Below are 57671 nucleotides of genomic sequence, written 5' to 3' on the forward strand. Positions count from 1 at the left end.
TCTTGTTCAACCTGTGTAGAATCTGTTGGTTCAACAACTTGAGCGAAAGATAATGATGCCGTTAAGGCGAAAGCTCCTACTAATAAAAGCTTAACTGAGTTTAACCTCATCTTATGAAATAGTTTAAATGTTTACCGGTGCAAAGTTGAGGTGTATATATGTTAAAATTGCTACAAACGTTATGTTAATTAAGAATAATTATTAGATAAAAAATATTTTTCTTTATGATATAATAATTTTCTCAAAAATTTGACGATATAACAATTACTAATTCTAATAATTATTATATTATTTTATTTAATTAAGTAATTTATTGAATTTTTATTTAATCAATAATAGTTAAAAAGATTTAAATGTATTTTTATTCATTAAAAAATGAATTTTTATTCTTAAAATAAAATTATTTAGAATTAATTTAAATAAAATTTTAACTTTTTCCTCAATTTTTGTCAAGTGTTTTATTTACAAATAGTCACAAAAAAACGGACTTAAAAATAAGTCCGTTTTAATATGTTGAGATTTTCTAATTTTATTAGAAGCTATATGTAACACCTGCATTCCAAGTTCTACCTACTGCATATCCGTATCCATTTCTATCGATTCTACTTACGTATTGATCGTTGAATAAGTTACGAACGTTTCCTCTGAATTTGATTTTTTGTTTACCAAACTTAAATTCGTATGCTACACCTGTATTAACTTTTGCAAAAGGTGAAATCTTATCAGCTTGATAAACTTCTCCTTTTAATGCACTTTTAACAACGTCCTCAGGATTTACTTGTCCGTAAGTACGTGCATTGTACATAAAGTCTACATCCCAATAGAAATTTCTTGTAAAGTTAACTTTAGTTCCCATACCGAAAGTAAATTGAGCAGCTTCTCCGATATAAGTTCCTGTTAAATCAACATTTCCTTTTTCAAAGATTGTATCATCATCAGTATACATAGATTCGAAAGGAGTTGTTCCGTCATATTTCCAATCACCGTAAGAAGCGAAACCGTATAAGCTAAATGCTTGAGATACTTTTGCATCAAAATCGATCTCTACTCCTTTGTGAATTTGAGCAATATCTGTATAAGATGTATAAATTGGTCGAGTTGTATTATCTGGCTGAGTTACAGAACCTGAAAGTCCTAAGAAACGATTACCCCATTTAGTAGAATAAGCATTAATATTAACTCTCAAATTACGTGTTTCGTATTTGTAACCAACTTCGAATCCTGTAATTTCTTCGTTATCCACATTTGGTTCACGTAAGTCGACTTTATTAAATTCGAATACATTATCTAAGAATGGTTGACGAGAATAACGTCCTGCATTACCAAAAATAGTATTTTCTTCATTAAGATTTACAGATAAACCTCCTTTAATGTTCCATCCTAATTTATTTACTTTTTTAGAAGCAGTTTCTACTCCTCCATAGTTCCAAGTATCAAATTTTTGATAGAATTGATTCGAAACAGCACCTTGAGCAAAAACAGTAATAACATCGTTAGAGTATTCTACTTGTCCAAAACCTCCTTGGTAATTAATATCTTCTGAATAATCTCTACCTGTTCTTTGTGATTTCCCTGCAGATTTGAATAAAGCAGACCATGGATTAGTACTGAATGTTTCGTTTACAATTACAGCCTCATGATTTTTACCATTGATTTTGTTGAAATCTTGCCAACTTTTCAATCCAAATAAGTTATTCATTTGTTGGAAGTGGTTACCATGGTAAAAACGGATATCAGCTCCTAAATTGAAATTCCAACCCGTTTTTGTATCAAAGTTTAAGTTTGTTACACCTCCGTACCAAAAATGGTTGTTTACTGATGTACGAATTGCTCCATTAGAAACATTTACTCCATTAGCATCTTTACCCCCATTATTTCCGATACCATCAAGGTCTAACATGTTGTTACTTTGAATTAAATCAAAATCAACTAAACCATTTTTTAAAGTACTTGTAGCTCTACCAACACCAGAAGTACCACCTCCTGTACCTGTAGAAGCATAAAGAACTGTAGATAAGTTCATGTTCTCGTTAATATTCCAATCCCAGTTTAAGTTCGCTACTGGTTTGTGGTAAAAGTTAGTTCTTAAATTTTCTCCTTTACCATTGTAATATCCATAAGTTGTATTATACTTATTTCCATAACCAAACTTTTCAGCGTCAGCCCATTGCTTATCATTTTTAGTAGAATAGTTTTGACCATGTTGTTGAGGTGCACCAAAAATCATAAAGTTAATATTATGACGATCGTTTGGTTTATATCCTACAGAAACAAAATATGCTTGCGAATTTGCATCAGTTCCTTGAGCCCAAGATCTGTGCATAGTTGTTTGGTTAAATAAGAAAGATGCTCCCCATTTACCTTTCATCCCTGTATTATAAGAAACTGTAGCACTCATGTAACTATCGTTACCAGTATTGAATCTTACAAAACCTCCTTGTTTTTTATCTGTAGCTCTTGTTACCATATTTACAGTACCACCTACAGAAGAAATCGCTAATTTAGAAGATCCTAAACCACGTTGAATCTGTACTGCATTTGCAACTTCTGTCATTGCAGACCAGTTAGACCAATACAAGTTACCATCTTCCATCCCATTAATAGGTTGTCCGTTTAATAAGTAAGCTGTATTTTGACTACTAAATCCACGTAAAAACATTTGAGAATCTCCAAAACCTCCTGCTTGTCCTGAAACATAAACAGACGGAGTTGTAGCAAAAATTTCTGGAAAATCTACATTTCCTACTGCTTTATCTTCAATTGCAGCTTTGCTAATTGTAGACACAGCTACTGGAGTTTTACGATCTTGAACGATATCGATAACCCCTTTACCAATAATCAATGTTTCACCTAAAGATACGTTTTCGTCCTGTTCAACCTTTGTAGAATCTGTTGGTTCAACAACTTGGGCGAAAGATAATGATGCCATTAAGGCAAAAGCTCCTACAAGTAAAAGCTTAGTTGAGTTTAACCTCATCTTTTGAAATAGTTTAAAAGTTTACTTTCGCAAAGTTCTACACTTTAAATGAGATTATTGTTAAATTATGGTAAAATTTTAAACTTTTCTTTAACAAGTTAAATATTAATTATCAAATTAATAAAATAACACTTAAAAATAAATACATATACTAATTTAGAGGAAGTAAATATATCATTTTTTAAATATTATTTAACATTTGATTAAAAATTAACATAATTAAAATGTTAAAAATTAACATTTTTAAGCGAATTAAATAGATTTTTTTTCTTGAAAACTATAAAATAACAATTAAAACTTCTTTATTTAGAACCAGTATTAATAAAATTCAATCGAATAACCTTTTAATATATAAGTTTATAGTTAATCAAATTATTATTTTATATTCAATACACAATATAACTAACGTAAACTAATCAACTTTCGTATAAATAAAAAGATAAAATATCATAAATGTTAAAAAAATTAATCTTTTATTGCCTTTAAACTCAAGTCGAAATTAGGTGCAGTATGAATAATCGCTCCTGATGAGATAAAATCTACTCCTGTTTCTGCAATCGCTCGTACTGATTCTTTTGTAATTCCACCCGAAGCTTCTGTTTTTGTTTGTCCATTAATATATTGAACAGCTTCTTTCATTGTTTCCAAATCAAAATTATCTAACATAATCACATCAACATTTGCCTCTAAGGCTTCTTTTACCTCATCCATATTACGTGTTTCCACTTCTATTTTAAGGTGTAAATGATGTTTTGCTAAATAATCTTTTGTTTGCTGAACAGCTTTTGTAATATTTCCACAGAAATCGACATGATTATCTTTTAACATCACCATATCATACAAACCAAAACGGTGATTTTCAGCACCACCAATTTTAACTGCCCATTTTTCTATCATTCGGAAGTTTGGTGTTGTTTTTCGCGTATCCAAAATCTTGGCATTTGTTCCTTTTACCAAATCCATCATTTCATGTGCATAAGTTGCGATTCCAGACATACGCTGCATACAATTTAAAACCAATCGTTCGCAAGTTAAAATAGATTGAGAAGGACCTTTTAATCTAAACGCTACATCTCCGAAATTTACTTGATCTCCATCATTTTTAAATATTTCTATCGTAATTGAAGGATCGAATGTTGCAAAAATAATTTTAGCTAATTCTATTCCAGCAATTATTCCGTTATCTTTTACTTTCAATTCAGCTTCCTGAATAGAATCATAAGGAACACAAGCAAGTGTAGAATGATCGCCATCGCCAACATCTTCTAAAAAGGCTTGACGAATAAAGATTTGTAATTTTTCGTTTGTAATATATGTAGGTAAATTCATTATCTATAAGTTAAAGATGCAAATTTTGATTGATTAAATTCTTTCTTGGTTTTGTATTCGTAATACTCGGCCCAAGTTCCGTTCTCTTCTCGTACAACTGTAATCAACACTTGCACAGAAGGATCATTTTCGAAGAAATTTTTGATTTGAAGTTTATATTCTTTGTCATCGATTTTACCTTTTGTAATATCTATTGCACCAGATTTAAAAGCCAAATCAAAAGCTGTTGCATACGGATCTACGCTTGCCATTTCGAACAAATTAGAGAATCGTCCCAAATAATATTCGCGATCACCAGCTTTTCCGTAAGTTTTCAAATTAAAATCTTTGTCAATTCTCACTTCTATTGTTTCTTCATCCGTTTTTAAAGTAAATAAAACTCTATTATATGAAGGAAAACTTTCGAAGTCATTTTCCTTTTCAGCAGCTTCGTAGCGTAAAGGAAGATTCAAATTAGTATCTACTGATTTATTATTTTCATCTTTTCCAGGTTCAATTTTTACATTTGCTCGATCCATTTTATTTTGCAATAAAACTAAACTTGAAGTCGCAACACTATTGAAAATTGGATTAGAACCATCTGTAGTAAAATTTGCAAAATTTCCATCGCTATCAATCGTAAAACCTAATTTAGATTGTGCTGTTTCGATGTGTAAATAATCGGCAATATTCGAAAAAAACGAAATTTGATTTTGAACATCTCTATTCAAATTCGTATTCATGCATGAAACCAATTCTTTGTTGTCTTTAAAATTTTCGCACCCGAAATAAACTGGCATTTTTTTGACAGCATACTTTGATTGTGCAAAACTTGTTGCAACTGAAAATAGTGATATAAAAAGAACTAATTTCTTCATTTAGTTTAAATCTTTGTTATAAAAAGTTCCTCGATTTTCTTTTTGATTGATACTTTGCTCAATAATTAAATGTGCGACATCAACTAAATTTCGAAGTTCTAATAATTTTGGAGAAATAATCGTGAAATAATAAATTTCTTTCACCATTTTTTCTATTTCGATGACACGATTCTGCGCAATTTTAAGACGTTTATCGCTTCTTACAATCCCTACCAATTCGCTCATCATCGCTTGTAGTTGTTTACGTAAATATGAAATCAAAACCAATTCTTCTTGCACTTTCATTCCTTCTTCATTCCATTCTGGAAAATCGAAATTATGAATTGAAAAATCATTATAATCGAGCTTTTCGATTGTATTTAGCGCAGCTCGATGTCCAAAAACCATAGCTTCTAACAACGAATTAGACGCCAAACGATTTGCTCCATGTAAACCTGTATTTGAACATTCGCCAACAGCAAAAAGATTTTCAATAGATGTTTTTCCATCTAAATCAACATCAATTCCACCACATAAATAATGCGAAGCAGGGACAACAGGCACTAATTCTGTAAACATATCGTAACCTTCTGATTTACATTTTTCGTAAATATTTGGGAAATGTTCTAAAAATTTTTCTTTGTCCAAATGACGACAGTCGATGTACACATAATCATCTCCGCGCAATTTCATTTCGTTATCTATTGCACGAGCAACAATATCACGTGAAGCCAATTCTTCGCGTTCATCGTATTTATGCATAAACAATTCACCATCTTTCGTACGCAATTTAGCTCCAAATCCACGAACAGCTTCCGAAATCAAGAACAATTGCCCATCAAATTCACTGTAAAAAGCAGTTGGATGAAACTGAATAAATTGCATTCCCGAAACGGTTACTTTCGCACGTCGAGCCAAACCAATTCCATCTCCTGTTGCAATAATTGGATTAGTTGTGTTTTTATACACATGCCCAACACCACCCGTTGCTAACAACGTTATTTTTGCTAAATGACGTTCAACTTTATAAGTATTTAAATCTAAAATGTAAGCACCGAAACAAGTAGTTTCATCTGCTAAATCTCTATCCAAATGATGTTCTGTAATCAAATCCACCACGAAATGATGCGTAAAAATTTGAATGTTTGGGTATTCTTTGATCGCTTCTAACATCGCACGCTCAATTTCCCAACCTGTTACATCTTTGTGATGAACAATTCGGTTTTCGGTGTGTCCGCCTTCGCGACCTAAATCATAAATACCTTCTTTGTTTTTATCAAATCGTACTCCCCAATCTATAATCTCATTGATGCGTTCTGGTGCTTCTTTCACCACAACCTCAACAGCTTCTAATTTACACAAATCATCACCCGCACGAAGTGTATCTTGAATATGTTTCTCGAAACTATCTTTTTCGAAATCGCTAACAACAGCTACTCCTCCTTGCGCATATTTGGTATTGGTTTCATCTTTATTTGCTTTGGTTACGATGGTAATTTTTGCATCAGGATGTTTGATTGCAATTTTTAAGGCATACGACAAACCTGCAATTCCAGAACCAATGACTAAAACATCTTGAATAGCCATTATTTTATTTTTTCTGATAATTCTAACATTCTATTGATAGAAGCTAAGGCTTTCACACGTAAACTTTCTTCAATCTGTATTTCTGGTAGTTCGTATTTCATGCACAAGTATAATTTCTCTAATGTTGATAATTTCATGTAAAAACATTCTGAACAATTACACGATTCGTCTTGTACTAAAGCCGGAATTAATGTTTTATTCGGAGCAAGTTTTGCCATTTCATGTAAAATTCCTTCTTCTGTCGCAACAATAAATTCTGTCGCTTCATCTTCTACTACATAATCTAACAAACGTGAAGTTGAACCAATAAAATGAGCAAATTTCAATAAATCTTCTTGCGCTTCTGGATGCGCAATTAATTTTGCATTCGGATAATCTGCCATTTGTTGTGCAATTCTTTCTAACGAAAAAGCTTCATGAACAATACAAGCCCCATCCCATAAAATCATTTTGCGATTACAAACCTGATTTAGATAACGTCCTAAATTACGATCTGGCGCAAAAATAATTTCTTGCTCTTTTGGCAACGAATTAATAATCGCTTCCGCATTAGAAGAAGTAACAATAATATCTGATTCCGCTTTAACACCTGCATCACAATTGATATAACTCACAACAATCGCATTTGGATGTTGCTCACGCAAACCACGTAAACCTTCTGCAGAACAAGAATCTGCTAACGAACAACCTGCTTTTGTATCTGGTAAAACAACTTTTTTAGACGGATTAAGAATCTTTGCAGCTTCTGCCATAAAATGAACACCACAAAAAACAATCATATCCGCTTCCGTTTTAGCTGCCGCACGAGCTAATTGTAACGAATCACCTAAATAATCTGCTAAATCCTGAATTTCTCCAGATTGATAATAATGCGCTAAAATAACCGCATTTTTTTCCTCTTTCAGTTTTTTAATTTCAGTAATTAAGTCAAGTCCTTTAGGAATCTCTACATCCAAATAACCCTTATAATCTAACTTTTCTATCGCTTGTTCTAATGTACTCATTTGTTAGTGATTTTTTATTTTATACCTAATTGCTTTTTTACTTCTTTTGACAAAGCATCTTTGTGCACTGTAAAAGCAATTGATTTCATTCTAAAAAATGGTTTCGACATGTAAATATGTCCATTATTTCCTAAATCTTCTGTTCCCCAAGAATTTTTTACATCATAATATTGATTTCCCAATTGATCTTTTAAAATTCCTGTTATATGCATTAAATGATCATCTTCTGTCGAATAATCTTCAAAGCCAGCTTGACGTTCATCAGCTGAAACCCATTTTTCTGGTAAAATTTGAACAAAATAATCAGATTCTAAACCTTCTGAAGGCCAAATTGCCATTCCATATTTCTTAGAAAATGTTTTTTCTGAAACATCTGTATCAAAAGCTGCTGTATATCCTTTGTATAACGCTTCGTCCAATACTTTCATGTATTCGTCTAAAGGTAAATTATAGTATGAACCATTTGAAAAATTATCTGGCACATGTAAAATAAACTGCGAATAATAGGGCGCTTGTTGAAAAGATGTTAACGTTACATAATCATCTGGATTAATTTTCAGGAACTTTGCAAATTCTTGTGGCGTATATTCTTTTCCTTCGAATTTAAATTTTGTTGGAGGAACACCTAATTTATTATTCAACTGTTGATCAAACTTAGCTTTCCAATCTTTTGTCAAATATTGTTTTGAATTTTTAATGATCGAATCTAAATTAGTCTTCAATTCTTTTACCAACAATTCGTGATTATGTTTTGTATCAGTTCCTGCTGTAAAACCTGTATAAACCTCGTTTGGAACTAATCCATTTCTTCGAACAGAATTAAACACATCGTGCGACAAACCTCCTTGACTAAATTGCGCTTTTCCTTGACGATATACATAATTGTAAGCCTTTACAGGGTAAGTATAACGCACATTGTACATTTCTGATAAATCTACATCTTTTCCTGTTAAACGCTTTACTTCCGATTCTAAGAAAGATGTTGTAGAAAACGACCAACATGTTCCTGTTTTTCCTTGCGAAATAATTGGAAGTGCTGTGTTGTTTACTAATTCTGTAAACTTAAAAGGCGTTTCTTGCGCCGACACCAACGCACCTAAAAAAGCTAAGCTGGCTACTATATATTTTTTCATTTGTGTTTTGTATAGAATTCAAAAGTAAAGTTATTTTATGAAGTTTGTATGTAAAACGGCTCCAAATTGATTAGAAGAAACCATGAAAAAAGATTTTAAAAAATATCTGACTATTGAATTTAAAAATAAAATGACAGGTTAATAAATTTATAATATTTCACTTTTAGAACAAATTATAAATCAAATCAGTATAAATATTCAATTTTTATACATATAAAAATTAATTTCTCTTAAAATGCCATAAATCACTCAAAAACCTATTAACTTTGCTCAAACATTACGCAAATGCAACCAAGAGAAGATTTTTTATTGAAAGCTTACGAGCTGGGAATTATAAAATTTGGAAATTTTACTTTAAAAAGTGGTATAGAATCTCCTTTTTATGTCGATTTAAGACCTTTGGCTTCTAGTCCACAATTACTAAAAACTTTAGCAAACAATTTATTAGATTTAGTAGAAGATGTAGAATATGACTTGATTTGTGGTGTGCCTTACGCAGCTTTGCCAATGGCGACTACAATGAGTTTAACATCGAATATTCCTTTAATTATCAAACGTAAAGAAAACAAAGGATATGGTACTAAAAGAATGGTTGAAGGTGTTTTTGCAGAAGGACAATCTTGTCTTTTGGTAGAAGATGTGATTACATCTGGACAATCTTTATTAGAAACAATTGATCAAGTTGAACGCGAAGGTTTACGTGTAAAAGATTTGGTTGTTGTTTTAGATCGTGCACAAGGTGGTTCAGATAAATTAAAAGAACAAGGGTACAACGTGAAAACGTTATTTACAATTCACGAAGTAATCGATATTTTACATAAATATCACCGTTTGAGTGATGATGAAGCGAAAAAAATCAAAGACTTTTTAGCTTTACCTCCAGAAGCTGCTCCAGCAAAACAACGTATTGCATTGGAGAACAAAAAAATTGTTCATCCTGTTGGAAAACGTTTAGTTGAATTAGCACTTAAAAAACAATCAAACTTGATTGCTTCTGCTGATTTGATTACTTCTGAAGAAATAATTGATTTCGCAAGAAAAGTTGGTGATCATGTTGTTGCTTTAAAATTACATTCAGATATTATTCAAGATTTTTCGGACAATTTAATTGTTGAGTTGAAAAAAATCGCGCGTGAAAAAGAATTCTTATTATTCGAAGACCGTAAATTTGGAGATATCGGAAATACGCAAGAATTACAATTCAAGAAATCTATTTATAAAATTTCTGATTGGGCAGATTTAGTAACTGTTCACCCAATTGGAGGTTTAGAATCATTAAAAGTTTTCGAAAATACAGGCGTAATCACAATTGTAGAAATGTCTTCGAAAGGAACATTGACAGACGATTATTACTTTACAAAGGCAATTAATGTTTCGGAAGAATCTGGCAATGTTTTAGGGGCTGTTGCTCAACGTCAAATTCCAGACAATTTGTTATTGTTTACACCTGGAGTTAATATTTCTTCGACTGGAGATAGCAAAGGACAACAATACAATACACCAGAATTGGTTTTCAAAAATTACCATACCGATTTTATGATTGTTGGTCGTGGAATTTACAAAGCTGCTGATGTAAAAACTGCTGCTAAAGAATATCAAACATTAGGTTGGGTTTCTTATTTACAAAGTTTGAATGACTAAAATTTAAATAAATTTCAAAAATAGAAAGCAAGCTTAATTTAGCTTGCTTTATATTTTTTATTTCGTTTGAGTTTTACTTCAAGACAAATTTATGCGAAATAGAATTTCCTTTGTTATCGTTAATTGTAGCTATATAAAAACCAGTTGATAAATTAGACAAATTTATACTTCCGTTTGAGTGATCAGAATTAAACATTTTAATAGTTCGTCCGGTAGCATCTATAATTTTTATCGAAATTGCTGATTTAAAATTTACTTGATAATTTAATGTTTTGTTTGAGACGTAAACTTTAGACGAATTTTTATCAAGATCATTTGTTCCTAAAATTGCAGTTTTAGCAGCTTCAACTACATATTCAATTCCTAATTTCGTGAATTTTGCAGCATGTGTAGATGTATTTCCCATTGATGCATAGGTATCGTTTACAGAATGTATGTAAGGATTATCTTCTCCCATTTTAGCTTCAAAAGGTAAAGTTGCTGCAAAACCATTTTCGTACCAACTAAAGTGATCAGAACATCCATAACCACATTTTGATGTATCATATGTAAATTGATGCAAACCAGTTTTGTTATATTCATCCATCAATTGCATCAAAAAAGAGTTAAGATTTGTATCACAATAATTATCTGTCATCAAAATAATATCTTTTGCAGAACCTTTATAATTAGTCATATCAAACTGCACATAACCAATCACATTTTTTTTGTCTGTTGCATATTTTTTTGCAATTTCTTTCGATCCAACCAAACCTATTTCTTCTGCTGCATACGCCATAATTTCAGTAGTTCTTTGCGGCTTGAAGTTGTTTTTTAGCAAAACTCGTAAAACTTCTGTAATGGTAGCAATTCCAGATGCATTATCATCTGCTCCAGGAGCAAAAGACTGATCTCCGCTCCATCCTATTGTAGAGTCTGCATGTCCACCAATTATAACAAATTCGTCTTTATTTCCTGATCCTGTAAAAGTCAAAATCAAAGATTTCATTGGTGTATTGACATGATCTACAACTTTCACCACTACATCGGTTCTCTTAGCATCAGCAATCATTTTTTCCCAAACTTCTTTTATTTTCAAAATAGCATCATTTGCTTCTTGTCTTGTATGATAACGTGTTTTGAAACCTTCTAACATCAGAATTGTTTTCTCGATTTCTTTTACATCAACATCATCTAATGCTTTTGTAATAAAATTTTGCTCTGTTATGGTATAATTATAAGGAGCTATTTTTTGTAAAACGTTTTGTTGAAGTGCTTGAATAGCTTGTTCCTTTGAATTTTGAAAAACATATCCATGCCCATGCGCAAATTTCCCATGCAAGTGTTCTGCTACATGAGGATGAAAATAAATCGCTGATAAATTATCTTTCGAGGAAATAATTTTAATTGAATCTGGTTGCTTCTTTTGTAAAAACAAAGCATGTTCTGTTTCCATTGTCGCATAAATGAAATCTTGATTGGTTTGCGCAAAAGAAAAAATACTGTTGAACAAAAAAGATGCAAGGAATAAAAATTTATTCTTCATAAAATCATATTAGTGTAAAACAAATATATGATTAATAATGATTTATCGTATTTATCTAAAACAAAAAATCCATCTTTCGATGGATTTCTGATTAATATTTTAATTTGAATTTTATATAGGTAATCTTTTTACCTTCTTCCAAAAATTTTGATTCGTAATACGTTTGTACCTCTGTTACAATTGCAGGAATATCCGAATGATCTGGATGATAAACATCGTGAGTAGATCGAATAACTTCATGCCCTTCGATATGAATTACACCATGCGTATATCCATGTAAAAATTCAGAATCAGTTTTCAAGTTTACTGTTCCTTCTGGTTTTAAGATTTTATTGTAACGTCTCAAAAACTCAGGATCTGTTAAACGATGTTTTGTTCTTCTGTATTTTATTTGTGGATCTGGGAAAGTAATCCAAATTTCGCTTACTTCATTTTCAGCAAAAAGATGGTCAATAATTTCGATTTGTGTTCTAAGAAATCCTGCATTTTCGATATCTTCATCTAAACATGTCTTCGCTCCACGCCAAAATCTTGATCCTTTAATATCTACTCCGATAAAATTACGATCTTTATCACGACGCGCCATTGCAACTGTATATTCTCCTTTACCGCATCCTAATTCTAACACAATTGGATTATCGTTTTTGAAAAATTCTTTGTTCCAATTTCCTTTTAACGCGAAGTTGTTTATCGCTTCTTCTCTTGTTGGTTGAACAACATTCTGGAAAGTTTTATTTTCGTTAAATCTTCTGATTTTATCTTTTCCCATTTCGGATATATTTTGCGCGAAATTACGAGATTTTGATTAATCTAAAAAACTGTTCTGAAAACACATAAATATCAGCAAATAGTATTTATGTAAAAAGGTTTGTTATTTTTGTAATGAAAAACTAAAATTAGAAAAATGGATTTTATCAAACAATTTCATAGTGGCTGGGCTTATCTTGTGATTTTGATGGGCGTTATCTTTGTGATTTCAACTTTAATTTATGCGATTTCGAAAAAAGACACAAACGCTACAATTAAGAAAATAGGGTTATTCACAACCATTACTTTTCATGTACAATTGTTACTTGGTTTAGTATATTACATTATGATGTTTTCTGCATTAGAGCCATCAGGAATAATGAAAGATTCGGCATTAAGATTAACTTTCGTTGAGCATCCAATGATGATGATTGCTGGAGTTGTATTTATGACGATTGCAAATGCAAAATTAAAACGATCTACAACTGTACCTATGAGCGTTGCTGTTTTTGCAATTATTGGATTAGTTTGTATTTTAAGTAGAATTCCTTACCATGTTTGGTTAGCTTAAAAAAATAGAATAAATTCATAAAAAGAGTATTAAGTAATTGGTACTCTTTTTATATTTTTAAGTAATTAATAATTTTTTTATTTTAATTTCGTTATACATTAAGTAGACAAATTTTTCTTTTCTTATTTTAAGAATCTTTGGCATTCGATTTGAAATAGATTAGTACAAACTAAGAAATAAAATGAAATATATAAAATATCTATTCTCTTTGCTTTTGGTTTTGGTAACTTTTAACCTTAACGCACAAGATTTCCATACAGCAAATATTAAAGTTGATTACGAACAAGAAACTGGGACTTTAAACATCACAGCTCGTACGTTTACTAACCAATTAGAAAAAGCTGTTGGCGCAGACGTTTCGAACAAATCTAACTTTGAAAACAAGTTAAAAGCTTATGTTAATAGTAAAGTTGATGTAAAAGTAAATGGTAAAGCGTTAGGAACTTCATACTATGGTTATCAGGTAAATGATAAATCGACACGAGTATTCTTTAAGTTTGATAAAATTTCTGATATCAGCTCAATAGAACTGCGAGTTGCTTTGTTAACAGATATTTTTAATGATCAACAAAACATTGTCACTTTTGATGTCAAAAACAAAAAAGACACAAAAGTATTAACAGGAAATAACGACATTGTAAAGATGTCATTCTAATAAAGCAAAAGCCTTCCAATAGGGAAGGCTTTTTTTTATTTAAAATTATTTCTAATAATTATCCCTTACAATTCGTAAAAGCTTCTCGTTTTCGTTTCGAATCCACGATAAATCTTTAATCGAATTATTATTCATCAGGCTAAAAATAAGCGTTCTCCCTGATTTTGTTTTCAAATATCCACTCAACGTTACATTGTTATTTAAAGTTCCTGTTTTGGCATAAATATATGGTTGAGCAGAATCTTTGTATCTATTTTTTATAGTGCCCGTTTTTCCTCCTACTGGAAAAATAGAAAACAAACGCTGTTCTGGAAATTCATTGTACATTTTTTCTAAAACTTGCACAAAACTTTGAGGCGTAAACAAATTATATCGTGATAAACCAGAACCATCAAACCATTCGGGTTGTTGCTTTAGATCCTTTAACAAATATCTTTTCGAAAAGGTAATAATTTCAGAAGCGCTCAATTTTCCTGGTAACGTACTCGAAGCTAAAATCAATAAATGTTCTGCCAAAAAATTGTCACTATTCTCCATCATTTCACGGTAAACATCATCTGATTTCTGACTATAAAAAACTTTCGCGTCTTTAATCATCGGTGTTTTGATCATATCAACTGGTTTTCCTAAAATTTGAGCTAATGATTTCTCAATTACAGTTTCATTTACAATAAACGGAATTTTTTCTGATCGTTTTTTATTACTGATATAAAATTTATTATCGTAAAAATTTCGTGGCTCGGGCATTTCTCTAATTTCTGTTAATTCCTCAAAATAGGTTGGGAAAGTTGTGATTGAATTTCCATTTTTAGAAATCGAAACTAAATTTTCATGAATCGGAAATTGACTTCTTTCTGGTGCATAATCTTTTCTAAAATCATCCCAAGTCCAGCCTGGTAAAAAAGATTCTTCATCAAAATTATTCCAATGAAAAACTATTTTAGATCCATTTTTTTTCAAAAAATCTAACGCTCGTGTATTTTTATATTTAGGATGCAAAAAAGTAGGATCGCCTGTTCCCTCGATGTGTAATTCATCTCCAACAAGTTGATATTTAAAAGCGGGAATAGAATCACTCAGCATTTTCATTGCTGTATACAACGTAAAAATTTTAGTATTAGAAGCAGGAATAAAAAATTTATTTCCATTGTAATTATACATCTCTTCTTTCGTGATTGGATCATACAAATAAAATCCAGTAAATTGAGTTGAATAGAAATCTGAATTGAGATGTTGATCAATTAATTCTTTCTGCGCAAATAAATGCACAGAAGAAAAAATTGAAAGTATAATTAAAAAATATTTCATTAGTCTTTATTATCAAAAGGAATAATTGGAGAATTATTTTCGTTTTTGATAATCATCTCTGTATGTGGATAAGGCATCGAAATATTATTATCGTCTAATGCATATTTCACAGCTCTATATAACTGCCAATAAGCTGTCCAATAATCACTATTTTTAACATAACAACGAACAGCTAAATTAACACTACTTGCAGCAAATTCTAAAATTTCGACTGTTTTAGATTGTGTGTCATCAACCAATTCATTTTTTTCCAAAACATCTAACAAAACTTGGCGTGCTTTGTCAAAATCATCGTCGTAAGAAATTCCGATATTAATGTCTAATCGACGATATTCTTTTACAGAATAGTTTGTAATTGGATTGTTAAATAAGTTTGCATTTGGTAAAGTCACAATTTGACCTCTAGCAGTTCCAATTACTGTATTCAACAAACTAATTGACTCTACAGTTCCTTCATTTCCTTGCGAAACAATATAATCTCCAACTTTAAATGGTTTGAAAAGAATGATTAATATTCCTGCTGCAAAATTTGACAAAGAACCTTGCAAAGCTAACCCAACTGCTAAACTCGCTCCTCCCAAAGCTGCAACCAATCCTGTTGTATTTAATCCCAAACGAGCTACAACAAACATAATCACGATTAGTTTTAAAACAATATTGATGATAGGAATAAGAAATGTACGAACAGATAGATCTACATTTCGTGCAATCATACGTTTTTCTATTAGCTTTTTTAGCTTACCTGCTAACCACAAACCAATTGTCAATGTTAAAATTGCAGAAACTAAACTCCAACCAACTTCCGAACCTTTCGTAATTAACCAATTTGTAATATACTCTACATCTTTAAATGGTGTTGCAATCACGTCCTGCAAACTATCTACTTTGTCTTGCTCTTGCATAATTTTTCTTTTTTATAAGTAATTCAATTGATAAAATTAATTCCAATCTAACATCTTTTCAAAAAAATAGAAAAATTATCATTTTTTTTAACTATTTTTAATAATTAAGAATATTGGTACAATATTCGTTAAGAACAAATTACAACAACAAAGACTATAATTAAAAATTAAAAAACTATGAACATTATTGAATTAGTAAAAGGGTACATTACCCCTGATTTGATCTCTAGAGCTTCTTCTGAATTAGGGGAAAGCGATTCGGGAATTTCAAAAGCGATTAGTGCTTATCTTCCAATCTTATTAGGAAGTTTATCAGAAAAAGGAAGTTCTTCTACTGGATTGTTTCACGCAATCAAATCTTTTGGAGCTTCTAGAGGATTAGCAAATATTACAACAACAGAAGAAAATCCAAGTGCTTTATCAAGTATAATTTCTTCAGTTTTAGGAAGTAATACACAACCAATTATTTCAAAAGTTGCAGAATATGCAGGTATTTCTACTGCATCATCTTCAAAATTATTAGATTTAACTGCTTTAACAACATTCGGTTCAATCGGAAAAGAAGCTGAGTTTAATAATGTAACAGAATCTGATTTCTTTTCACAATTAGGTGGAATTAAAGATAAAATTTCTGGATTAATTCCGGCAGGTTTAGGACTTGGTGCATTAGGTTTAGGATCTTTCTTTACCGATAAAACTAATATTTCTGAAACCGTTACAGAAACTGTAGATACTGTAAAAGATAAAGTGGCGAATACTTATGCTGATGTAAAAGAAGCAATTACTCCAGAGGAAAAACCTTACGTTGAACCTGTAAGTTCGTACAATGAAAATAATAACAACAATAGTGGGGGTGGTTTCTGGAAATGGTTAATTCCATTAATCATTCTTGGTCTAGCAGCATTCTTCTTGTTAAAATACTGTAAAGGAAAAGAAGAAAAAACAATTGTAACTGAAGAAACTGAAGTTGTAGTGGATTCTTTAAACGGAGATTCTTTAAGTGGAACACGTGAAATTTCTTCAATCGATTTAGATGGTGTTGCGTTAAAAGGTTATGCAAATGGATTAGAGGATCAAATTATTAAATTTATCAAAGCACCAGATTTTGCAACAATGACAGAAGATCAATTGAAAGAAAAATGGTTCAACTTTGATAATGTAAATTTCGTTTTTGGTAAAACAGATCAGTTAGAGCCAGGTTCTGAAGTACAATTAGATAATGTTGCAGCAATTTTGAAAAAATATCCTACTGCAAAGATTAAACTAGGAGCATACACGGATAAAGTTGGCGATGATGCGAAAAATAAAGAGATCTCTCAAAAAAGAGCTGATTTCTTAAAAGCTGAATTAGCTAAACGTGGTGTTGGAGCTCAAGTTATTTCTGCTGAAGGTTACGGAGAAGAATTTGCTACTGTTGCTGAAACAGCTTCTGATGAAGAAAGAGCTGTAGACCGCAAAATGTCGTTACGTTTTACAAAATAATCATTCTATAAAAATTCAGAATAAGGGTAAAGTGAACTTTATCCTTATTTTTTTGTTATTTTTTTCGAAACCAACTCGCAACAAGCTAAACAATTAATATCTTTGCACACTATGAAATTTTCAATCGATAAAAAAGACGAATTTTCAAAGGCAAGAGCTGGTGTTGTAGAAACCGATCACGGTAAAATTCAAACACCAATTTTTATGCCTGTTGGTACAGTTGGTACAGTAAAATCTGTTCACCAACGTGAGTTAGAAGAAGATATTAAAGCCCAAATCATTCTTGGAAATACATATCATTTGTATTTGCGTCCAGGAACAGATATTTTGCACAAAGCGGGTGGATTACATAAATTCATGAATTGGCAAAAGCCTATTTTGACAGATTCTGGAGGTTTTCAGGTATATTCTTTGGCGACAAGTCGTAAGAAATCCGAAGAAGGTGTGCGTTTTAAATCGCATATAGATGGTTCTTACCACATGTTTACACCAGAAAAATCAATGGAAATTCAACGTTACATTGGAGCAGATATTTTTATGGCTTTTGATGAGTTAACAGGAATTCCAGCAAAATATCACGATGCAAAACGTGCCATGCATGTTACACATCGTTGGTTAGAGCGTTGTAGAACTTGGTTAAACAATAATCCTGAATATTACGATCACAAACAAACGCTTTTCCCAATTGTTCAAGGAAATGATTTCAAAGATTTACGTCAAGAATCAGCAAAATACATTGCCGATTTTGGTGCGGAAGGAAATGCGATTGGTGGATTATCTGTTGGTGAACCAGAACCTGTAATGTACGAAATGACGGATATCGTTACAGAAATCCTTCCACAAGATAAACCTCGTTATTTAATGGGAGTTGGTACTCCTTGGAATATCATCGAATGTATTGCTTTGGGAGTTGATATGTTTGATTGTGTAATGCCAACACGGAATGCACGTAACGGAATGTTATTTACATGGAATGGTGTAATGAACATGAAAAATGCAAAATGGAAAGATTGTTATGAACCATTAGACGAAAGCGGAACTAGCTATGTGGATAGTTATTATACAAAAGCGTATGTCCGCCATTTATTTAATGCGCAAGAATCTTTAGGAAAACAAATTGCATCTATACATAATCTTGCTTTTTATTTAGATTTGGTAAGAGTTGCAAGAGAACATATCTTAGCTGGAGATTTTGCACAATGGAAAGAACAAATTGTTCCACAATTAAAACAACGTTTGTAGTTTGAAAATAATTGATAAATACATCATCCGAAACTTTATCGGAACTTTTATCTTTATGGTTTTGATTTTGTCTACTATCGCCGTAATTGTCGATCTTAGTCAAAAATTGGGACGTATTAGCGATAGTGGTTCTACTGCTTATTCGGCTTTGACTCAATTTTACCCTTATTGGTCAATTTGGATTATTAACACCTTTTTACCTATTGCTGTTTTCATCACCGTGATATATTTTACATCGCGATTAACAATGCAAACAGAAATTGTAGGGGTACTTTCGGGTGGTATTAGTTTTTATCGATTTACACTCCCTTATATTTGGGTTGCCATATTTTTGGCAGTATCAGCCTTATTGGTAGGAAATATTGTTTTACCATGGGCAAATATCAAAAAAAATAAATATCAATATACCCATTTATTAAGCAATAATGATAAGGAAGAGTATTATAAGCGACAACGAATTGGTTCGCAAATTTCTCCAAACGAATATGTTTTTGTGGATAGTTATGACAGAACAGAAAAATTAGGAAGTTCTTTCATGTACCAAAAATTTGATTCAACTGAATTGAAGAAACAAGTTATTGCTTCGAGTTTTAATTGGAACGAAAAAGATTCTACGTATGCTTTGATGAGTGTTTATACTCGAGAAGTGAATAAAGATCAAACCGAAAAATTAAAGTACGAGCCCAATACAAATGTAAAATTACCTGCTTCGCCAGACGAAATTTTGCCTGAAGAATATGTTGCAGAAACTATGAATACTTTTGAGTTGAACGAATTTATTCAGAAACAAAAAGCAAAAGGTTCTGCAAATGTCAACACATATCAAAATGAATTAAATAACCGTTTAAGTGGTCCTTTTTCTACTATTATTTTAACAATTTTGGCGTTATCGCTTTCATCAAAAAAACGTCGTGGAGGTATCGGAATTAACTTGGCTGTTGGTATTTCATTAGCATTTGTATACATTTTCTTTTCGCAAACAACATCTACGTTTTCCGAAAAAGGATTTGTTTCTCCATTTGTAGCCTCGTGGATACCTAATATTGTTTTTGGTTTACTTACCTTATTTTTATATTTTAGAAGAGCACGATCTTAAAATATTTCAAAATCCAGTTTCCATAAGAAACTGGATTTATTTTATACAATCATACAAGTAAATAATTTATTTGATTTACCTCAAAACCCACCATACTTTATTTTTTTATTCCATTGATATTGAATATATTTAACTCATCCTAATCCTTTCTAAAATAAGTTATTAGAAATTACAAAGGTTCAAGTTTTAAACGATAATCAATTGATATGAAAAAAAATTTACTCTTTCTTTTTTTAATCCTTTCGGTTTCTATTTTTTCGCAAGAAACATTAAATACGATGTTTTATAATGTGTTTAAATTTCCGAATTCTCTTCCTCAAAATCGTCAATTGATCTTGAAAGATATTTTAGATGATTACAAACCTGACTTATTTATGATTTGTGAATTGGTAACTGAACAAGGAGCAGATTTAATTCTAAATACTTCGTTACAAAATCAACCTGATAAATTTGCTCGTGCTCTTTTTATAGCTGATACAACTAATTTAGATGATCCTTTACAAACAATGGTTTTTTATAACACACGTAAACTTACCTTAATTACACAGAAAAAAATTCCAACTGTTTATCGCGATATCAATCAGTATTCTTTTCAATTAAATATAAGTTCAAACGATCCAATTCGTCTAGAAGTTTTTGTTGCACATTTAAAATCAAGTACAGGACCTGCAAATCGTCAAATGCGATTAGAAATGGTGCAAGAAGTAACAAAATCATTAAAAAATTTAACACAACCTAATACGTATGTGCTTTTTGCTGGTGATTTTAATCTTTATAATTCATCGGAACCTGCTTATCAAGAAATTCTAAATCCTGCAAATGCTATATTGATGATTGATCCACTAAATGCGTCAGGAAATTGGCAAGACAATCCAGCTTTTAGTTATTTACATACTCAAAGTACACGTGTTTCAAACTCAGGTTTTGGGAGTGGTACAAATGCAGGGGGAAGTGGTGGTTTAGATGATCGCTTTGATTTTATTATGATGAGCGAGAATTTCAAAAATAGTACACGCTTATCATATATAAACGAAAGCTATAAAGCGTATGGAAATAATGTAGATTGTTTAAATAAAGACGTTAAAGACCCAAATTGTACTGGTATTTACTCTCAAACTCTACGAACTAATTTGTATAATATGAGTGATCATTTACCTGTTGTAGCACAATTTAGAATTAATGAATCTTTAAGTACAAAATCATTAGACACAAAACCTTTGATATGGTTACAATCATCTACTATAACGAATGAAAAAATTATTATTGGTGTTGATAAATCTAGATTAAACTCTCAAAATAATACGCTTTTCATTTATAATTCAGTTGGACAATTGGTACAATCTGTACAATTAAATAATCAATCGAGCATCACAATTGATTGTCAAGGATTAGCTACTGGAATATATTATATTAAAACAAAAGAATCGAACGAAATTTTAAAATTTATAAAGAAATAATTTTTTTACAAAACTCAAATCCTGATCAGAATTAAATGTTTTTTCTATTATTAATGATTAAAATTCAATAAAAAATTAAGTCATTCCGAACTTGTTTCAGTATTATATAAAGTTAATATTTAAAATATTCTGAATAATCAATAATCAATCAAAATCAACCCTTTAAAAATTTCGTCAACTTGCAGAAAATTCGTAATTTTGCATTCTATTACAAATTCTAAAAGACAGATGATAAACATTTCTCTTCCAGACGGAAGTGTAAGACAGTATGAGAGTGGCGTAACTCCTATGGATGTAGCGCTTAGCATTAGTGAAGGTTTAGCACGTAATGTAATTTCGGCTATAGTAAACGATAAACAAGTTGAAACAACAACCCCAATCACCACAGATGCAACGATCAAATTGTTAACCTGGAATGATGAAATGGGTAAAAAAGCTTTTTGGCATTCATCTGCTCACTTGTTAGCGCAAGCTATTGTTGAGTTTTATCCGAACGCCAAATTAACTATCGGACCTGCTATTGATAAAGGTTTCTATTACGATGTTGATTTTGGTGTGGATAAATTTACAGAAGCTGATTTTGCGAAAGTAGAAAAGGCAATGTTAGACAATGCAAAGAAAAAAGCTGAATTCAAATTATATTCAGTTTCAAAAGCTGATGCATTAGAGACATACAAAGACAACGAATACAAAACAGAATTAATCTCTAATCTACAAGATGGAGATATTACATTCTGTACACACGATAATTTTACAGATTTATGTCGTGGTGGACACATTCCAAACACTGGAATTGTAAAAGCTGCAAAAATCTTAAATGTTGCTGGAGCATATTGGCGTGGAGACGAGAAAAACAAAATGTTGACTCGTGTTTATGGTATTACATTCCCAAAACAAAAAGATTTAACAGAGTATCTTGAGTTATTAGAAGAAGCTAAAAAACGTGATCACCGTAAATTAGGTAAAGAATTAGGTTTATTTGCTTTTTCTGAAAAAGTTGGTGCAGGTTTACCACTTTGGTTACCAAAAGGTGCTGCTTTGAGAAGAAAATTAGAAAACTTCTTATTAAAAGAGCAACAAAAAATGGGTTACGAAATGGTAATCTCTCCTCACATTGGTCAAAAAGAATTGTATGTAACTTCTGGTCACTATGCAAAATATGGTGCAGATAGTTTTCAACCAATTAAAACACCAAACGAAGGAGAAGAATTTTTGTTAAAACCAATGAACTGTCCTCACCACTGCGAAATTTATAAAACATCTCAATGGTCGTACCGTGATTTACCAAAACGCTATGCTGAATTTGGTACAGTTTACCGCTACGAACAATCAGGAGAATTACACGGTTTAACTCGTGTACGTGGCTTTACTCAAGATGATGCTCACTTATTCTGTACACCAGATCAATTATTAGAAGAATTCAAAAAAGTAATTGACTTAGTATTATATGTATTTACAAATTTAGGGTTCGATAATTATTCTGCACAAGTTTCATTACGAGATCCAGAAAATAAAGAAAAATACATTGGTTCTGACGAAAACTGGGCAAAAGCTGAACAAGCAATTATTACAGCAGCAGAAGAAAAAGGCTTACCAACAGTTGTAGAATATGGCGAAGCTGCATTCTACGGACCTAAGTTAGACTTTATGGTGAAAGATGCATTAGGACGTCAATGGCAATTAGGAACAATCCAAGTGGATTATAATTTACCAGAGCGTTTTGATTTAACTTACACTGGAGCAGACAACGAAAAACACAGACCAGTAATGATTCACCGTGCACCATTTGGTTCTATGGAACGTTTCATTGCCATCTTGTTAGAAAATACAGCAGGTAATTTACCACTTTGGTTAACACCAGATTTATTCACAATTTTACCAATTAGTGAAAAATATGTGGAATATGGAGAAAAAGTATTAAATTTGCTGGCTGAAGAGGAAATTAACGGATTGATAGACAGCAGAAATGAGAAAACTGGTAAAAAAATCCGTGATGCCGAAATCAACAAAATTCCTTTCATGTTAGTCATCGGTGAAAAAGAAGCAGAAAACGGTACAGTTTCTGTAAGAAGACACGGTGAAGGTGATTTAGGAGAGATGAATATTCAAGAGTTTATCAACTTCATGAAAGAACAAATCAAATTAAAATAATTTAAAACAGAATAACTATCGCAATTAGAAGAAAAGGCGGCAGAGGTCCAGCCAGAGTAATTAAGGAAGATCAACACAAGATCAATGATAAGATTGACGCGAAAGAAGTACGCGTTGTTGGAGAAGGCATAGAACCTGGTGTATATCCAATAGCTAAAGCTTTAGAACTTGCAGAAGAACAAGGTTTAGATTTGGTAATGATCAGTGAAAAAGCCATTCCACCTGTTTGTCGTGTCGTAGAGTATAAAAAATTCTTATACGAACAAAAAAAGAAAGAAAAAGAGCTGAAAGCTAAACAACAAAAAGTTGTCGTTAAAGAAATTCGTTTCGGTCCTCAAACAGATGATCATGATTACGAATTCAAAAGACGTCACGCAAGATCTTTCCTAGAAGAAGGTTCTAAATTGAAAGCATACGTTTTCTTTAAAGGACGTTCTATTATCTTTAAAGATCAAGGAGAAATTTTATTGTTACGTTTAGCACAAGAATTGGAAGATGTTGGAAAAGTAGAACAAATGCCAAAACTTGAAGGTAAAAGAATGATTATGATGATGGGACCTAAGAAATAATTAGGTTTCCATTCTCTTACAAAAAATAAAAAACGTTTTAATTTTAAATATTTGTAATCATGCCAAAATTAAAAACAAAATCTGGAGCGAAAAAACGTTTCAAATTAACAGGAACAGGTAAAATTAAAAGAAAACACGCTTTTAAAAGCCACATCCTAACAAAAAAAGAGACTAAACAAAAGAGAAATTTAACTCAAACTGGTTTAGTTGATCAAGCTGATGTTCATTCAGTAAAACAACAATTAAGATTAAAATAAGAACGTGTTCTTATTTGGTTTATTAATTCATTATTAACCCTGTCGATGGGCTTTGAAGTAGAGTAATCTCGCCCACTACAAAAAAATTAAAAATTATGCCAAGATCAGTAAACGCAGTTGCGTCAAGAGCTAGAAGAAAAAGAGTTTTAAAACTTGCAAAAGGATATTTCGGAAGAAGAAAAAATGTTTGGACTGTTGCTAAAAATGCAGTAGAAAAAGGTTTAGTTTACGCTTACCGTGATAGACGTCAAAAGAAAAGAAATTTCCGTGCGTTATGGATTCAAAGAATTAACGCTGGAGCAAGATTACACGGATTATCTTACTCTAAATTTATGGGTGCTGCTCATAAAGCTGGAATCGAATTAAACCGTAAAGTATTAGCGGATTTAGCGATGAATCATCCAGAAGCTTTCAAAGCAATCGTAGAAAAAGTAAAATAATTTTTTTTAAACAATATTAAAACGTTTTAAAACTTGGCTATTTAGTCAAGTTTTTTTTTGCCTAAATTTGAAGTATGTCATTCTGAGTTTATCGAAGAATCTCATCCACAAATATTATTTAAAAATCCAAGCTAAATGAATCAACAAAAAGATTTATTCCTAAGAATTTGGCCATTTTTCGTCGTATTTTTTATTTACAATTTTGCAGCAATTGCGATGACACAATACTTTGGTCGCGATGAATTACATTTGCATTTCAATAAATATAGTAATCAATACTTTGATAAATTCTTTGTTTTTTATACCGATTTCGGAACATATTATTTATTCTTTCTTCTCTTAGGTTATTTATTTTGGAAAAATACGAAACGAGAATTTTATTATTTATTAATTTCAGGCGCAGTTGCTACTGGAATTAGTACATTTTTTAAACTAGAATATTTCAAACAAGTATTACGTCCAGGATATTATTTCACTCAGAAAAAAATTAATATCGTTTTAGTCAAAGATTACGCCATACAAATGGAATCTACTTTTCCTTCTGGACATTCTTTAACTGCTGCAATTATATCAATGATGTTATGTTTACTTGCAAAAAACAGATGGCTACAATTATTCTTTGCACTACATTTTCCAAGTATCGCAATTAGTAGAATATATCTATCCCGACATTTTGCTATTGATACTGTAGGAGGATCAATGATTGGTTTTTTTATTTTTATCTTTACTTATTACATCATTAATACATTCAATAATCCTAAATTAGATCAAAAATTTATCAATAATGGAAAATCAAACTAAACTTAAAATATCGTTGATTCAATACGATGTTATTTGGGAAGATGCTGAAGCAAATCAAACTTATTTAGATAACTTGTTAGCCAATCATCAAACAGATATTATTCTATTACCCGAAATGTTTGCTTCAGGTTTTTCGATGAATGTAGAAAAAATTGGTCAAAAACCTTTTGGAGAAACCTTCGAATGGATGCAACACAAAGCCAAAGAATTGAATTCTGCAATTGCAGGAAGCATTTCTACACATGAAAATAATAAATACTTCAACCGTTTTTATTTCGTTTGTCCTAGTGGCTCTATTTACATTTACGATAAAAAACATTTGTTTAGTTACGGAAAAGAAGCTGGCGTATATTCTGCGGGTGATAAAATTGTAACAATAGATTATAAAGGATGGCAAATTCGACCTATTGTCTGTTATGATTTACGTTTCCCTGTTTGGATTCGCAATACAGAAGAAAATCCTTACGATTTATTACTTTGTAATGCCAGTTGGCCAAAAGCTCGTAGAGAAGCTTGGATCTCTTTGTTAAAAGCACGTGCAATAGAAAATATGGCTTTTGTAGCAGGAGTGAATAGAATTGGTGTAGATGGCTATAATCTCGATTATCAGGGTGATTCTTATCTCTTTGATACATTAGGGCAAGATTTAGAAAGAATAAACAATCATTCAGAAATTTTACAATTCGAGATTGATAAAAAAATACAAGAAAAAACACGTCAGCATTTTAACTTCTTAAACGATCGAGATTCATTTTATTTTGGATAAATATAAGCTCGACGTTGGTTGAGCTTTTTTTTATTGGGTTCCCTCGTTAATAAACCTTCGATAATAAAAAGGTCATACATATAGCTCGGTCGGGCTATCCGTTCCAATCTTTTGTTTTTTGGGGTTGCTGAGCCTGTCGAAGTACAAAAAACAAAAGGATTTCCACTACTATCCCTAACGCGGGTTGAGTTCTAAGTTTTGAGTTATAAGTTATAAGTTATAAGACGTAAGATTTAAGACTTACAGAATAGAAGTAGAAGTTAAACTATCATAAGGGTGTTTTCAAGTTCTGAGTAAGTTGTAAAAAGGAAGCTTTCATTTTATCAAGAAGAAGCTTCTCGTTGACTAATTAGAAGCCTCTTGTTGGATGAAAGCAAGCTTCTTGTTTTATAAAACATAGTTTGGAGATGCGTAAAGCTTAAAACGTTCAGCCTAAAGCGCGACGTATAACCACAAAAAAATCCTCAAGAAATAAATCTTGAGGATCTTAATAAAAACTGGCGACGACCTACTCTCCCGTAAGTAATAGTACCATCGGCGCAGGCAGGCTTAACTTCTCTGTTCGGAATGGGAAGAGGTGAGCCCTGCAGCTATAGTCACCCTAATATTTTTAAATAGGTATTAGTTCCTATTATATGTTGACATTATCAGAAGCTCTAGGCATTAAGCTTAAAGCTTTAGGCGTAAAGCCTTCACACAATCTTTGGTATTACATGTTTTAATCCAAATAAGATTAACTAACCTTCTCTATGACGATTAAATCATTTGTTAGTATTTAATCTTTAATTTAATTTTTATTGGTATTGCTACCAACTATCTCTGATTCGTACTTTCGAAAAAGTCTATGGGTAATTAGTACTACTCGACTATGACATCACTGCCTTTACATCTATAGCCTATCAACGTTGTAGTCTACAACGACCCTTTAAAGAAGTCTAATCTTGCGGCGAGTTTCGCACTTATATGCTTTCAGTGCTTATCTCTTCCAAACGTAGCTACTCAGCGGTGCACCTGGCGGCACAACTGATACACCAGAGGTTTGTTCAACACGGTCCTCTCGTACTAGAGTCAACTCCGCTCAAACTTCTAACGATCACAACAGATAGAGACCGAACTGTCTCACGACGTTCTGAACCCAGCTCGCGTGCCACTTTAATGGGCGAACAGCCCAACCCTTGGGACCTTCTCCAGCCCCAGGATGTGACGAGCCGACATCGAGGTGCCGAACCTCCCCGTCGATGTGAGCTCTTGGGGGAGACTAGCCTGTTATCCCCGGAGTACCTTTTATCCTTTGAGCGATGGCCCTTCCATACGGAACCACCGGATCACTATGTCCTGCTTTCGCACCTGATCGACTTGTAGGTCTCACAGTCAAGCACCCTTATGCCATTACACTCTACGCACGGTTACCAAGCGTGCTGAGGGTACCTTTGAAAGCCTCCGTTACTCTTTTGGAGGCGACCACCCCAGTCAAACTACCCACCATGCACTGTCCTTCCAAATGGAAGTTAGGCTCCAAGTAAATAAAGGGTGGTATTTCAACAATGACTCCACAATACCTAGCGATACTGCTTCATAGTCTCCCACCTATCCTACACATTATTTACCCGAAGTCAATACAAAGCTATAGTAAAGGTTCACAGGGTCTTTTCGTCCCGTTGCGATTAACCGGCATCTTCACCGATACTACAATTTCACCGAGATCATGGTTGAGACAGTGCCCAGATCGTTACACCATTCGTGCAGGTCGGAACTTACCCGACAAGGAATTTCGCTACCTTAGGACCGTTATAGTTACGGCCGCCGTTTACTGGGGCTTCAGTCAAAACCTTCGAGTTACCTCTAAGCTCCTTCCTTAACCTTCCAGCACCGGGCAGGTGTCAGACCCTATACGTCATATTTCTATTTTGCAGAGTCCTGTGTTTTTGATAAACAGTCGCCTGGGCCTTTTTACTGAGGCTGACATTGCTGTCAGCGACCTTTCTCCCGAAGTTACAGGTCTATTTTGCCTAATTCCTTAACCATGAATCGCTCGAGCGCCTTAGGATACTCTCCTCGACCACCTGTGTCGGTTTACGGTACGGGCTGCACATCTCGCTATTTCTTGGAACAATGTTCAGAGGATTATCACTCCAGCCGAAACCTTCGTGTACTATCCCTACTTTACGTAGGTTCAACGTACTATTCCGTCAGTACGCACCTCCTACAATCATTCGTCACTTTTATTGAGTGCAGGTACGGGAATATTAACCCGTTTGCCATCCACTACCCCCAAAGGGTTCGTGTTAGGTCCCGACTAACCCTCAGCTGATTAGCATAGCTGAGGAAACCTTAGTCTTACGGCGAATAAGTTTCTCACTTATTTTATCGTTACTCATGCCTACATTTTCTTTTCTAAAAGCTCCACCACCCATTACCAGGTGACTTCTGCGCCGTTAGAATGCTCCCCTACCAGATGTACATAAGTACAAATCCATAGCTTCGGTAATATGCTTATGCCCGATTATTATCCATGCCGGATCGCTCGACTAGTGAGCTGTTACGCACTCGTTAAATGAATAGCTGCTTCCAAGCTAACATCCTAGCTGTCAATGCAATCCAACCGCGTTTTCTCAACTTAGCATATATTTGGGGACCTTAGCTGATGGTCTGGGTTCTTTCCCTCTCGGACATGGACCTTAGCACCCATGCCCTCACTGCCTAGAAACATATATTAGCATTCGGAGTTTGTCAGGAATTGGTAGGCGGTGAAGCCCCCGCATCCAATCAGTAGCTCTACCTCTAATATACTTAACTAAACGCTGCACCTAAATGCATTTCGGGGAGTACGAGCTATTTCCTAGTTTGATTGGCCTTTCACCCCTACCCACAGGTCATCCGAAGACTTTTCAACGTCAACCGGTTCGGTCCTCCACTTTGTGTTACCAAAGCTTCAACCTGCCCATGGGTAGATCACAAGGTTTCGCGTCTAATACTACTGACTTAAGCGCCCTATTCAGACTCGCTTTCGCTACGGCTCCGGACCTGAAGTCCTTAACCTTGCCAGCAACATTAACTCGTAGGCTCATTATGCAAAAGGCACGCCGTCACACTTACGTGCTCCGACCGCTTGTAGGCGTACGGTTTCAGGTTCTATTTCAACTCTCTATTCGAGATACTTTTCACCTTTCCTTCACAGTACTAGTTCACTATCGGTCTTTGAGGAGTATTTAGCCTTGGAAGATGGTCCTCCCATATTCGGACAGAATTTCTCGTGTTCCGCCTTACTCGTTATCAACTAGATAAAAATTTCACCTACGGGACTATCACCCTCTACGGTTAACCTTTCCAGGTTATTCTGTTATCCTTATAAAGTCTTTAGGGCTAATCCGCGTTCGCTCGCCACTACTTACGGAATCTCAATTGATTTCTTTTCCTATTGGTACTTAGATGTTTCAGTTCCCAACGTTCGCTCTCTAATAAATTAGAGTGACATGTCTTCAACATGCCGGGTTGTCCCATTCGGAAATCTTCGGATATAATGTGTATGTGCCACTCCCCGAAGCTTATCGCAGCTTATCACGTCCTTCATCGCCTCTCAAAGCCTAGGCATCCGCCGTACGCCCTTTGTAACTTTTTTCTCGATTTAACCGTCATATTATTGAGCGGTTATGTTAATCTTACTCGTTTTTTGATTAATTGTATACCTTTATAAAACTTTGATCTATTTCTAAATCTGTTTGTTTTTGATTGTATGCGATTATAAATAAATTTATAATCTGTTTCTAATAATGTCAATGAACTCTTCTGTTAATTCGGAAATATGATAATCTGCTAATTAGCTAATTAAATAATTCTCAAATTAAAATCGTGGAGAATATCGGAGTCGAACCGATGACCTCTTGCGTGCAAGGCAAGCGCTCTAGCCAGCTGAGCTAATCCCCCTCTTTATGTTATTTAGTAGTCTCAGGCAGACTCGAACTGCCGACCTCTACATTATCAGTGTAGCGCTCTAACCAGCTGAGCTATGAGACTCTTTAATACTCTTAAAGAGTGGTCTATATTTATATATACAGTACAGAATAAAAAGCCGAATCAAAATCAATCTTCTAACTAATAGAAGAAAATTCGTCGTTCTCTAAATATGAGATGTTCCAGCCGCACCTTCCGGTACGGCTACCTTGTTACGACTTAGCCCTAGTTACCAGTTTTACCCTAGGCAGCTCCTATTACGGTCACCGACTTCAGGTACCCCCAGCTTCCATGGCTTGACGGGCGGTGTGTACAAGGCCCGGGAACGTATTCACCGCATCATGGCTGATATGCGATTACTAGCGATTCCAGCTTCATAGAGTCGAGTTGCAGACTCCAATCCGAACTGAGATAAGTTTTAGAGATTCGCATCTTGTTGCCAAGTAGCTGCCCTCTGTACTTACCATTGTAGCACGTGTGTAGCCCAAGACGTAAGGGCCGTGATGACTTGACGTCGTCCCCACCTTCCTCGCGGTTTGCACCGGCAGTCTCATTAGAGTCCCCGTCTTTAAACGCTGGCAACTAATGATAGGGGTTGCGCTCGTTGCAGGACTTAACCTAACACCTCACGGCACGAGCTGACGACAGCCATGCAGCACCTTGCATTCTGTCCGAAGAAATTACTGTTTCCAATAACGTCATTATGCATTTAAGCCTTGGTAAGGTTCCTCGCGTATCATCGAATTAAACCACATGCTCCACCGCTTGTGCGGGCCCCCGTCAATTCCTTTGAGTTTCATTCTTGCGAACGTACTCCCCAGGTGGGATACTTATAACTTTCGCTTAGCCACTGAATCCGAAAACCCAACAGCAAGTATCCATCGTTTACGGCGTGGACTACCAGGGTATCTAATCCTGTTCGCTCCCCACGCTTTCGTCCATCAGCGTCAGTTAATGTTTAGTCACCTGCCTTCGCAATTGGTGTTCTGCGTAATATCTAAGCATTTCACCGCTACACTACACATTCCAGCAACTTCAACATTACTCAAGACTAACAGTATCAATGGCAGTTCTATCGTTAAGCGATAGGATTTCACCACTGACTGATTAATCCGCCTACGGACCCTTTAAACCCAATAAATCCGGATAACGCTTGCACCCTCCGTATTACCGCGGCTGCTGGCACGGAGTTAGCCGGTGCTTATTCTTCTGGTACCTTCAGCTACTCACACGTGAGTAGGTTTATCCCCAGATAAAAGTAGTTTACAACCCATAAGGCCGTCATCCTACACGCGGGATGGCTGGATCAGGCTTCCACCCATTGTCCAATATTCCTCACTGCTGCCTCCCGTAGGAGTCTGGTCCGTGTCTCAGTACCAGTGTGGGGGTTCACCCTCTCAGGCCCCCTAAAGATCATCGTCTTGGTGAGCCGTTACCTCACCAACTAACTAATCTTACGCATGCCTATCCTACTGCGATAAATCTTTCAAAAAATTATGATGCCATAATCTCTATTATAAAGTATTAATCCTCCTTTCGAAGGGCTATCCTTTTCAGTAGGGCAAGTTGCATACGCGTTACGCACCCGTGCGCCGGTCTCTAGTTCCCGAAAGAACTATACCCCTCGGCTTGCATGTGTTAAGCCTCCCGCTAGCGTTCATCCTGAGCCAGGATCAAACTCTCCATTGTAAATTATTTTTTTTAGTCTAAAAGACTTCTGTTTTTACAACTTCGAATTTCCTATAGCTCCATTATTCAAGGATTGACTTCGTTATTATTCGGCTATTATTTCTTCTGTATATATTATAATTTCAAATGAACTTCTCAGTTTCAAACTTACTTAAACATCGCTGTCGCAGTAAGCGGTTGCAAAGGTAAAACTTATTTCTTAACTACCAAATTTTATTTTAAAAAATTTAAAGTTTTTATTTTAATAAGTCAAATTAACTCTACTCTCAAACTCCTTTCGGAATCGGTTTGCAAAGGTAAAACTTATTTCTAAACTACAAAATTTATTTTTGAAAAATTTTTGATCGTTATCGTTTTACAATGTCAACTACAATACTACTCGTCTTTCGTATTGGGATTGCAAATATACGCACCCTTTTCTCGTTTTTCCAAACACATTTTACATTTATTTTACATTCTATCCCTAACTGACTGTTATGACGCGAAATATTTTTTGATAAAAGTGATGAGTGGTGAGTTTTGAGTAGTGAGAATGGATATTTTTGATTGACAATTTTTGAAATACGAGGGAAAGATTGTAGAGGTTCAGTAGAAAATTGGATAATATAAAAGAACATATATTCATTTTTTCTTGATACAAAAAGAATCAATGCCTCGATATACTCAGCACAAGCAAATCAAAAACTTAACTAAAAGGCATTTTGGAATTTCGTTAAATAAGAAAAAACATCTTTATTATAGTCTAAAATAACTACCAGTTTTCTCGACAAGCTCGAAATGACAAGGAAAATAAGGTTGGTTTATTACGCAAAAGTGCGTTTTTACAGCAAAAAATGATTAGATGTTTTGCTTTTATTTACTAAAAGAAAAAGCAAAATGTCTACTTTATAGGTAGCTACTCGGGAGAAATTCCGCGAAAGCGGAATTAGTTGTAAATAAAAAAAAATCTAAAAAAAGATTCTCTTGCTATATTATATATGTATATTAAACTTTAGATTCGATAATCTCCATTACTTTATTTACCGTTTCTTCTAAATTCATATTCGAATTATCTACTTCGATAGCGTCATCTGCCTTGCGAAGTGGTGAATAATCTCGGTGAGAATCGATATAATCTCTTTCATTCACATTTTTTAGAACCTCATCTAATGGAATATCTTTTCCTTGTTGTTGATATTCTAAAAAACGACGTTGCGCACGAACTTCTGGCGAAGCGGTTATAAAAATTTTGATATCAGCATTTGGAAAGACTGTTGTTCCGATATCGCGACCATCCATCACAATCCCTCCTTTTGCTCCCATTTGTTGTTGTAACGCTACACAATAATCACGCACAGCTGGAATTTCGGAAATTGGACTAACCATTTTAGAAACTTTCATCGTACGAATATCAGCTTCTACATTTTCTCCATTCAAAAAAGTAAGATTCTTTTGAGTTGTAGGATCTAATTTAAATTCTATCTTAATGTTAGACAAATTGGTGACTAAGGATTGCTCATCAATTTTATTATCGACAATATACTGATGTTGAAACGCATATAAAGTTACAGCGCGGTACATTGCGCCACTATCAATATGTGTATAACCAAGATTTTTTGCAATAATTTTTGACATCGAACTTTTTCCTGTAGAAGAATATCCGTCGATTGCAATAATTAAATTTTCTTTCATCTAAATAGAAATTGAAGACAAAGATAAGATTTTATAGTTGTTTGAAAAGTTTTTATAACCAAGGATTACTTCTCCAATAATCTCGACCTTGAATAATACGATCTAAATTGATAATCAAACCAAAGTGGTTAGAGCCACCAGATTTGTGATAATTGGCATGACCAAATTCAAATCGGAATGCATTTACTCGAATTCCAAAACCATACGTTAACCCAGATAAAGAGCGAATTCCTTCTGCTGCTAATTCGTTTCCACGTTTAAAATTATAACCTAAACGCATATTGAAATCCGATTCTGGAAATAATTCTGCTCCAACCGATACGTGATCGATTATTTTTCGTCCTGCAGAAACTTCTTGTCCATTCTTATTATATGGCTGAGAGATATCAAACTTTTGTAAATCGTGCAAAGAAAACGTAAACTCTAACGGAACATGTTCCAATCGATGCGAAATTCCCAAGTTTACTTGCGTTGGCATATCTTCTTTCTTTCCGTTATAAGTTTGGATTTGCCCTCCAATATTGCGAACAACCAACGAAACATTTACATTTTTATCAAAATCGTGGTACGAAAGACCTAAATCTCCCGCTATTGCTGAGGATTTATATGATTCTATGGTTGAATTAATGTACTTTAAATTTGCCCCAACTGTCCAATAATCACCTAAAACACGAGCATAACCTACAGTAATTGCGGCATCACTTGCTTTGAAATTTCCTGTTATATTTCCGTTTTGATCCGTTCCGACTAATTTTCCATAATCGACATATTGCCCATGAACAGACAAAAAGTTTTCTTGATCGATTTCATAAACCGTCGAAAATGTTCCAAAATCTACATCAGCAATATAATTTACATAATTAATTCCGAATTGTCCGTGCATTTCTCGGTTCATCAAAGCAGGATTCCACAAAGAAGAATTTGGATCTGCATCCCAAGAAGTCGCAACATTTCCTCCTAAAGCAGCCTGACGTGGAGAAGTTGTAATGTTCAAAAACTCGTAAACACGCGTTCCATCTTGCGCAAAAATCGATGATGATAGCGCGATAAACAATAATGTACTTAGCTTTTTAAACATTTAGCAAAAATAAAGATTTTGTAGAATAACGAAAACAGAATGATTTTGGTATGTATGAAACAAAATTTTAAGCTTTCTGAAAAAAAAGCTTAACTTCAATTTACCTAAAAAACACGTTATGGAATTTTTTATTGCCATTATTATACTTATTCTGATTGTAATTTTGTTTAACAAAGTTTCTCAACTTAAAAAACAAATTGATTATCAAGAAACTAAAATAAAACATTTACAAGAGCAATTAGATACAAAAGAAGTAAAAACTGAAACAAAACCAATTGTTGAGCAACCTAAAATTATTGAAGAAAAAAGAATTGATTCTCAGCCCGAAGTTCATCCTTATAATAAAGCAGAAACGCCAAAACAAATTTTCGATGAAATTCCTCCCAGACCAACTTCTGAAAGTAACTTTGATAAAAATATCAATAATGCAATTGCTTTTATTAAAGACAATTTTTTGACAATCTTTGGAATTGTAACCTTGGTTTTGGGAATTGCTTACTTTGTGAAATATGCGATTGATCAAAATTGGATTAACGAAACTTTCCGTGTAATGATTGGAATTGGAGTTGGTCTCAGCATAATTGGAGTTGCGCATAAAATCAGAAAAAATTATGAAATCTTTTCTTCTATCTTAATCGGTGGCGGATTGACTGTTTTATATTTTACCTTAACTATCGCGTTTCGAGAATATCATTTGCTTTCTCAAAATATCACATTTGCTTTATTAACACTTGTCACGATTTTCTCTATCGTTATGGCGATGCTATATAATCGACAAATTTTAGCTATTTTTTCAATAATTGGTGGTTTTTGCGCTCCATTATTGATTAGTACAGGCGAAAGCAATTTTATATTTCTGTTTGGTTATCTAACAATTCTCAACCTAAGTATGCTTTATATGGCGTGGCGAAAAGATTGGCAGGTTATTTCGTTTATCGCATTTGGTTTTACCTTTATATATAGTATCGCTTGGATTGATGATTCTAAAACCTCGTCTCAATATCTTTTCTTCGGACTACTTTACGTTATTTTTACCGTTACAAGTTTAATCAACTACATCAAAAAAGAAGAATTTTCGGTTTGGAATTCACTTTTATTAAGCTTCAATACCATTCTATCAACTGTTTTAATTTCTTCTGTCTATTATTTTATTGTTGGAAACAACAATGGTTTGATTGCATTCTTATTTGGGTTGATGAATGCTTTCGGCGCTTTTTATATCTATAAAACAACTAAAAATAGTTTATTACAAAATACCTTAATTGGATTAAGCATTGCGCTCATCACAACTGCAATCGCATTACAATTCAAAGCAAATATGGTTTCGATTTGTATTGCAATAGAATCTACATTGTTGTTATTTCTATGGAAAAAAAGTCGAGAAAATATTTTCAAAGTCTTTTTTATTGCGATGTTTCCATTTCTTTTGATTGCTTTATGCGTCAATTGGTTTGAATATATCGATACTGAAAAACATTTAGCCATAATTTTCAATCGCGTTTTTATCACAAGTTTTATTGCCTTAATTTGTTCTATCGCGAATATTTATTTGATGAAAGATTTCGAAACAGAAGAACAATTCTTAGGTTTCAAGCTCAATCATTCCAAATTTATCTTCATTTCAACATCTCTTTTATTAATGTATACAGGAATTCTGTTCGAATTAATTTATCAAATAGAACCTTATTTCAACTTTATGATGATTATAAGTTACGTTTTAATTTATACCTTATTCTTTATCGGTTTCATTTTAGCACTTCGCAAAAAACTAAATTTAGGAAGTACATTGCACCTCGTTTTACAAATTTCAGCTGCATTATGCATTCTATTTTTACCTATGTTTACCGAAATTCCATTGTTACCAAGCAAAACAAATTACACTATTGGTAGTTATTTTATTTATTTGACTTATTTAATTCCTACTGCATATCTTGTTTATTTAGTTGTAAAAAGTAAAGATTTCAAAAACTCAACTGCCAAACAAATTATCAGTATGCTATTAATTGTTTATGTAATTAGTTTCGAAAAATACAATAGTTTTATGTTAATGACACTAGACGAAACTTCTTCAAATTTTTCGCATCAAGCAGATATTTTCCGAATGATATTATTACCAATTATATGGGCAGTTTTAGGATTTGTGCTGATTTATTTCGGATTAAGAAAACAATTAAAAGGTTTTCCTATTGTCGGAATTATTTTATTTGGATTAATTATTCTAAAATTATATTTAGTTGATGTTTGGGAAATGAGCAACGTTTTTAGAATTATATCGTTCATCGTTTTAGGAATTTTAATCTTATTGACATCTTTTATGTATCAAAAACTAAAAAACTTGATGATGAATTTGATGGAAAAACCTCACGATAATAAAGAAGCTGAACAATAATGTTCAGCTTCTTTATTAATTATTTCTTTTCAATGCTTCTGCAATGACACGCATATCATCCGAAGAAGGTGATTCAAAAATCTCTAAATGAAAGAAAGGTACAACTGCAATAATGTGATCAAAAATATCCGCCATTATCACTTCATATTCGTTCCAAACCGTTGTATTTGTAAACATAAATAATTCAATAGGTAATCCATGTTCGGTTGGTTGAAGTTGTCGAACCTCAAACATCATATCTTTTCTAATTTTTGGACTATTATACGTATATGTTTTAATATATTGACGAAACAAACCAATATTCGTCATTCGTCTTCCGTTCGCCATAACCGTTGGATCAACTTTATTTGACATATTATATTGTTCAATTTCATGTGATCGATCTACAATAAAATCATGCAACATTCTTATTTTTTTCAATTCATTAATTTCATCTTCTGTCAAAAATCGAATCGAATTCATTTTAATATTAATAGAACGCTTTATGCGTCGCCCTCCTGCATTTTGCATTCCGCGATAATTTCGAAACGAATCAGAAACCAAAGCATAAGTAGGAATTGTTGTAATGGTTTTATCAAAATTTTGAACTTTTACAGTTCCTAAGTTTATTTCGATAACAGTTCCGTCAGCACCATATTTCGTCATTTCAATCCAATCGCCCACACGAACCATATCATTCATAGAAACTTGAATACTTGCTACGAAACCTAAAATAGAATCTTTGAAAACCAACATCAAAATTGCCGAAGCAGCACCCAACGAAACTAAAAACGTAATGGGTGATTTACCTGTCGCAATCGAAAAAATAAGAATTCCACAAATAAAAAATATCGAAATATTCATCACTTGTAGATAACTATCAATTGGTTTGTCTGCAAACGACTTTTTACTTCGAAGAAAATCTCTAAATGTTTTGAAAATTGCATTAAATAATAATCCTACTGCAATAACTAATGTAATATCTGTAATCTGCAGAGCTATTTTTATCCAATTCGGAAAACCTTTAAAAATAAGTGGAATTGATTCTTTAGCGACAATTATAGGAACGATATGCGTAGCAAATTGTAAAACTCTATTTTTGATTAATAAATCATCAATCTTGGTTTTACTTTTCTGAATTACATTTGTCAACACTAACAGCAAAACTTTTCGCAAAAGAAAATCGATCGCAAATAAAATCACAATAAGAATTATAGATAATACTATTGTTGTGAACAGTGTGGTAGAATAACTCGAAAAGCCTAATTTGGAAATTAATTCGAGCGTAGAGCGATACAAATCACTTTGAATATTTTCGTCTAAAAGTTCCATCTAAATAAAATCTAATTCAACAAAAATAAGTTTATCCTTTTCATAATTACAATCAACTGACAAATTACATTGAAAAAAAATTCTGACATATTATTTATTTTGATTCAAAGTAAAGAAAAGTTTATATTTGTTAGATTAATCTAACTTATTTATTAAAATTAATGTTTTCAAATCCATTAATATTTGCTTTTAGTTTAACTTTTCTTGCTGGCATCAGTACTGGAATTGGAAGTCTTTTGTGTTTATTATACAAAAAATTTAATCCAAAATTCTTAGGCGTAATGTTAGGAATTTCTGCTGGCGTGATGCTTTACGTTTCTTTTGTGGAAATCTTAACTAAAGCGAAACTTTCTTTATCAGCTGTTTTTGGTGAAAAATTAGGTTACACTTATACTTTATTGGGATTTTTTATTGGAATACTACTAATAATTCTAATTGATAAAATTTTACCACATAATCATTCCGAGGAAAAAGAATCAGAAACAAATGATCAAAAACTTTTGCGTTTGGGAATGTTTTCTGCTTTAGCTTTATCTATTCATAATTTCCCAGAAGGTTTAGCCACATTTTTATCTGCATTAGAAAATCCAACATACGGCATTTCGATCGCCGCAGCAATCGCCATTCATAATATTCCCGAAGGAATTGCCGTTGCTATACCTATATATTATGCTACAAAAAATCGAAAGAAAGCATTTTTATATTCTTTCTTATCTGGATTAACAGAACCTATCGGTGCTCTAATTGGATATTTTGTTTTATTGCAATTTTTTGATGAGTCTATTTTTGGAGCAATCTTCGCAAGTGTAGCTGGAATGATGGTTTACATTTCTATCAACGAATTAATTCCTACTGCAAAAGAATATGCTGGAAAAAAATTATCTACTTATGGTATTGTTTTAGGAATGTTTGTAATGGCTGTAAGTCTTGTTCTTTTTATGTAAAATAATTAAAATATTAATAAACAAATTTTTACTCATTTTTAAGTATTTACAATTACCTATAAATGATAATAACAAACAAAAAAAACATAACTATCTTTAAATTAATTAATTAAAAACGTATTTTATTGATAATTATTTTATATTTGTAATATTAATTAAGATCAACTAATCTTTAATACCTAAAAATATGAAACAAAAATTATTCTTTATGCTTTTTGCAGGTATAACTATATCTGCATTTTCCCAAGTGGGAATCGGAACTAACACTCCACAAACAACCTTGGATATTAATGGAAGTATGGCTTCAACAGAAGGTGTAGTAAATTATTCATCTTCTTCTACAACTACAATACCTTTAAATTACTCGTTTGTGAAAATTACAGGAAGCGCTGCCTCTAATTTTAATTTTGTGTTTTCTACAACACCACATTATCCTCAAGGAGTTAAGAATGGTCAACGAATTGTAATTTATAATGACACAGCTTTCAACGCAACATATGGGGCATTCATTGTACAAAGTAAAACGGCACAAGAATTCATTTATTCAGCTGGAGCTTGGTATTCTGTAAAATCACCAAGTACAACTCCTGCTACATTAAAATGGTTTTATGCACCGAGTTTAGTTCTTGATACAAGTGTAAGTGCTACTGCGAAAACTGTAAATGTCTATGAAAATTACAAAAAACAATTTACAGGAATTTCAACAATTGAAACTAATCCAAATTATGGACCTTCTGGAACCACAGCTTCATTACCTGTTTATTTAGTGAATGAATTAGACTATATAATAACTGGTTACGATAAAAGTGTTTTTAGTAATGTCTCAATAAACGCAAGTGGAATATTAACTTATACTGTTTCTAATCCAGCTTCAGATGCAACTTTTATGAATATTGTATTAGTTCCTAAAAACTAATCGCTATGAAAAAGAATATTTTTAATATAGCTTTTTTAGTAGGAGCTACAATATTTGTACAGGCACAATTTCCTTATACAAACTCCCTTCAAAAAACAGGTACTTATAAAGAAATATCTGGAGGTACAGGTGTGGGGCTAAATGCTACTGTAAATAGCGTAGCAACTAAAGGAGTTTTACTAACCAAGAATCAAATTTCCCAATTTAGTGGTATAGAATTACAAGGTATTAACTTCCCTACGACAAGAGGTTTTAATATTGATTTTGAATATTTTCAATGGGGAGATGGAAGAGGTGATGGTTTAGCATTGGTTTTATTTGATGCATCTAATAATTCTCCAAGTATTGGAGCTAAGGGAGCAGGATTAGGATATGCATATTCTAATAATTATAATGCTAGTACTATTACAAATGGTTTTTCTGATGGATATTTAGCTTTTGGTTTTGATACTTTTGGAAATTATCATAGATTAAGAAGACAATCTGATGATATAAGAAACGGTATCGTTATAACTGATCCTGAGCTAGGTAAATCAAATTATATTATAGATGCTGCTGATTATTTTACTAATTTAAAATATTCTGGAGAAAATGATCCAGCTAATTCAAGTTATTTCAGTATTAGAGGTTCTTCAAATAATCCAAAATGGATAGCTAATACATCTTCTTCTGATAATAGTAAAGGTTATCCTTTATTATATACTGTCAATACTATGATAAATGGAGCCACTTCTTCTGTAGTCAATGGCATGTCGTTATCAGCAGCTAATGATGGAACTCATGGTTCAAGAAACATTAATACATTTACCCCCTTTGATATTAGAAGTGGTTCTTATACAGAGGATATAAAATCAAATGCATACAGAAGGGCTTATATTCAATTTAGAAAAGGTGTTCGACAATATTTTACTACTGATCCAGATACTAATCCGAGTGCTGTTAAAAATGAAGAAATACTATCTTATTTTGCAGATGTAGTTGTAGAAACTAATGCTGGGCAAAAAGTAATTGCTAAAAATGAACAATTTAGAATTAGTGCTACTAATAATGCGGCAAATTCAGTAAAGAAATATTATGATCCTACATCTCTTTCTCTAGATAAAACATATCTACGATTGTTAGATTTTAGAGGTGCTGCCCCTCAAAATTTAAAAATGGCGTTTACTGCTTCAACTGGTGCTTCTTTTCAAAATCAGTTGGTTAGAAATGTAAATATTACTTTACCTTATTCACCAATAATAGTAAGTGATTCTTACACAATTCTTTGTCCTGATAATTCTTCGGTTATTGGGAAACCAATGTCTAATGATATGGGATATAATGATGATTTATATATACAACGCTATGTAGGAAATCCTTCTACGCCAACAGCAAATTTAATAGTTAAAACACCTATAGAATCTCAACCTAACACATCATATTTAGACTCTAAATCATTTGCTTTTATGGTTTTAGGAAATGATGGTAGTTATCAAAAAGTAAATCCTGCAGGTGTAACACCAGAAGATCAACATACCTTAGTTGTGGCTGGAGTAGGTACTTTTAACTATATTTATAAAGATAGTTTAGGAAATATCCTATCCCCAACAGATACTTATATCACTTATACACCAACTGCTGGATCAACACTTGCATCAGGGTTGCATTCAATTTATTATTCTATAAAAAACACTAATGTGTTAAGTACAAATGGGAATAATTTAGGTACAGAAGAATATAGATCGTCTGTTGGTTTAATTAATTTAAACTTCAGTTCAACACTTTGTGGTAAAACACACATCATTACAAATAAAAATATAACTGAAACAATTAAAAGATAATTAAAAAAGCCCCATACAAATAATTGCAATGGGGCTTTTTTTTAATTTATTTCTCTCGTCAACCATCCACTTCTTCCTGCCGTTACAATAGCATATGGAGTAATCCAAAAAAGAGTGAACATATAAAAAATACTATAAGTATATGCTAATAAAGCTTCGTTGAAATTATATTTCTTCGCATAAAACAACATTTGAATACTTGAAAAAACTAAAACACCTGACAAAGTACTAATGATGAATAAAATTGGATGAGTTAGAACAAAAAAGATTAAAATTAAAAATAGAGGAATCGCCATAATTAATTTTACCCATTGCATCATTAGGATAACCCTTGTTCCTGTTGTAGATCCGTCTCTAAAGTTTGTAAATGCAAATTTTGACATCATGATATTTTCGCGAACATTACTTCTCTCCCAACGGATAAACATTTTATACAAATTCTTATAACGCTCTGGAATATTTGTATAAACCATTGCATTTTTCTGAAAATAGACATGTTTACCTTGTTTAAGGATCATATTCGTTAAAGCTCTATCTTCTCCGATTGTACTTGGTTGACCTAAAAAAGATTGGTTCATCCATTCTTCCAAACAATTCATTACCGCATCTTTTTTATAAGCCGCTAATGCACCTGGCGTACAAAAAACAGAACCTAATGCACTTTGAGCAGATCGTACAAACTCGAAACTAAACGTAAAACTAACATTCAGCATTTTAGGAATTAATCCTTTTTCTTTGTTTAATACACGAACATTTCCTACTACTGCACCACAATCTTCATGTTCAACAAAAGGACTTACCAAATTTCTTAAAGTCATTTCATCCACAATAGAATCACTATCTACAGTTATAAAAACATCTCCTTTCCCTGTTGTAAATCCTCTATAAAGCGCATGACGTTTTCCCATATTTTGAGGTTGTTGAAAAAGAGTAACACGATCACCTAAAACTTTTTTTGCTTCGAGTAACCACTTCCATGTATCATCTTTACTTCCGTCATCAACTGCAAGTATCTCGAGTTTATCTGTCGGATATTTACTATCAGCCAAACTCAATAAAGTATCATAAACTAACTTCCCTTCATTATATGCAGGAACAATCACAGTACATTTTGGCAAATCATCATCAGAAACATTTTTAACAGCTTTATATTTAATGTACAAATAACCTAGGTAAACTAAAAAAGAAGATTTTATAATAAGAAGAGCTAAACCTAGACTATAAATAACAACACCCCACAAAGTAGATAATTTGGAACTGTGCCATTGAAGAAATTCATTTTGATAAATGAATAAAAAGAGAATTGAAGCTAGCATAATCACAAAACTTGATGCTATGACTAAATAATCTTTTTGGGTGAGACAATTTTTTGATATGCGTTCAATAAATTTATTTCGTGAAATTCTTTTTTCTTGTGTTCCAGATTGAATAATTTTCATATCTTTTTTATCCTCGACCAAGGAGTGTATAGTAGTATTAGCAAAATTGCTTTTTGTTTTGGTCGCTGTCATGTGAGGAATCTTTTCTTTTAGAAAAAATTTTAATATTAGAAGTTTAAAAAAAACAACTATTATGCCATCAAACGTTAATTTAATCCTCATTAAGTTAAATCAGTATTAAAAAATAAGTACTTAAAACCGGATATTTTATAATTGAATTTAAAGTTAAGTTTATAGCCTTTTAATCGATTAGATGTCTAAACAAAGAATTTTATTTTCTTAATAAAAACAAAAAAAGCACTAATCAAATTGATTAGTGCTTTTTGAGGTTCCTAGCGGATTCGAACCGCTGTGGACGGTTTTGCAGACCGCTACCTAGCCTCTCGGTCAAGGAACCATTCCCGTTCTTTTGGACTGCAAATATAGTAATATTTTTAGAAAAAAAAACTTTAATAGCTTTTTTCTAAAATAACACTTACTTTTTCTACATGCCCACCAATAGGCGGATTCAGCTTAGAAAGCTTGACTTTAGCATACGTAACATTTATAAGTTCCTGACCTATACGATCTAACACTCTTTTACAAACATGTTCTAATAATTTCGAACGAATACCTACTTCTTCTTTTACTATTTTATTTAACGATACATAATCTAACGCATCTACTAACTCATCTGACTCTGTAGCTTTTGTAAAATCAGCATGAGCTTCCAAATCAACTAAATAATCTGATCCAATACGTGCTTCTTCGTCTAAACATCCGTGATTCGAATAGATTTTTATATTTTCTAAAATAATTACTCCCATAGTTCAAAGATAAAAAAAGACTTGCGTATTTCTACACAAGTCTTGTATTGATTAAAGTTTTTAAACCTTATTATTTTGCAGATGCAAATCTTTCAGCAACTTTATCCCAGTTAATTACACTGAAGAAAGCCTCAATATAATCAGGACGACGGTTTTGGTAGTTTAAGTAATAAGCATGCTCCCAAACATCTAATCCTAAAACAGGAAATCCTTGTACATCAGCAACAGGCATCAAAGTAGAATCTTGATTTGGAGTTGATGTCACAACTAATTTTCCATCTTTTACAATTAACCAAGCCCATCCAGAACCAAAGCGTGTTGCAGCAGCTTTAGAAAACTCATCTTTAAAAGCTTCAAAAGATCCAAAAGCAACGTTAATTGCATCAGCAACTTCTGCAGTTGGTTGATTAGCTCCACCTGGAGTTAAAATTTCCCAAAATAAATTGTGATTGTAAAATCCACCACCATTGTTACGAACTGCTGGTTTATCAGTTCCTTTTGCTAAAACTTCTTCGATTGTAGCGTTTGCTAAATCAGTTCCTTCAATAGCAGCATTCAAGTTATTTGTGTACGCAGCATGGTGTTTATCATGGTGAATTTCCATTGTTTTTGCGTCGATATGAGGTTCTAATGCATCAAATGCATAAGGTAATTTTGCTAATTCAAAAGCCATAATATTTATTTTTTAGATTTAATTTTCTTGTATAAAGATACACAATAACTCAACAAATATGATTCCGAAATGATAGAATTTTAACATTATTTAATAGTAAAAGCTTATTTTAGTAAAAGATTCTAATTTTTTGAAATGAAAATACTTTGGAAAATAATAAAATGGTTCATCATTATCATTTGTGTATTAATCCTAACTCTTTATGCAACAGGTAACGATTATATTTTTCGTGGTGTAAAACTCACTTACATGAAAGGTGAAAGTACTGCAAATATAGATGACTATAAAGATTTTGATAACAATGTAATTTTGGCAGGTTCGCCACGTGTTTGGCACCAACATTTAGATTACAATCAATTTCCTTTGTCAGCTAATTTTGAAAAAGAGATGAAAGATTTTGGTACTGCTGGCTTAGTTATTATAAAAAATAATCAAATTTTGAGCGAATATTATTTTAATGGATATGCACAAAATGATATTACTAATTCTTTTTCGATGGCAAAAACTTTTACGACAATGATGTTAGGTAAAGCGATAGAACAAGGTTATATCAAAAGTTTGGATCAAAAAATAACAGATTTTTTACCTGAATTTAAAGATGATAAATTTGGTGCACAATGTACTGTTAGCGATTTATCAGCGATGACATCAGGATATGATTGGGACGAAGATTATTATTTTCCGCTAAATCCTACTGCAAAAGCTTATTACGGTGATAATATCGTTAAACAAATGTTAGACAGAAAATTTGTTGTTCAACCTGGTGGGCATTTCAAATATCAATCAAGTGATACGCAATTATTAGGTATAGTGATTGAACGAGCGTTAAAAAATAAATCGTTATCACAATATTTTCAAGAAGAATTTTGGCAACCAATGGGCATGGAAATGGATGCACAATGGTCGAAAGATAATCCAAAAGGAATGGAAAAAACCTATTGTTGTTTTAATGCAACTGCTCGAGATTTTGCAAAACTTGGACAATTATTATTAAATGATGGAAATTGGTACGGAAAACAAATTTTAGATTCTGCATTTGTTCAAAAAATGGTACAGCCAAATACGAAAGCATTTAATGCTAACGAATCAAAAATTTATGGTTATTCAGTTTGGATGGATTATGATTACAAAACGCCTTTTTATACAATGTTAGGACATTTAGGACAACGTGTAATTGTCATTCCTTCAGAAAAATTAGTGATTGTAAGAACAGGAAAAACGCATAACGATCAACCAAATAATCGTCCGATTGCAGATGGAGATGTTTATCGATTAGTAGATGAAGCGATGCGTATTAATCAAAAAGTGAAAGAAAATGATTCAACGAATACCATACAGTAAAATATTATTTTTAGATATTGAAACGGTTCCTCAAACCGATGATTGGAATCTTTTATCTGAAAGAACACAAGCGCTTTGGGAAAAGAAAACGGCTTTTCAACGTAATAATAACGAAATTTCGCCAGAAGAATTTTATCACGAACGTGCTGGAATTATGGCTGAATTTGGTAAAATTGTATGTATTTCGGTCGGAATTGTTGTCAAAGATTCTTTTATTCACATCAAAAGTTTTTATGGACATGATGAAAAGAAATTATTAGAAGATTTTAATTCAATGTTGATCGAAAACTTTTTCAAACCTGATCATCTTTTGTGTGCTCACAATGGAAAAGAATTTGATTTTCCATACATCGCTCGCCGAATGCTAATTAACCAAATCGAAATTCCTTCAATTTTACAGTTGTTTGGTAAAAAACCTTGGGAAATTCAGCATTTAGACACGATGGAATTGTGGAAATTTGGCGATTATAAAAACTTTACGTCATTAGATTTGTTGGCAAATATTTTCGAAATTCCTACGCCAAAAGATGATATTGACGGTTCGCAAGTTGCACGTGTTTATTACGATGAAAATAATGTGGAACGTATAAAAGATTATTGTGAAAAAGATGTAGTAACCTTAATTAACGTTTTCAGGAAAATGAGGTATGATGAATCCTTACAACGAAAAGAAGATTTATAGAATAAAAAAACCGCTTAATAAGCGGTTTTTTTTATTCTATTTTTTGAATGATTAATTTTCATCATCTTCTGCTGAATCTGGTTCATCACGGAAGTTTTCAATTAATTCATCTTTCACTTTCAATTGAATTTGCTCTACCGAATTTCGGTACATTTTAATAATTGTTCCAGTATACTCTTCCAAATCTACCAAATCTCCTTCAGTCAATTCTTTATCAGGGTAACATTCCGAAACTAAACCAGCCAATGTATCGTAATGTTCACTTTCCTCAAATCTAAAAGGTACTAAACGATTAATATCACTTATCGCATTGTGTGCATTTACATTATAAACACCTTCAGAAACGCGAGAAACAATCGGATCTTCATTGTCGTATTCATCTTGAATTTCTCCAACCAATTCCTCTAAAATATCTTCCATCGAAACAATACCAGCAACTTCTCCAACTTCATTTGTTACAATTGCAATTTGCATATGTTTTTTCTGAAACTGTTTCATCACATTTTTAATCAATGCATTTTCAGAAATAAAAATCGGCTCGCGCAACAAACCTTCAATTTCTGTTTGGTTAGGATTTTCTAACAATTGTTTGATCAAATCCTTTGCATAGATTACTCCTTTTATATTATCAAACTCTTCCTCATAAACTGGATAACGAGAATAACCTTCATTAATGGCATAATCTAACGCTTCTTTTACAGAAGTATTGATATTAATTGCAGAAACATTTTTACGTAAAGTTTGAATATTCATCACACGACGATCATCAAACTCAAAAACATTCTGAATTAAATTTCTTTCTGATTCCTCAATAGCACCACCTTCAGAACTTTCTGTAATAATCATTTTCAATTCTTCCTCTGTGTGTATTTCGCCACCATGAATAGGATGAATTCCGACTGCACGAAGAATAACATTTGCCAAACCATTCATTAACATAATAAGAGGTTTGAACACAAAATAGAACGCTCTAAGTGGCCAAGCAACTGTAAAAGTTGTTTTAGTTGGATATTGAATCGCAATAGATTTTGGCGCTAACTCACCAAAAACAATATGTAAAACAGTTACAATAAAGAAAGAAGTTGGTATTGCAGCATTATGTGCAATTGTTGTCCAAGACGGAGACGTTAATCCTAAAACTTCAAACAATTTCACAATAACTGGCGTAATAGAACTTTCTCCAACCCAACCTAAACCAAGCGAAGCTAAAGTAATTCCTAATTGTGTTGCTGCAAGATAAGAGTCTAAATGAGAAACAATGCGTTTTGCTGCATTGGAAGTTCTTTCGTTAATATCTTGATTAACTTCAATTTGTGACGAACGTACTTTTACAATTGCAAACTCAGCTGCAACGAAAAAACCATTTAATAAAACAAGGAAAATTGTAAGCAAAAGTTTTGCTATAGAAATTTCATCGGCGACATTGTGATTAGCGACTAAAAACAATGTCGAAATCTGGGAGTATGTATCCATTCTTCGAATTTAAAAAACTGACTTGTTATAAGTTTTTATAAGTCAGTAAATCAATAAGTCTAAATTAATAAAAAAAATTAAAAATCACAACGTTTTGATTCGTAGCAAAATTACAAATTTTATAAATACAAAATCTTAGAAATTATTGATTTCAATAAATGGCTAAAAAATCACTAAATTTCCACTTCATTTACCAAGCAATTATTTGCAATGCAAAAGCAAGATTTACACTATATTATAGAAGTCAAAAATTTATCGATTTCTTTTGGAGATAAACAAGTTCTGAATAACATCAATTTTAAAGTTGAACAAGGCGATACATTAGGAATTGTTGGAGAATCTGGTTCCGGAAAATCATTGACATCATTAGCCATTATGGGATTATTATCTCCAAATGCGACGATTCATCCAGAAAGTGAAATTCTTTTTCGTCAAAATGATAAAATGATTGATTTACTAAAACTTTCGCCTAAAGAGTTAGAAGAAATTAGAGGAAATGAAATTGGAATGATTTTTCAAGAACCGATGACTTCTCTAAATCCAAGTTTGCGTTGTGGTGAACAAGTGGAAGAAGCGATTCGTTTGCATCAAAAATTATCGAAAGATGATGCAAAAAAGAAAGTGCTTCATCTTTTTGAACAAGTTAAATTACCAAATCCAGAGCGTATTTATAAAGCTTATCCGCACGAATTATCCGGTGGTCAAAAACAACGTGTAATGATTGCAATGGCTATTTCTTGCGAGCCAAAATTATTAATCGCTGACGAACCTACAACGGCATTAGATGTAACGGTACAAAAAGCTACGTTAGATTTATTGAAAGAATTGCAAGAGAAAAATAACATGAGCATGTTGTTTATTTCGCATGATTTGGGTGTTATTGCAAATGTTTGCGAAGAAGTTTTGGTGATGTTTCGTGGCGATGTGGTGGAACAAGGAAATGTAGAAACCATTTTTCATCATCCGAATGAAAATTATACAAAAGGATTAATTGCATGTCGTCCTCGATTAGATGAACGTGCTAAACGTTTGCCAACTGTAAAAGATTTCCTTGAAAATCCTGATTTCAAAACTGAAATTTACACAGAAGAAGAACGAAAAGCTTTTCATGAAAAAATTTATGCTAATCCTCCAATTTTAGAAGTTAAGAATCTAAAAAAATACTTTTATCCTTCATCATTATTTGGAAATGCAACGATTCCTAATGTAAAAGCTGTGGATGATATTTCCTTTAAAGTTTATCCAGGAGAAATAATGGGATTGGTAGGTGAATCAGGTTCAGGAAAAACAACATTGAGCAGAACCGTGTTGTTATTAGAAAAACCGACTGCAGGCGAAATCTATTTTAATGGAATTGATATTACAAAACTCAAAAAAGAAGAAATTAGAAAATTAAGACGAGAAATTCAGATTATTTTCCAAGATCCTTATTCGAGTTTAAATCCGCGTCAAACTGTTGCGCAAATTATTACAGAACCTATGCAGGTTCATAAAATTGGAAAAAACAAATCGGAACGATTACAAACAGCATCATCTCTTTTACAAAAAGTAGGATTATTAGAACAGGATTTGAATAAATATCCACACGAATTTTCTGGAGGTCAACGTCAACGTATCGGAATTGCTCGTGCTTTAGCTTTAAATCCTAAATTTATCATCTGTGATGAATCCGTTTCTGCTTTAGATGTTTCTGTACAAGCGCAAGTTCTGAATCTTTTAAATGATTTAAAAAACGAATTTGGATTTACTTATATTTTTATCTCTCACGATTTGGCTGTTGTTAAATATATGAGTGATCAATTATTGGTGATGCAACATGGTGAAATGAAAGAATTGGACGATGCTGATAAAGTTTATGCACATCCTACAACAAACTATACAAAAGAATTGATAGCAGCGATTCCAAAGCTATAAAAGGAATATGTATAAAAGCAAAAAGCGTTTGAAGAAATAGAACTTCAAACGCTTTTTTATTGATTGCAATGAATCAATATAAACTAAACTATTTCAAAATAAAAAAAGCATCCAAATCTGAATGCTTTTTTGTAGTCCCTAGGGGAATCGAACCCCTCTTTCTAGAATGAAAATCTAGTGTCCTAACCGATAGACGAAGGGACCTCCTTTCGTATTATTGTGGTGCAAAAATAAACGTTTATTTTTTATTACCAAACAATTTTCGAAAATATTTTATATTTTTTTTAATCAGGTCAAATTTGTAGTCCCTAGGGGAATCGAACCCCTCTTTCTAGAATGAAAATCTAGTGTCCTAACCGATAGACGAAGGGACCACTTAATATGAATTGATTAAATTCGAATATTCTTTTTTAATGAACGTCAATTTGTGTTGGGAGTTGTAGAAAAGTCGATGTATAATTCTAATAATTTGAACCAAGTTGAATTATACAGCGACATTTTCATTCCCGATTAACCATCTAAACAATATGATTAACCTTTACAAACAAAACACAAAAAACAATTTCCTTTACACAGTATTCTACTGGTTGTTTAATAAAACATCAACAACTATGAACAAGGAAAAAAAAGATTGCAATAATGCAATCCATCTATTAATTTGTAGTCCCTAGGGGAATCGAACCCCTCTTTCTAGAATGAAAATCTAGTGTCCTAACCGATAGACGAAGGGACCACTTTTATTTTATTAAGCTAATCCCGCAATATGTTTCGCTAACTTTGATTTTAAGTTTGAAGCTTTATTCTTGTGAATAATGTTTCTTTTTGCTAACTTATCAATCATTGAAGAAACTTTTGGAAATACTGTTTCTGCTTCTTTTTTATCAGACTCAGTTCTTAAAGCTTTGATAGCTGTACGAGCTGATTTGTGATAATATTTATTACGATCGCGTCTTACCGCTGACTGTCTAATTCTTTTTAATGCTGACTTATGATTTGCCATAACTTAAATCTCTTTCTATTTTAGTTCGGCAAAGATATAAACAAATATTTTATCTCGCCAAATTAATTTAATAATTTTCTAAAACACTTTAATGTAGCCCATAGGAGAATCGAACTCCTGTTTCCAGGATGAAAACCTGATGTCCTAACCACTAGACGAATGGGCCGCATGACGGCTTAACAACTTCTTGTGAAAAGCGAGTGCAAATGTATAACTTATTTTTTTACTTCCAAATTTATTTGAAAGTTTTTTTACTAAGATTTATGTTAAAAAATGTTAAGGAAGTTAATATTATGTCAAAAGATAACTTATATATAATGAGTTATAATTTTAACAATTACTTTAGCGGTGCTATTAAAATTTATACAAACGAATACTCAATATATGAAAGCATCGATTTTAGGTGTAGCTACGGTGGTTTGCACGATGTTTATAACATCATGTTCATCTTTGACCCCAGTTAACGAAGCTACAGAATATTCTTCGAGAAGTTTCATCCCAAAACCAAGGGCGATTGAAACTCAAGCTAAAATAATCAACAAACATGCCAATTTGGATGTTACACCAATAGAAATTAACGACGAAGCAAAATCTATGGTTGTGTTAAACAGTGTTTTAGAAGAAACAAACGAATTATTCTCTGGATTTTTATTAAAGGAAGCTGAAACATATATTGGTACACCATACCGATACGGAGGCACAACAAGAAGTGGTATTGATTGTTCTGCCTTTGTTAGAAATGTTTTCGAAACTTTCAATAAAAATTTACCTCGTGTATCTGCTGATCAAGCAAGAGAAGGTTTTACAGTTAGTACTGATGAAGCAAAAGAAGGAGATTTAGTTTTCTTTGCAACGAGAGGTCGTGGTAGAGTTTCGCATGTGGGTATTGTACACGGACGTAATAAAGATGGAGTTTTAGAATTTATCCATTCATCAACTTCGCAAGGAGTTATGGTATCTTCTTTAAATGATAGATACTGGGGACCAAAATTCTTATATGTTAAAAGAGTATTATAATTCGATATAATCTATTTCATTATCATAAAAAAAGCTTCAAATTAAATTTGAAGCTTTTTCTTTTTATTGATATCTCGTTATTTTCGATGTTCTCTCAAAATTATCACAAATAAAACAATTAGTGGAAGTATCATTCCTAAAATGTAATACGTATTGATTTGTAATATGGTTGGATAAAATAATATTGCTGTTAACATTCCAACAATTGCACCTCCTAAATGCGCTGAATGTCCAATGTTTCCTAAATTCTTTTTCATTCCGTAAACAGAATATCCTAAATACAAAATAGCAAAAATCCACGCAGGAATTGGTATCGCAAAAAATAGTCTTAATTCCATTTCAGGAAAAGCTGCAATTGCAGCAAATAAAACACCTGTTACACCTCCAGAAGCTCCAACAGCAGAATAAAAAGTTTCCTTCTTATGAATCAATAAAGACAATAAGTTTCCACCTATAACCGCCGCAAAAAATACCAAAAGAAACATTCCGTATCCTACATTTAATTTTGCATTCGAAAAATCTCCTAATAAAAAACCTTCGGGACTTGCGAAAAAACCAATCACCGGATTAGCAAAAAAGTATAAGGTTAGCATGTTAAACAACAAATGTGTAAAATCAACATGTAAAAACCCTGAACTTAAAATTCGATAATATTCTTTCTGATACAGAATAGAACCAACTTGAAATTTGTATTTATCAAAGAAAGCAAAATCATTAAATCCTTTCCAACTAACTAAAACATTAAGGCCAATTACGCCTAATGCAACAAGTGAGATATCTCCCATTATTCTTCTATATTTTCTTCTTCATTCATATTTTCCTCAATCGCATCAAAAAGAGTTGGTTGCGGTTCTTCCCCAGGCTCTTCCTCTTCTTCTGGCTCATCGAAAGGAAGCGGTTCCAATACATTAATCTGTTTCAACTTATATGTTGTCAATTGATTTCCTTGTGCCTTAATCCCTTTAACAGTAATAAATTCTTCTAAATTGATTACTTCTGGTTCTTTTTCTAAACCTTTCACTTTCGGGAAAATTAATTCGATAACAGGTAAATAATCTGTCGAAACGACTTTAATTGACGATTTTCCATCTTCTAATGAATAGAAAACTTGAGGAGAAAAAGTGTCTTCTAACACAAAACGTTTTACGAAATAACGATCTTTCTCTGCGTCAAAGTACACACAAGAAATTGGTTTATTCGGTTTCCATTTCTCGATAATTTCTAAATCTTCATCAAAACGATTACTCAAATCAAACGAAACCAATTTCGCTTCGCCTTTTTTATTAATTGTTAAAATTTTATCATCACCTTTAAAAGAACCTAACAAAAGCCCCAATCCATCTGCATTAAGACGTTTTGTATCTGTATCAAACCAAATTTGGCGAGGCGCTAAAGTCGAAACTCCTTCCTCTTTCAATTCTACTTTTTTGATTGGATATTTAGTGACTAAATTACCTTTTGATGCACGACCTTTTATCGCTAAATCTGCAAAATTGATATCAAATTTTAACTTTTTGATACGCTGATGTGTTTTCAAAATAATTGACACAACTTCCGCTTCTCCATTTGGATTCGCTGAAAAATATAATACTTCCGAACCTTTGTTACCAGCCGTTAAATCATATTCTTTGTCGCGCGTAATTCCTGTAACAGCAAAACGTTTTTGATAAGCCGGACCATTTTTACCATCACGATAAATCAAGTTATAAATCGTACGTTTATCATTTTTATGCCAAATTCCGACATGAATAATTCCTTTTCCGACAAATGTTTTTGCATCAACTTTTGTCACAATCATCGACCCATCGTGTTTAAAAACTACAATATCATCAATGTCCGAACATTCGAACAAATATTCATCCTTCTTCAACGAAGTTCCGATAAAACCTTCTGTTCTATCTACATAAAAACGTGTATTTGCAACGGCAACTTTCGTCGCATCAATCGTATCAAATGTGCGAATTTCTGTTTTACGTTCTTTCCCTTTTCCGTATTTTGTTTTTAGATTCTTGAAATAATCAATCGCATAATCAATCAAATTTGCTAAATGATGTTTAACATTTTCGATTTTATCTTCTAACGATTCGATAAATTGTTGTGCTTTATCTAAATCAAATTTAGAAATACGTTTGATTCGAATTTCTGTTAAACGTGTAATATCTTCTTCTGTAACTGCGCGAACTAAATGTGCAATATGAGGTTTCAACCCTTTATCAATGGCAGCAATCACACCTTCCCATGTTTCCTCTTCTTCGATATCGTGATAAATTCTATTCTCGATAAAAATTCGTTCCAAAGAAGAAAAATGCCATTGTTCTTGCAGTTCATCTAACTCGATTTCTAATTCTTTCTTCAATAAATCAACTGTGTTGTTTGTATTATGAATCAAAATTTCAGAAACAGTTAAAAATTCAGGCGTTTGTTCATTGATGACACAGGCGTTTGGTGAAACAGAGATTTCACAGTCTGTAAAAGCATAAAGTGCATCAATTGTTTTATCAGGACTACTTCCTGGTACAAGATGAATCAAAATCTCAACTTCAGCAGCTGTATTATCTTCAATCTTTTTGATTTTAATTTTTCCTTTATCATTCGCTTTCAGAACCGAATCGATCAAAGATCCTGTTGTTGTTCCGTAAGGAATTTCAGTAATTTTAAGTGTTGTTTTATCTTCTTGCAAAATTTTTGCTCGAATACGAACTTTACCTCCTCGTAATCCATCATTATAATCAGAAACATCAACCAATCCAGAAGTTAAGAAATCAGGGAAAATTTGAAATTTCTTTCCTTTTAAATGTAAAATTGAGGCATCAATTAACTCATTAAAATTATGTGGTAAAATCTTCGTTGACAAACCAACTGCAATTCCCTCCACTCCTTGTGCTAAAAGCAAAGGGAACTTAATTGGAAGATCAATTGGTTCTTTATTTCGACCATCATAAGATGGTTGCCATTTTGTAGTTTTAGGATTATAGACAACTTCTAAAGCAAATTTAGTCAATCGGGCTTCGATATATCGCGACGCAGCCGCTCGGTCACCAGTATAAATGTTACCCCAGTTTCCTTGCATATCGATCAACAATTCTTTTTGACCAATTTGCACCATTGCATCAGAAATCGCCATATCTCCATGTGGGTGATATTTCATCGTATTTCCTACAATGTTCGCCACTTTATTATATCGTCCGTCTTCCAACTCGCGCATTGAATGTAAAATTCTACGCTGAACTGGTTTCAATCCATCATAAATAGATGGAATTGCTCGTTCTAAAATTACATAAGAAGCATAATCAAGAAACCATTCTTGGTACATACCAGAAACTTTCTTGATGCTCTCTTGATTGTCTTGCATCATGTTAAATAGCTACTTCTACATTGTCTTTGACTGCATAATTAGACGCTACAATTTTGTCTAATTCAGTCAAAATAATATTAATATTTCGATTAGAAATAAATGCTAAACGAAACTTTACTTTAGTTAAATTGGTAGGATTCTTTTTACTATTGATATAAAACACAAGCGTTTTTGAAAGTAATCCTTTCTGAAAATCGTACTTGATCAATTTATATTTTGGTAAATCGATTTTATTTGTTTTTGAATCTAAGAAGGATAGAAAACCAACATTCTTCGTTTCAAAAGTTATAGTTTCACCTTTTGTATCCATTGCAAAAAATTGATTTCCACTTTTATAACTGATATAAATTAATATTGCTATAAAAACAGTGACAACATAAGGTGGTATTATGTGATATTTGTAAGGCAAAATACCTGTATACATAATAAGGTTTAGAATGATTAAAATAACGATGGTGAGATTTAGCATTTTAAAAAGCTGTATCACATTTTTATTATTTTTTTTCATAATTGATTTTGGTTTTAGGTTAGGTAGAAAGTAAAGTTTTTTTATATAATAAATTAATTTTTAATGGACTCTATAGCCAAATTGTTAATAATAAATTCTTGTCTTGTTGGCGTGTTTTTCCCCATATAAAATTCTAAAAGACTATCAATTGTTTGGTCTTTTCCTATCATTACAGGTTCTAAACGAATGTCTTTTCCTATAAAATGTTTAAACTCGTCTGGCGAAATTTCACCTAATCCTTTGAATCGAGTAATTTCAGGGTTTTTAATTTCCTCCAATGCTTTAACACGTTCTGGTTCTGAATAACAATAGCGTGTTTCCTTCTTATTTCTAACGCGGAAAAGTGGCGTTTGCAAAATATACAAATGACCTTCTTTGATCAGTTCTGGGAAAAACTGTAAGAAAAATGTAATAATTAGCAAACGAATATGCATTCCATCGACGTCGGCATCAGTTGCAATTACAACGTTATTGTAGCGTAAATCTTCTAAACCTTCTTCGATATTTAGTGCCGCTTGTAAAAGATTAAATTCTTCATTTTCATAAACAATCTTCTTCGTCAAACCATACGAGTTTAACGGTTTTCCTCTTAAACTAAATACAGCTTGTGTTTCTACACTCCTACTTTTCGTAATAGAACCACTGGCAGAATCTCCTTCGGTAATAAAAATAGTTGTGTCTAAACGTAATTCAGCTTTTGGATCATTATAATGTTGACGACAATCGCGCAGTTTTTTGTTATGTAAACTAACTTTTTTAGCTCGATCACGTGCTAATTTTCGAATTCCAGAAAGTTCTTTTCTTTCCGTTTCTGATTGTTTAATTTTACGTTCTAAAGCTTGCGCAACTTCTGTATTTTTATGTAAAAAATTATCAAGATTTGTTTTGATAAAATCATTTACAAATGTACGAACAGTAGTCATTCCAGGTCCAATTTCATTTGAACCAAGTTTAGTTTTCGTTTGAGACTCAAAAACAGGTTCAATTACTTTAATCGAAATTGCTCCAATAATTGATTTTCTAATATCCGCAGGATCGTAATTTTTATTATAAAATTCTCGAACTGTCTTTACAACAGCCTCTTTAAAAGCTGTTAAATGTGTTCCTCCTTGCGTAGTATTTTGTCCATTCACAAAAGAATAATACGTTTCTGAATATGATTTCGAACTATGCGTCATCGCTAATTCTATATCTTCTCCTTTTAAATGAATGATATCG

The 57671-nt window shown here is 32.5% G+C and carries 44 protein-coding genes, 7 tRNA genes and 3 rRNA genes (2 of these 54 cut by a window edge); 21 read left to right on the forward strand and 33 right to left on the reverse strand.

Annotated elements, in window-relative coordinates; genetic code table 11:
- From AC2I98_RS09605 to AC2I98_RS09635, 7 genes are all read right to left on the reverse strand, one after another.
- On the reverse strand, positions 1-110 hold the 5' portion of the coding sequence (locus tag AC2I98_RS09605) for a TonB-dependent receptor (protein ID WP_486411479.1). The gene continues 2299 nt to the left of window position 1, outside the view; 110 of the gene's 2409 nt are visible here — the first part of the coding sequence; the start codon lies at positions 108-110; its stop codon lies beyond the left edge, outside the window.
- Positions 111-532: 422 nt separating this feature from the next.
- Positions 533-2977: a TonB-dependent receptor gene (locus tag AC2I98_RS09610; protein WP_486411480.1), complete on the reverse strand. Its 2445-nt coding sequence runs from the start codon at positions 2975-2977 to the stop codon at positions 533-535.
- A 465-nt stretch (positions 2978-3442) separates the two neighbouring features.
- The gene (gene nadC, locus AC2I98_RS09615) at positions 3443-4306 is read right to left on the reverse strand and encodes a carboxylating nicotinate-nucleotide diphosphorylase (RefSeq protein ID WP_486411481.1); all 864 of its coding nucleotides are present in this window, start codon (positions 4304-4306) and stop codon (positions 3443-3445) included.
- Positions 4306-5163 carry a hypothetical protein gene (locus AC2I98_RS09620; RefSeq protein ID WP_486411482.1) on the reverse strand — a complete coding sequence of 286 codons (858 nt, stop codon included), beginning with the start codon at positions 5161-5163 and terminating at the stop codon, positions 4306-4308. Before AC2I98_RS09620 ends, nadC begins: the two co-directional genes overlap by 1 nt.
- Entirely contained in the window at positions 5164-6729 is a 1566-nt protein-coding gene (gene nadB / locus AC2I98_RS09625) for an L-aspartate oxidase (protein ID WP_486411483.1), read from the reverse strand. It abuts the gene before it with no gap.
- Positions 6729-7733: a quinolinate synthase NadA gene (gene nadA, locus AC2I98_RS09630; RefSeq protein WP_486411484.1), complete on the reverse strand. Its 1005-nt coding sequence runs from the start codon at positions 7731-7733 to the stop codon at positions 6729-6731. Before nadA ends, nadB begins: the two co-directional genes overlap by 1 nt.
- A 14-nt stretch (positions 7734-7747) precedes the next feature.
- Positions 7748-8866: a C1 family peptidase gene (locus tag AC2I98_RS09635; protein ID WP_486411485.1), complete on the reverse strand. Its 1119-nt coding sequence runs from the start codon at positions 8864-8866 to the stop codon at positions 7748-7750.
- Positions 8867-9151: 285 nt separating this feature from the next.
- On the opposite strand from AC2I98_RS09635, the gene AC2I98_RS09640 reads away from it, so the two are divergent.
- Positions 9152-10507, forward strand: coding sequence for an orotate phosphoribosyltransferase (locus AC2I98_RS09640; RefSeq protein ID WP_486411486.1), 1356 nt, complete (start codon positions 9152-9154; stop codon positions 10505-10507).
- Between the two features lie 73 nt (positions 10508-10580).
- On the opposite strand, the gene AC2I98_RS09645 is transcribed toward AC2I98_RS09640, so the two are convergent.
- Positions 10581-12032: a M20/M25/M40 family metallo-hydrolase gene (locus AC2I98_RS09645; RefSeq protein WP_486411487.1), complete on the reverse strand. Its 1452-nt coding sequence runs from the start codon at positions 12030-12032 to the stop codon at positions 10581-10583.
- A gap of 91 nt (positions 12033-12123) precedes the next feature.
- Positions 12124-12801 (reverse strand): tRNA (guanosine(46)-N7)-methyltransferase TrmB, encoded by a 678-nt coding sequence (gene trmB / locus AC2I98_RS09650; protein ID WP_486411488.1) that lies wholly within the window; start codon positions 12799-12801, stop codon positions 12124-12126.
- A gap of 135 nt (positions 12802-12936) precedes the next feature.
- Between trmB and AC2I98_RS09655 the strand changes: the two genes are divergently transcribed.
- Positions 12937-13350, forward strand: coding sequence for a hypothetical protein (locus tag AC2I98_RS09655; protein ID WP_486411489.1), 414 nt, complete (start codon positions 12937-12939; stop codon positions 13348-13350).
- Between the two features lie 181 nt (positions 13351-13531).
- Complete coding sequence (locus tag AC2I98_RS09660) at positions 13532-14005, forward strand: DUF6702 family protein (RefSeq protein ID WP_486411490.1); 474 nt, start codon at positions 13532-13534, stop codon at positions 14003-14005.
- 51 nt (positions 14006-14056) lie between these two features.
- Here the strand turns inward: AC2I98_RS09660 and AC2I98_RS09665 are convergent, their stop codons facing one another.
- Both AC2I98_RS09665 and AC2I98_RS09670 read right to left on the reverse strand, forming a co-directional pair.
- Positions 14057-15313, reverse strand: a complete 1257-nt coding sequence (locus AC2I98_RS09665; protein WP_486411491.1) for a D-alanyl-D-alanine carboxypeptidase/D-alanyl-D-alanine-endopeptidase — start codon at positions 15311-15313, stop codon at positions 14057-14059.
- Entirely contained in the window at positions 15313-16215 is a 903-nt protein-coding gene (locus tag AC2I98_RS09670) for a mechanosensitive ion channel family protein (protein WP_486411492.1), read from the reverse strand. The genes AC2I98_RS09665 and AC2I98_RS09670 overlap by 1 nt, the downstream gene beginning before the upstream one ends.
- Positions 16216-16392: 177 nt before the next feature.
- Between AC2I98_RS09670 and AC2I98_RS09675 the strand changes: the two genes are divergently transcribed.
- From AC2I98_RS09675 to AC2I98_RS09720, 10 genes are all read left to right on the forward strand, one after another.
- A complete protein-coding gene (locus tag AC2I98_RS09675; protein ID WP_486411493.1) occupies positions 16393-17697 on the forward strand; it encodes a DUF937 domain-containing protein in 1305 nt (434 codons plus the stop codon).
- A 111-nt stretch (positions 17698-17808) separates the two neighbouring features.
- The gene (gene tgt, locus AC2I98_RS09680) at positions 17809-18939 is read left to right on the forward strand and encodes a tRNA guanosine(34) transglycosylase Tgt (protein WP_486411494.1); all 1131 of its coding nucleotides are present in this window, start codon (positions 17809-17811) and stop codon (positions 18937-18939) included.
- 1 nt (position 18940) lies between these two features.
- Positions 18941-20035 carry an LptF/LptG family permease gene (locus tag AC2I98_RS09685; RefSeq protein ID WP_486411495.1) on the forward strand — a complete coding sequence of 365 codons (1095 nt, stop codon included), beginning with the start codon at positions 18941-18943 and terminating at the stop codon, positions 20033-20035.
- 206 nt (positions 20036-20241) lie between these two features.
- The gene (locus tag AC2I98_RS09690) at positions 20242-21492 is read left to right on the forward strand and encodes a T9SS type A sorting domain-containing protein (RefSeq protein ID WP_486411496.1); all 1251 of its coding nucleotides are present in this window, start codon (positions 20242-20244) and stop codon (positions 21490-21492) included.
- 228 nt (positions 21493-21720) lie between these two features.
- A complete protein-coding gene (gene thrS, locus AC2I98_RS09695; RefSeq protein ID WP_486411497.1) occupies positions 21721-23643 on the forward strand; it encodes a threonine--tRNA ligase in 1923 nt (640 codons plus the stop codon).
- 59 nt (positions 23644-23702) lie between these two features.
- The gene (infC, locus tag AC2I98_RS09700; RefSeq protein WP_236688239.1) at positions 23703-24212 is read left to right on the forward strand and encodes a translation initiation factor IF-3; all 510 of its coding nucleotides are present in this window, start codon (positions 23703-23705) and stop codon (positions 24210-24212) included.
- 59 nt (positions 24213-24271) lie between these two features.
- Positions 24272-24469 carry a 50S ribosomal protein L35 gene (rpmI, locus tag AC2I98_RS09705; RefSeq protein WP_038337133.1) on the forward strand — a complete coding sequence of 66 codons (198 nt, stop codon included), beginning with the start codon at positions 24272-24274 and terminating at the stop codon, positions 24467-24469.
- 95 nt (positions 24470-24564) lie between these two features.
- On the forward strand, positions 24565-24909 hold the full coding sequence (gene rplT, locus AC2I98_RS09710; protein WP_486411498.1) for a 50S ribosomal protein L20: 345 nt from the start codon (positions 24565-24567) through the stop codon (positions 24907-24909).
- A 135-nt stretch (positions 24910-25044) separates the two neighbouring features.
- A complete protein-coding gene (locus tag AC2I98_RS09715) occupies positions 25045-25710 on the forward strand; it encodes a phosphatase PAP2 family protein (protein WP_486411499.1) in 666 nt (221 codons plus the stop codon).
- Complete coding sequence (locus AC2I98_RS09720) at positions 25694-26476, forward strand: nitrilase-related carbon-nitrogen hydrolase (RefSeq protein WP_486411500.1); 783 nt, start codon at positions 25694-25696, stop codon at positions 26474-26476. The genes AC2I98_RS09715 and AC2I98_RS09720 overlap by 17 nt, the downstream gene beginning before the upstream one ends.
- 495 nt (positions 26477-26971) lie before the next feature.
- Here the strand turns inward: AC2I98_RS09720 and rrf are convergent.
- The 7 genes from rrf to porQ all read right to left on the reverse strand — a co-directional run bounded on the left by rrf (position 26972) and on the right by porQ (position 34865).
- Positions 26972-27080: ribosomal RNA gene (gene rrf, locus AC2I98_RS09725) — 5S ribosomal RNA — on the reverse strand.
- A gap of 228 nt (positions 27081-27308) precedes the next feature.
- Positions 27309-30095: ribosomal RNA gene (locus AC2I98_RS09730) — 23S ribosomal RNA — on the reverse strand.
- 231 nt (positions 30096-30326) lie between these two features.
- A tRNA-Ala gene (locus AC2I98_RS09735) sits at positions 30327-30400 on the reverse strand.
- A gap of 16 nt (positions 30401-30416) precedes the next feature.
- Positions 30417-30490 (reverse strand) — tRNA-Ile (locus tag AC2I98_RS09740).
- Positions 30491-30597: 107 nt separating this feature from the next.
- Positions 30598-32116, reverse strand: a 16S ribosomal RNA gene (locus tag AC2I98_RS09745).
- The 16S, 23S and 5S rRNA genes sit together here with 2 tRNA genes alongside, the layout of an rRNA operon.
- 984 nt (positions 32117-33100) lie before the next feature.
- Entirely contained in the window at positions 33101-33787 is a 687-nt protein-coding gene (gene cmk, locus AC2I98_RS09750; RefSeq protein WP_486411501.1) for a (d)CMP kinase, read from the reverse strand.
- A gap of 52 nt (positions 33788-33839) precedes the next feature.
- Positions 33840-34865: a type IX secretion system protein PorQ gene (porQ, locus tag AC2I98_RS09755; RefSeq protein ID WP_486411502.1), complete on the reverse strand. Its 1026-nt coding sequence runs from the start codon at positions 34863-34865 to the stop codon at positions 33840-33842.
- Positions 34866-34983: 118 nt separating this feature from the next.
- On the opposite strand from porQ, the gene AC2I98_RS09760 reads away from it, so the two are divergent.
- On the forward strand, positions 34984-37254 hold the full coding sequence (locus AC2I98_RS09760) for a DUF2339 domain-containing protein (protein WP_486411503.1): 2271 nt from the start codon (positions 34984-34986) through the stop codon (positions 37252-37254).
- A gap of 15 nt (positions 37255-37269) precedes the next feature.
- Here the strand turns inward: AC2I98_RS09760 and AC2I98_RS09765 are convergent, their stop codons facing one another.
- On the reverse strand, positions 37270-38565 hold the full coding sequence (locus AC2I98_RS09765) for a mechanosensitive ion channel family protein (protein ID WP_486411504.1): 1296 nt from the start codon (positions 38563-38565) through the stop codon (positions 37270-37272).
- Between the two features lie 161 nt (positions 38566-38726).
- Between AC2I98_RS09765 and zupT the strand changes: the two genes are divergently transcribed.
- The 3 genes from zupT to AC2I98_RS09780 all read left to right on the forward strand — a co-directional run bounded on the left by zupT (position 38727) and on the right by AC2I98_RS09780 (position 42245).
- Positions 38727-39509, forward strand: a complete 783-nt coding sequence (gene zupT / locus AC2I98_RS09770) for a zinc transporter ZupT (RefSeq protein WP_486411505.1) — start codon at positions 38727-38729, stop codon at positions 39507-39509.
- Between the two features lie 187 nt (positions 39510-39696).
- Positions 39697-40425: a hypothetical protein gene (locus tag AC2I98_RS09775; protein ID WP_486411506.1), complete on the forward strand. Its 729-nt coding sequence runs from the start codon at positions 39697-39699 to the stop codon at positions 40423-40425.
- A 131-nt stretch (positions 40426-40556) separates the two neighbouring features.
- On the forward strand, positions 40557-42245 hold the full coding sequence (locus AC2I98_RS09780) for an L-type lectin family protein (protein ID WP_486411507.1): 1689 nt from the start codon (positions 40557-40559) through the stop codon (positions 42243-42245).
- A 41-nt stretch (positions 42246-42286) separates the two neighbouring features.
- Here AC2I98_RS09780 and AC2I98_RS09785 read toward each other — a convergent pair whose 3' ends face one another.
- From AC2I98_RS09785 to AC2I98_RS09800, 4 genes are all read right to left on the reverse strand, one after another.
- On the reverse strand, positions 42287-43684 hold the full coding sequence (locus AC2I98_RS09785; RefSeq protein ID WP_486411508.1) for a glycosyltransferase family 2 protein: 1398 nt from the start codon (positions 43682-43684) through the stop codon (positions 42287-42289).
- Positions 43685-44010: 326 nt separating this feature from the next.
- Positions 44011-44081, reverse strand: a tRNA-Cys gene (locus tag AC2I98_RS09790).
- A 52-nt stretch (positions 44082-44133) separates the two neighbouring features.
- Complete coding sequence (gene folB / locus AC2I98_RS09795) at positions 44134-44490, reverse strand: dihydroneopterin aldolase (RefSeq protein WP_486411509.1); 357 nt, start codon at positions 44488-44490, stop codon at positions 44134-44136.
- Between the two features lie 70 nt (positions 44491-44560).
- The gene (locus AC2I98_RS09800) at positions 44561-45163 is read right to left on the reverse strand and encodes a superoxide dismutase (RefSeq protein WP_486411510.1); all 603 of its coding nucleotides are present in this window, start codon (positions 45161-45163) and stop codon (positions 44561-44563) included.
- 135 nt (positions 45164-45298) lie between these two features.
- Between AC2I98_RS09800 and AC2I98_RS09805 the strand changes: the two genes are divergently transcribed.
- Together AC2I98_RS09805 and AC2I98_RS09810 are read left to right on the forward strand one after the other, a co-directional pair.
- Positions 45299-46504 (forward strand): serine hydrolase domain-containing protein, encoded by a 1206-nt coding sequence (locus AC2I98_RS09805; protein WP_486411511.1) that lies wholly within the window; start codon positions 45299-45301, stop codon positions 46502-46504.
- The gene (locus AC2I98_RS09810) at positions 46479-47186 is read left to right on the forward strand and encodes a 3'-5' exonuclease (protein ID WP_486411512.1); all 708 of its coding nucleotides are present in this window, start codon (positions 46479-46481) and stop codon (positions 47184-47186) included. Before AC2I98_RS09805 ends, AC2I98_RS09810 begins: the two co-directional genes overlap by 26 nt.
- Positions 47187-47237: 51 nt before the next feature.
- Here AC2I98_RS09810 and AC2I98_RS09815 read toward each other — a convergent pair whose 3' ends face one another.
- Complete coding sequence (locus tag AC2I98_RS09815) at positions 47238-48659, reverse strand: hemolysin family protein (RefSeq protein ID WP_486411513.1); 1422 nt, start codon at positions 48657-48659, stop codon at positions 47238-47240.
- Between the two features lie 210 nt (positions 48660-48869).
- Here AC2I98_RS09815 and AC2I98_RS09820 point away from each other — a divergent pair, with 210 nt between their 5' ends.
- A complete protein-coding gene (locus AC2I98_RS09820) occupies positions 48870-50573 on the forward strand; it encodes an ABC transporter ATP-binding protein (RefSeq protein ID WP_486411514.1) in 1704 nt (567 codons plus the stop codon).
- A 132-nt stretch (positions 50574-50705) separates the two neighbouring features.
- On the opposite strand, the gene AC2I98_RS09825 is transcribed toward AC2I98_RS09820, so the two are convergent.
- The 5 genes from AC2I98_RS09825 to AC2I98_RS09845 all read right to left on the reverse strand — a co-directional run bounded on the left by AC2I98_RS09825 (position 50706) and on the right by AC2I98_RS09845 (position 51739).
- Positions 50706-50777 (reverse strand) — tRNA-Glu (locus tag AC2I98_RS09825).
- A gap of 98 nt (positions 50778-50875) precedes the next feature.
- Positions 50876-50947 (reverse strand) — tRNA-Glu (locus AC2I98_RS09830).
- Between the two features lie 287 nt (positions 50948-51234).
- Positions 51235-51306, reverse strand: a tRNA-Glu gene (locus AC2I98_RS09835).
- Between the two features lie 12 nt (positions 51307-51318).
- The gene (gene rpsT, locus AC2I98_RS09840; RefSeq protein ID WP_486411515.1) at positions 51319-51573 is read right to left on the reverse strand and encodes a 30S ribosomal protein S20; all 255 of its coding nucleotides are present in this window, start codon (positions 51571-51573) and stop codon (positions 51319-51321) included.
- 94 nt (positions 51574-51667) lie between these two features.
- Positions 51668-51739 (reverse strand) — tRNA-Glu (locus tag AC2I98_RS09845).
- Positions 51740-51957: 218 nt separating this feature from the next.
- Between AC2I98_RS09845 and AC2I98_RS09850 the strand changes: the two genes are divergently transcribed.
- The gene (locus AC2I98_RS09850) at positions 51958-52590 is read left to right on the forward strand and encodes a C40 family peptidase (RefSeq protein WP_486411516.1); all 633 of its coding nucleotides are present in this window, start codon (positions 51958-51960) and stop codon (positions 52588-52590) included.
- A 77-nt stretch (positions 52591-52667) separates the two neighbouring features.
- Here the strand turns inward: AC2I98_RS09850 and AC2I98_RS09855 are convergent, their stop codons facing one another.
- The 4 genes from AC2I98_RS09855 to AC2I98_RS09870 all read right to left on the reverse strand — a co-directional run.
- A complete protein-coding gene (locus tag AC2I98_RS09855; protein ID WP_486411517.1) occupies positions 52668-53375 on the reverse strand; it encodes a rhomboid family intramembrane serine protease in 708 nt (235 codons plus the stop codon).
- Positions 53375-55942 (reverse strand): DNA gyrase/topoisomerase IV subunit A, encoded by a 2568-nt coding sequence (locus tag AC2I98_RS09860; RefSeq protein WP_486411518.1) that lies wholly within the window; start codon positions 55940-55942, stop codon positions 53375-53377. The genes AC2I98_RS09855 and AC2I98_RS09860 overlap by 1 nt, the downstream gene beginning before the upstream one ends.
- Positions 55943-55946: 4 nt before the next feature.
- On the reverse strand, positions 55947-56369 hold the full coding sequence (locus AC2I98_RS09865) for a hypothetical protein (RefSeq protein WP_486411519.1): 423 nt from the start codon (positions 56367-56369) through the stop codon (positions 55947-55949).
- A gap of 137 nt (positions 56370-56506) precedes the next feature.
- On the reverse strand, positions 56507-57671 hold the 3' portion of the coding sequence (locus AC2I98_RS09870; protein ID WP_486411520.1) for a DNA topoisomerase IV subunit B. The gene runs 686 nt beyond the window's last position; only the last 1165 of its 1851 coding nucleotides appear in the window; its start codon lies beyond the right edge, outside the window; the stop codon is at positions 56507-56509.

Source organism: Empedobacter sp. EJD.6dd (assembly GCF_057369435.1).

What these genes read in the sequence shown, in the direction of transcription:
- AC2I98_RS09610 (WP_486411480.1), bottom strand. Translation starts at nt 2,977, where the DNA reads ATGAGGTTAAACTCAACTAAGCTTTTACTTGTAGGAGCTTTTGCCTTA.
- nadC (WP_486411481.1), bottom strand. Translation starts at nt 4,306, where the DNA reads ATGAATTTACCTACATATATTACAAACGAAAAATTACAAATCTTTATT.
- AC2I98_RS09620 (WP_486411482.1), bottom strand. Translation starts at nt 5,163, where the DNA reads ATGAAGAAATTAGTTCTTTTTATATCACTATTTTCAGTTGCAACAAGT.
- nadB (WP_486411483.1), bottom strand. Translation starts at nt 6,729, where the DNA reads ATGGCTATTCAAGATGTTTTAGTCATTGGTTCTGGAATTGCAGGTTTG.
- nadA (WP_486411484.1), bottom strand. Translation starts at nt 7,733, where the DNA reads ATGAGTACATTAGAACAAGCGATAGAAAAGTTAGATTATAAGGGTTAT.
- AC2I98_RS09635 (WP_486411485.1), bottom strand. Translation starts at nt 8,866, where the DNA reads ATGAAAAAATATATAGTAGCCAGCTTAGCTTTTTTAGGTGCGTTGGTG.
- AC2I98_RS09640 (WP_486411486.1), top strand. Translation starts at nt 9,152, where the DNA reads ATGCAACCAAGAGAAGATTTTTTATTGAAAGCTTACGAGCTGGGAATT.
- AC2I98_RS09645 (WP_486411487.1), bottom strand. Translation starts at nt 12,032, where the DNA reads ATGAAGAATAAATTTTTATTCCTTGCATCTTTTTTGTTCAACAGTATT.
- trmB (WP_486411488.1), bottom strand. Translation starts at nt 12,801, where the DNA reads ATGGGAAAAGATAAAATCAGAAGATTTAACGAAAATAAAACTTTCCAG.
- AC2I98_RS09655 (WP_486411489.1), top strand. Translation starts at nt 12,937, where the DNA reads ATGGATTTTATCAAACAATTTCATAGTGGCTGGGCTTATCTTGTGATT.
- AC2I98_RS09660 (WP_486411490.1), top strand. Translation starts at nt 13,532, where the DNA reads ATGAAATATATAAAATATCTATTCTCTTTGCTTTTGGTTTTGGTAACT.
- AC2I98_RS09665 (WP_486411491.1), bottom strand. Translation starts at nt 15,313, where the DNA reads ATGAAATATTTTTTAATTATACTTTCAATTTTTTCTTCTGTGCATTTA.
- AC2I98_RS09670 (WP_486411492.1), bottom strand. Translation starts at nt 16,215, where the DNA reads ATGCAAGAGCAAGACAAAGTAGATAGTTTGCAGGACGTGATTGCAACA.
- AC2I98_RS09675 (WP_486411493.1), top strand. Translation starts at nt 16,393, where the DNA reads ATGAACATTATTGAATTAGTAAAAGGGTACATTACCCCTGATTTGATC.
- tgt (WP_486411494.1), top strand. Translation starts at nt 17,809, where the DNA reads ATGAAATTTTCAATCGATAAAAAAGACGAATTTTCAAAGGCAAGAGCT.
- AC2I98_RS09690 (WP_486411496.1), top strand. Translation starts at nt 20,242, where the DNA reads ATGAAAAAAAATTTACTCTTTCTTTTTTTAATCCTTTCGGTTTCTATT.
- thrS (WP_486411497.1), top strand. Translation starts at nt 21,721, where the DNA reads ATGATAAACATTTCTCTTCCAGACGGAAGTGTAAGACAGTATGAGAGT.
- rpmI (WP_038337133.1), top strand. Translation starts at nt 24,272, where the DNA reads ATGCCAAAATTAAAAACAAAATCTGGAGCGAAAAAACGTTTCAAATTA.
- rplT (WP_486411498.1), top strand. Translation starts at nt 24,565, where the DNA reads ATGCCAAGATCAGTAAACGCAGTTGCGTCAAGAGCTAGAAGAAAAAGA.
- AC2I98_RS09715 (WP_486411499.1), top strand. Translation starts at nt 25,045, where the DNA reads ATGAATCAACAAAAAGATTTATTCCTAAGAATTTGGCCATTTTTCGTC.
- AC2I98_RS09720 (WP_486411500.1), top strand. Translation starts at nt 25,694, where the DNA reads ATGGAAAATCAAACTAAACTTAAAATATCGTTGATTCAATACGATGTT.
- cmk (WP_486411501.1), bottom strand. Translation starts at nt 33,787, where the DNA reads ATGAAAGAAAATTTAATTATTGCAATCGACGGATATTCTTCTACAGGA.
- porQ (WP_486411502.1), bottom strand. Translation starts at nt 34,865, where the DNA reads ATGTTTAAAAAGCTAAGTACATTATTGTTTATCGCGCTATCATCATCG.
- AC2I98_RS09760 (WP_486411503.1), top strand. Translation starts at nt 34,984, where the DNA reads ATGGAATTTTTTATTGCCATTATTATACTTATTCTGATTGTAATTTTG.
- AC2I98_RS09765 (WP_486411504.1), bottom strand. Translation starts at nt 38,565, where the DNA reads ATGGAACTTTTAGACGAAAATATTCAAAGTGATTTGTATCGCTCTACG.
- zupT (WP_486411505.1), top strand. Translation starts at nt 38,727, where the DNA reads ATGTTTTCAAATCCATTAATATTTGCTTTTAGTTTAACTTTTCTTGCT.
- AC2I98_RS09775 (WP_486411506.1), top strand. Translation starts at nt 39,697, where the DNA reads ATGAAACAAAAATTATTCTTTATGCTTTTTGCAGGTATAACTATATCT.
- AC2I98_RS09785 (WP_486411508.1), bottom strand. Translation starts at nt 43,684, where the DNA reads ATGAAAATTATTCAATCTGGAACACAAGAAAAAAGAATTTCACGAAAT.
- folB (WP_486411509.1), bottom strand. Translation starts at nt 44,490, where the DNA reads ATGGGAGTAATTATTTTAGAAAATATAAAAATCTATTCGAATCACGGA.
- AC2I98_RS09800 (WP_486411510.1), bottom strand. Translation starts at nt 45,163, where the DNA reads ATGGCTTTTGAATTAGCAAAATTACCTTATGCATTTGATGCATTAGAA.
- AC2I98_RS09805 (WP_486411511.1), top strand. Translation starts at nt 45,299, where the DNA reads ATGAAAATACTTTGGAAAATAATAAAATGGTTCATCATTATCATTTGT.
- AC2I98_RS09810 (WP_486411512.1), top strand. Translation starts at nt 46,479, where the DNA reads ATGATTCAACGAATACCATACAGTAAAATATTATTTTTAGATATTGAA.
- AC2I98_RS09815 (WP_486411513.1), bottom strand. Translation starts at nt 48,659, where the DNA reads ATGGATACATACTCCCAGATTTCGACATTGTTTTTAGTCGCTAATCAC.
- AC2I98_RS09820 (WP_486411514.1), top strand. Translation starts at nt 48,870, where the DNA reads ATGCAAAAGCAAGATTTACACTATATTATAGAAGTCAAAAATTTATCG.
- rpsT (WP_486411515.1), bottom strand. Translation starts at nt 51,573, where the DNA reads ATGGCAAATCATAAGTCAGCATTAAAAAGAATTAGACAGTCAGCGGTA.
- AC2I98_RS09850 (WP_486411516.1), top strand. Translation starts at nt 51,958, where the DNA reads ATGAAAGCATCGATTTTAGGTGTAGCTACGGTGGTTTGCACGATGTTT.
- AC2I98_RS09855 (WP_486411517.1), bottom strand. Translation starts at nt 53,375, where the DNA reads ATGGGAGATATCTCACTTGTTGCATTAGGCGTAATTGGCCTTAATGTT.
- AC2I98_RS09860 (WP_486411518.1), bottom strand. Translation starts at nt 55,942, where the DNA reads ATGCAAGACAATCAAGAGAGCATCAAGAAAGTTTCTGGTATGTACCAA.
- AC2I98_RS09865 (WP_486411519.1), bottom strand. Translation starts at nt 56,369, where the DNA reads ATGTATACAGGTATTTTGCCTTACAAATATCACATAATACCACCTTAT.